Source organism: Qipengyuania sp. NPDC077563 (genome assembly GCF_044901345.1).
In the GTDB taxonomy this organism is placed as follows: domain Bacteria; phylum Pseudomonadota; class Alphaproteobacteria; order Sphingomonadales; family Sphingomonadaceae; genus Qipengyuania; species Qipengyuania aestuarii.
In genome coordinates this window covers 675,377-730,927 of sequence record NZ_JBJDPC010000001.1, presented here as the reverse complement: position 1 = coordinate 730,927, position 55,551 = coordinate 675,377, and the positions used below count along the sequence as shown (strand labels likewise).

Below are 55,551 nucleotides of genomic sequence, written 5' to 3'. Positions count from 1 at the left end.
TCGTTGATGATGTTGAGTGCGCCAATCAGCCCGTTGGCGGCACGCATCCCCCCGAATACTGCGAAACCCAAGGCAATGCCGAGTGCCAGCCCGGTCACTCCGGCATTCGCCGTGACGACGCTGAGCAACTGATTTTCGATGACCGCGGCCGCTTCGCGCGGGACCAGCTCGATGATGGACCGCATCTGTCTCTGGACGGTTTCGACGTCCCCAACCAATCCATAGACCATTACGGTCGCGGCGATGAGCGGCGTGAGCGCAAGGAAGGTGAAAAAAGCCACACCAGCGCCCAAAAGAGACAGATTGTGAAATCCCCACATAGTCCACACACGCCTAAGAATCTGTTTCCAAGCAGCTTTGGGCATCTGCCAAGGGCTTTTTGCAGTTGCGCCGGGAGCGCGTTTGGGTGATGAACTTGCATCATGGGTGGGATTATCGGCCTCATCTGAGGCTTGCCGACCGCTTGGCGATGATCCGGTTAGTCCTTCGTTATGCACCTTGGGTCGCTTTCTATGGTCGTCGATAATTTGCCTCTTGTTCAAACACCTCCGCGAAAAAATCGTGCCCCGGTTCGGCCTTATGCTGTCTCCATGCTTGCGTCCGCGCTCGCTATCGTTGCTAATCCGGCGCTGGCACAGGATGTCGAGCCGACGGGTGATGATCCTTCAGAGCTTCCTGTCCCAGTTCCTCCTGCCGACGCGGACCTGCCCGAACTTGACCCCGTTATCACCGATGAGGAATTCGAGGACACGATACCGGAACTGGACCCCTCTTCCGATCCTGAACTCGACGCACCGCTCGAATCGATCGAGGAATTCGAACGCCGGATCGCCGCAGAGCAGGCCGATGGCAATCCGGCTGCGGGCCAGGCGCCGCCACTCAACGACCCTGCGTTGGCCGACGGCGACATGGTGGAAGAAATCGGCGATGCGCCGGTCCGTGATGCCGAACTGGTGGCTCCGCTTCCGCCGCTTGAACAGTTCGAAGTGGAGCCTGTCGAGTTCGCTCAGGACGAGAGCGACGAGGAGGTCGTCGAGATCGCCTACTCGGTTCAGGTGAACGGACTCGATGCGGCCGATGAACAAACCGACACGAGCCTGCGCGGGCAGTTCGATGATTTGTCTGCGCTCGAGGACGGCGACGGCGAGGCAGCAAATGTCGCGCAGGTTTCGGCGAGGCTGACCGAGGACAGCGCCTTGATGCAACGCATCCTCGCTGCGGAGGGTTGGTACGAGGCACGCGCCACGACGCGTGTTGATCGATCGAATGAGCCGGGCGGACAGCCATTGACTGCAGTGATCGATGTCTTGCCGGGACCACGCTATGTTTTCTCCGACATTGTGATTGATGCGCCGCCTACCGAGCCAGCTAACCTGATCCGTGATAATCTGGCACTGCAAGTAGGCGAACCGATTATCGCCACGCGCGTGCAGGGGGCCGAAGCCCAGGTGGCGGTCACTCTCCCGCAAAACGGCTACCCCTTCGCAGAGATCGGCCAGCGCGACATTCTGCTCGATCAGGAAACCGGCGACGGGGTTTATACCTTGCCGGTCACCACCGGACCGCGCTCGCGGTTTGGCGAAATCCGCACGACCGGGAATCTGGCCTTCGACGCCGAGCATGTCGAGGTGCTGGCGCGCTTTGAGCGCGGCGAGCTCTACGACAGCCGAATGGTCGACGATCTGCGGCAGGCGCTGGTCGCAACGGGTCTGTTCAATACCGTCTCCGTCCTCCCCGAACAGAGCGGAGAAGCGGCGGGCGACGGCACCGAATACGCGTCCATCCTCGTCGAGCAGGATGCCGGGCCGCCGCGCACCCTGGCCGGAAGCGCTGGCTTTGGGACTGGGCAAGGCTTCAGGATCGAAGGCAGCTGGACTCACCGCAATCTTTTTCCGCCCGAAGGCGCCTTGATCGCCCGCGCGGTGGCGGGGACGCAGGAACAGGGGGCGGGCTTGACATTCCGCCGCTCCAATGCGGGCAGGCGTGATCGCACCTTTCAGGCGTCCGCTGAGGCGCTTCACAGCAACTACGATGCCTACGAGGCGTTTACCGGACGCCTATCCGCGCTGGTGAGCTACGATTCGACCAATATCTGGCAGAAGCCCTTCACCTATGCTTACGGCGCGCAGCTGATCGGCACCAACGAACAGGATTACGACCTAGCTCTCGGAGAACTTGATCGCCGCACCTTCTTCATCGGCGGGCTGATCGGCCAGGTTGGCATCGATCGTACAGACAGCCTGCTCAATGCGCGCGAGGGATTCCGCATTACCGCGCTGGTCGAACCGGAAGGCTCGCTGGAAGACGGCTTCACGCCCTATGTGCGCGCGCGGGTGGACGGATCGGCCTATTTCTCGCCGACCGACGCGATCACGCTGGCAGGCCGGGTGCGCGTCGGCACAATTCAGGGCATTGAACGGTTCGACCTGGCGCCATCGCGCCGCTTCTATTCAGGTGGTGGCGGATCGGTGCGCGGCTTCGGCTACCAGCAATTGGGTCCGCGCGTCGTTTATCCCGATCCGGATTTCGAGCCCGATCCGGACGAACCGGATGAGGAAGCGCCACTCATCTACCGGCCTCTCGGCGGGCGCAGCCTCAACGAAGCGGCTGCCGAAGTCCGTTACCGCTTCGGCAATTTCGGCGTCGTCGGGTTCGTCGATGTCGGGCAGGTCTACGAAAGCACGGTCCCCGATTTCAGCGATTTGCGTTTCGGTGCCGGCGTTGGCGGGCGCTACTATACCAATTTCGGTCCACTACGGCTCGATGTCGCGATGCCGCTCGACCGGCGCGAGGGCGAGAGCAAGTTCGCAGTCTACGTCTCGATCGGACAAGCATTCTGATGGCCGAAGACACGCTGATCGAACCACCCTGCCGCAACCGCGCGCCGACCGTAGCCAAATGGGGCGCGATCGTGATCGGCGGCTTGGTGCTCCTGGTGGCGGCGCTTCTGATCGGCCTCAACACGGGTCCGGGCAAACGGTTCGTCGCGGACCAGATCGGCGCGCTGGAGTTCGAGAACGGGATGGGAATCGATGTCGGGCGGATCGAGGGTTCGCTCTACGGCGAAATGATCCTGCACGACGTGTCGCTATCCGATCCCAAAGGCACCTTCCTGACCTCGCCCGAGATGCGGATGGACTGGCGCCCGTTCGCCTTCATCAATAGCCATATCGATATTCGTTCACTGACATCGCGGCTGGTAACGCTGCAACGCCTGCCCGAATTCAACGAGACGCCGCCATCCGAAGATCCGCTGCTGCCCGATTACGACATCGATATCGGCACGCTCCGGATCGACAGCTTCGTCGCCGAAGCGCCGGTCAGCGGCGAGCGCCGGGTGGCGTCGCTGGCGGGCGAGGCGCATATCGCCGATGGTCGCGCGCAGGCCAGATTCGATGCCGTGACCATAGCGGGCCAAGGCCGTGCGGGAGGCGACCGCATCGCGCTGCTGCTCGACGCCCTGCCCGAGGAAAACAAGCTCGATCTCGACCTCGACTTGAATGCACCCGGTGACGGCGTGCTCGCGGCAATGGCAGGCCTGACCGAGCCGGTCCGCATCCGCCTCAATGGCAATGGCAGCTGGGACGCGTGGAACGGGCGGCTCGACGCCAACCTCGCCGGTAGCGAGTTCGCCCGACTGAAGCTCTCCGCGCGCGAGGGAACTTTCGCCGTACGCGGTCCGACCCGCATTGCGCGGATGTTCGAAGGGCCTACCGCCGCCCTGCTCGGCCCGGTGATGAATATCGACATGACCGCCACGCTCGACGAGCGCCGCGCAACGCTCGCGGGCAATCTCGGCAGCGACGCCTTCCGCCTCAACACCAATGGGCTGGTCGATCTTTCGGACAACAGCTTCGAAGATCTCAAGCTCGCGTTCGTGCTGCTGAAGCCCTCGGCAATGGCGGAAAACCTGCGCGGCAGCGGACTGCGCGCCATGCTGACACTTAACGGCGAATTCGCCACTCCGCGAGTGCAGTATGCGATCAACGCAAATCGCCTCGTCATGAACGACATGGGGCTGGAAAACCTTCGCGCGAGCGGCGAAGCGACGGTCGACGCCGACCGGATCATGATACCGGTCGAAGCCAGCGTCTCCCGGATCGAGGGTCTCGACACCGTCGCGGGCGGAACATTGCGCGATGTCCGCCTCGCGGGCGACCTCGCAATCGACGGCTCGCGCATCCTGTCGGACAACATGCGGATCCGTTCGGACCGGATCGATGCCGGGCTGATCCTGCTCGCCGATACCTCCACCGGTCTCTACACCGGCGCGATCGATGGCAGGATCGACAATTACAGGGTGGAAAGCGTCGGCATCTTCAACATCGAGACCAACGTCGATCTCGAATCGCAGGACGGCGGTTTCGCGCTGGCGGGCCGGGTCCGCGCTCGCTCGACCAGCCTGTTCAATGAGGGCGTGCGCAATTTCCTCGGCGGCAATGCCGTTGCCGCAAGCGATGTGCGCTATGGACCGGAGGGAGTCATTCGCTTCTCGAACCTTTCGCTGCGTGCTCCCGCCATGCGCATAACCGGCGGCAATGGCTTTTACGCGCCCGACGGACGGCTCGCGCTCAATGCCGACGGCATCACAGATGCCTATGGCCGGGTCGGGGTGCGGGTGGCGGGGACGCTCACCGATCCCCAAGCCGTGGTCACCGCCGAGCGGCCAGATTTCGGCATCGGCCTCGCCAATTTGCGCGCGGAGATCACCGGTGCACGGAACGGCTACCGGCTCGATGCCACCGCCGATACCGATTATGGCCCGCTGACCGCAGATGTCGTGCTTGGGACGGGCAATCAGCTGACGCTCGATATCAATAGCGCGAACCTGGCCGGAATAGATTTCTCCGGCTCGCTGTCGCAGACTCCGGCGGGGCCATTCGCTGGCCGGCTCAATGCCAATGGGCGGGGCGTGGCGGGGATAGTGCGTCTCGACGCGGTCGGGCAGTATCAGCAAGCGCTGGTCAATCTGCGCGCACGCGACACGGTGCTGCCCGGCCCCGCCAACCTCGCGATTAGTTCGGCAATCGTGGATGCGAGGATAATACTCTACGACCGGCCTTACGTCGTGGCCGATGCGCAACTTGCACAGACGGTCTTCGGCAGTCTCAACCTCAACGCCGCGCGCGCCAAGATTGACTATCGCGACGGCAGCGGCACTGCGAAAGTGCTGGCGGAAGGTGTCAGCGGAGTGCCGTTCCGCGTCGCCGCGAATGCCGAACTCCGGCCCGACCTGTGGCGCGCCGCGCTCAAGGGGCGGGTGCGCGGGATCGACTTTGCGACCACCAGTCCGGCGCGTATCATCCCGCGCTCGGGCGAATACGAATTGCTGCCCACGCGGATCGATTTCGGCCGTGGCAATATACGGCTGGCGGGCACTTACGGCGCGGGGATCGAACTCCAGAGCCGCCTCGATTCGCTTGATCTGACGATGATCGACGCCTTCGTGCCTGGGCTCGGCGTCAACGGGCGCGCCACCGGCAATCTCGATTTCAGCCAAGCCAATTCTTCCGCTTTCCCGCGCGCGGACGCACGCTTGCGGATCGCGAATTTCAGTCGCACCACGGCAGTGTCGGTCAGCCAGCCGGTCGATATCAACTTCGTTGGCAAGCTGCTTCCCAACGGCGGCGAGGCACGCGCAGTTATGCGCCGGCGCGGCAGCGTGATCGGGCGAATGACTGCCTCTCTCACTCCGCTGCCGCCCGGCTCGGGCAGCTGGACCACGCGCCTGCTGGCGGCGCCGCTCGACGGCGGGATCCGCTACAACGGGCCGGCGGATACGCTGTTCTCCTTTGCCGGCCAGCCCGACCAACGGCTGTCGGGTCCGATCGGTGTGGCGGCGGATTTCTCGGGACGGGTGCAGAGTCCGCAACTGGCCGGCATCGTGCGTGCCAGCAATCTCACCTACGAAAATCAGACCTATGGCACGCGGCTGTCGAACATGGCCATTGCCGGGCGCTTCAGCGGCGATCGGTTCGAGATCGAACGGCTGACCGCGACCGCAGGCGACGGCACCGTCAGTGCGCAGGGCTATGTCAGCCTGGCGGAAGCGAGCGGCTATCCGATGAATGTCGAGGTCGCACTGGACGATGCGCGGCTAGCGCGGAGCGACGCGCTGTCCGCCACGGCGACCGGTAATCTGCGGCTGGCCAAGGCGGCCGGACAGACTGCGCTGCTGTCGGGCGAAATCACCTTGCCCGAAACGCGCTACGAAATCATCCGCCAGGGTTCGGCGCAGGTGCCCGAACTCACCGGCGTGCGCTTCAAGCCCCCGCGCGGACCGAAGCGGATAACGGGCGACGAGCCAGCCGAACCGCAACCCGGCCTGTTCGACCAGCTGCGGCTCGATATCGCGCTCAATGCTCCGGAAAGGCTCTATGTTTCGGGTATGGGGCTCGAATCCGAATGGCGGGCCGATATGCGCCTTGGCGGCACCAGTAACGCACCGCGCATCTCGGGCGACGTCGAACTGGTTCGCGGGACGCTTGGTTTCGCCGGTCGCTCGTTCGAACTGAGCGACGGGCGCGTGGACTTCACCGGCGGCACCTCGATCGATCCGGTCATCCGCCTGACGGCCACCGAGGATATCGAGGACGTCACGGTCAACGTGAACATCACCGGCCGGGCCTACGATCCGCAGATTGCGTTTTCGAGCGTACCCGGCATGCCGCAGGACGAAATCCTGTCGCGCATCCTGTTCGGCAGCTCGATCGGCAACCTCTCGACGATCCAGGCAGTGCAGCTCGCCGCGTCGCTCAACTCGCTGCGCGGCAGCGGCGGCGGTCTCAATCCGCTCGGCAAACTGCGTTCCGCAACCGGAGTTGACCGCCTGCGCATTCTCGGTCCCGACGATACAAGCGGCCGCGGAACCGCCCTCGCTGCGGGACAGTATTTGACCGATGACATCTATGTCGAATTCATCACCGATGCGCGCGGATTCACCGCCACGCAGCTCGAAGTGAGCCTGACGCCATTCCTTTCGATACTCAGCCAAGCCGGCGGCTCAGGAGCCACCAACGTGAATATCCGCTACCGGAAGAACTATTGATGCGTAATTTACTAGGCCTGCTCGGATTCTTCGCTCTCTGCGCGTGCGAAAGCGAGCCGACATTCGACGAGCGCTACGAAGCTGCGCAAGAGCAGATCACGGACAAAGCAGAAGAACTGGATCGCGATTTGGAACCCGCTTCGGCGGCTGACACTGAAGTAGAAAAGGACAGAAGTCCAAGAACTAATCTATAAGAAGCTAACGCGCGAAGTCCGATGGCCGGTTTACCGTTCTAAGCGCCAATAGCAGCCCGACCGCTTACGGCCCCAATACAGACACTGCTTCAAGGGTTGCGGATACTAAGTTCCTAACCGTTATGGAGGATAATTGCTGGGTTCAATATCGGGCCATTGGGAAGGGGGCGCGGATTTTTTGCAAATCAGAAAGAACGTCTTGGATTGAGGTATTTTCAGTGGGATCATCCTGAAAAAACCAAAAATGCCGCCACGTCGCGAGACCTGGCCATTCGTTGACAGACAGGAAAGCTCGGCAGGCGTCTTCTTCGAACAAATGAGAGTCTTTAAAACGCATACATGCCGGTGGAGGGTCTCCCTTAAAGACCCAATTCTCTATCTCAATTTCTAATTGATCTTGCTCGGTTTGATCAGCGGGGAGGCGACCATCTCTTTCGATCTTTCTCGCAAGCGAGCGAGCGGCTAGCATCCGCCTGTTGTTATTGTTTTCCTGTTTCATCAACGTCGGCATCATCGCTCTCAGCCGATTTCCATGGTGAGTAAAATAATCTTCCGCTGGAGCATGCGCCGCTTCATCCGCGAGATAAGAATAGCGTTGTTCGGGAGCACGCTTTGGTAGCGCACTGCGGATAATTGCTGCATCGGCCTCAGCGAGATGTAGCGACGTCTTTGGCGGGCTTACTTCAAGACCGAGTTCAGCAAATAGTTCCGATCGATATTTCCTGAGGCTTCCGTCGCCAAAAAATCCCATCACATCCACACCGATGGGGACCGTGCGTTTCCACAGAGCGGCTCGTGATAAGGTCACGGAAGAGTCTAACTCGTTCAGATTGATCCAACGGTCCGTCGCTTCGCACACAGCATCATACAATGCCCGGCGAAACTCGCGATTTGCGCCGTGCGCGTGGAGCTTGCGTTGTAATGTTTTGTCCTTGGTTTCACCAAGCGCGCACATTAAGGTCCAGCCGGGCCCGATCGCGGCAACCGGCCCGATGAGTTGCCTAAACTTCAGTAGAAGAGTGGCAGCCGTGAGCATGCGCAGACGAACTCGATCGCGATCCAACGAAGCCGAACTCTCGTTCGGTTTTAGCTGACGCTCCTTGGTGTGAATAGCGCGCAATTTGTTCACGATTGCGCGACTTGCACTCGGTATATCTTTCGCATGCCTCGACGCGCGCCTGAGCTCCATGGCGCCTTCGTCAGTGAGGGCCGAAATCCATGCGAGCGGGCAGGGGTAAGTCTCGATCAGTGCGTGCGCGAGCTTGATCAAGAATTGCGCGTTCTGATCACCGTTTGGGTCTGCCAAAATCGCCGCAATGTTTGCAGCCTCGGCTCTTGCGACCTGCGGGTCTTTTGGCCATGCATCTTCGAAGGCCTGTAGGGTCTCCTTGTTGAGTAGTTCTTCGAAGACAGCGGTCACAGCACCCGTCACATCATTTCCTTTCTATTCGTACAAAAGTTCAGGCGATCGGCCGTTTTCTCCGCCGCCTGCTGAAATGCAGGCGTCGCCTGATTACGTTATAGGAAAGTTCGCCAACAAAGCGGCGCGGTTCGCGGATTTTTTTGACGCGGCCGAATTTCGCGTGCCTTCATCCCTGAGCCCAGTCGATTTTCGCGTGCCACACGAGCACTCATCGCGTGCAACGTGAGCGGCATTCGCGTGCAAAGCTGAAGAGGATCGGCGTGCCGATAGTATTGGCGCAATACCGCAAAAGTGGGGAACCACTTTTGCTTTTGCGAACCCTTAGGGTTCGTGTCGGCAACGCCGCCAGGGCCACCGCACCGCTTCGACGGTTGCTCCGGCAGGCAAGGAAAGGACGCCCACTCACTCGAGCGTGTGGCTGCTATTTGTAGAAGTCTGGGGCAATCTCTGCGTGGCGCTGACGAACGATGTCAGCGATCGCCTCATAGTCTTCGCTTTCGAGACTGGAGAGTGTAGCTCCGTCAATCCGAAAGTTATGAAAGAGGGTATCGACAAAATCCAAAGTCGGCTTAGGGAGCTTGTGATCAGACCCTGTGCGGTCTCGCTCTCGCCGCACCGCCTCCTCAGATTCGGTGTATTCTCGCAGCTCGATGCGTGCCAGTTCCACAGTCGCGATCCGCTCCAGCAATTCGAGAACGAGGGGCCGGATCAGCGCCATCTCACGCAAAATTGTCGTCCTTCTCGAGTAAATCTGGGAGGAGTTCGGCGTGGTCACAAACTTGGCACTCAGGCTCCGTTTGCGAGCATCCTCATCTCGCCTTCTCCGGGCCTGCAGCACCTTCGCCTCCTGCAGCGTGCCTTCAGCCACGGCTGCATATCTGATCAGGATTTGCTCCAACAAGTCACCCATTTCGAGTTCAGGAGAAACAGGGGCGGCCTTTGCCCAGTGGTCATCTGATGCATTAAATTCTCTCATCGTTGAGCTCCGTTTATCATTCGACCGCGCCTCACGCGCGCGGATCCACTTGTTGTGCATAAGGGCAATGGTCATGAACCGCTGCGAACCATGGTAACCATGTAGGTCTATGTGCATTATAGGATGAAAAGCGGAGAAAGATGGAAAGCGTGGTCGAGGATGGCTGTCGAGCTGTCAGCCACGGCTTCCGGTAGCGGTCATTCGAAAAACTGTCGGGTCAAGAGAAGATTAGAATTCTCGCGCCATCAGCCATTGGTTTAAGTGGCGAAACCGGGACCGCATCGAACGTCCTTCGAACCGCAGCCGGAGCAGCGCAATCGGGCCTCGACAGAGGCCGCTTGTCTCGACCATCCTTTCTTGTCGCAGAGTACGACGAGGCTGCTGGGGTCGAGAATGGCCGCACGCTTGCAGGTGCGGCAATCGACGCGGAGGCTGTATCCGTGCCGGCGAAAATCACCGATGTCATCTAGCCGTTTGCTACTCACGGCTTTCGCCTCACTGCCCAGACTAGTGCGGAACAGGCGGTAAGCAGAGCAGCGAAGGCGGCTACCATAGGTGCATCAAGAACTATCATAGTTATCTCCGAATCGAGATCGCGCTTGTTCCATATTTGTTCCGAGTAGGAAAATTAGGAAAGTGCGGTTAAGCCAGTCACATGCTCTTGATTGCTGCCGCTCTCGCCGTGTGTTCTCCCGGTCCCCGCGACCACTGCGTCCTTGACGGCGACACAGTCTGGCTTGATGGCGAGAAAATCCGCATCGCCGACATCGATACGCCGGAATTGAATGGAAAGTGTGACACTGAGCGAAAGTTGGCGCTTCGTGCACGTAACCGGCTTGTCGAGCTTCTGAATGCTGGTCCGTTCGAAATAAGCCGCTCTGGCACCGATCGCTACGGTCGAACGCTGGCGGTGCTAAATCGCTCGGGCCACTCGATAGGCGGACAGCTTGTGGCTGAAGGATTGGCAAGCACTTGGTCCGGCCGCCGAGAGCCATGGTGCTAGGGAGAAGTGGTTATGCGGGAGTGGTGTGACAAAGAGGCAAAGCCAAGCCTCGCTATCTATCTCGAAGCCAGCCTGCTTGCCGCGTTGCAGCTTGCGGCATTTATCGCATTCGCTCTGACGATTTTGTCGCCTCAAGCTGTAGAGGCTCACCCTGGCGGGTTAGCTGCCGATGGTTGTCACAACGATCGCAAAAACGGCGGCAGGCATTGTCATCGCGGGCCAAAGGCTGGGATGTCATCGCAACCCGCCCGGTCCGGCGATACCTACTATCCGAACTGCGCAGCAGCACGAGCAGCTGGAGCAGCTCCGGTTCGTCGCGGTGAGCCAGGCTACAGTCGACATCTCGATCGGGACAACGACGGTATCGGGTGCGAGTAACACCATTTTTCTCGGCCTGCCTAAGCGGAAAGCCGTAACACAAGCCAACGATGACGGTGCGATAGTGAGCGTGACGCGAGAACAAGAGTTATGGGCTATGGCGCTCTGGGTAGACCGCGAACATGGCGAGGACGGTGAACACTTCATCACCGAGCGCGTACTGCATTTCGAAGAGATCGGAGACAAAGGCGGCAAGCAGCTATGGATGGACGTGGCGCGCAAGTTTGTGGAATTGCGAAGCAGTGTCGCCGCAGCTCCAAACTGACTTCTTTGGGGCCGATTCCAAACTGTCTGCTGATAGGGTCGAAATTCGGAAAAGCAGCCGCTCGGCTACCGTCCCCAGAGCGGACTGTCCGTTCTTATCGACTTTATTGACTATGTCGACATTCGGGGCGGGGGGGACCTAAGTCCTTGTGACGCGTTACCTTTGCATGAGCATACTTCACACGCGACTAGGCTGCAGAAAACCCATCTGCTCGTCCACGGCTTGGGGGGAGCCGTCGGTCTTGGGATACGATCTCGCCTGCCCTCGCCCAGGCGAGGGAGGTGATTATCCTGGAACTGCCTGGCCATGGGCAAGCCCCCGCACAGGCCGACAGCGGTAGGTTCGAAGGGCTGGCGCGGAGCCTGGACGATTGGCTCATCAAAGAGAACTTTACAGGGATCGACATGGTCGGCATCTCCTTGGGCGCCGGGCTTGTGCTCGAGATGGCGCGGCGCGGTCGCGCCGGCTCAGTCGTCGCCCTGGACCCGGGCGGCTTCTGGCAAGGGTGGGAGCGGACGTTCTTCCGGACCACCATAACGGCATCGATTGCACTGGTACGGGCTTTGCGACCGGCGCTTCCCGCCCTCACGCCAAATGTCACCGGCCGGACTGGATCTATGCCGCAGCTTTCCGCAAGACCTCGGGCGCTCGATCCCGGTTTAGTCTTGAATGAACTGCAGTCGTTTGCCGATACGCCTACGTTCGACTCGTTGGTGAAGGACCTTGCCCCTGGCCAGATGCAGGAAGGCCCTGCGACCCGGTCGACCCGGGTGGTCGTCGGCCAGGTCACAAGGATCGCCTGTGTCTGCCGCAGCAGGCCAGCCGCGCGAAAGCTGCCTACCCGGAAGCGACAATGCACTGGTTCGAGCGCAGCGGACACTTCCCTATGTGGGATCGACCAGATTAAGCGATCCGCGTCATTCTCGATGCCACGGATCGCTAGGACTCTGGATGATGCTCCGGTAAGCTGGTTAGTATTCGAAAAAGCGCACAGCAGAGCTCGCCTCCGCGCTCACGCCATCTTTTTTGGGTCGGAAGAGGATCTTCGGTCCTGGCAGCAGTATCGTAGAGCATAGACATTCGCCGGATAATCTAGATTTCCGCCCTTCAGTCATCGCTTCCGATGCCGCGAGGTGTGTCAAGCACGCTACCATTGAAGAAGCCTGGCACCGGCATAAGCACTTGCAAGCGATGACAAACTACTGGTGTCATTGCAGGTTGAGAGGACAGTCAATTGTGATGGTGCTGTCAGTCCCATTTCGGCAACTCGATCGATGGCATCAAGCAAAGCGTAAAAAACGCCTCGGTCGATCCCAACCCAATGGCCGTCTAACATCTGCCAGACTAGGAACTCCTGGGGTTTGAAAGGGTAGAAGGAATAACCGAATTCATCGAAAAGGGCCCAAATATGCGCGCATTAGTCTGGAACGGAACGAACGACATCCGCTGCGAAACGGTCGACGATCCTCGCATCGAGGATTCCCGGGACTGCATTCTCAAGGTCAGTTCGACCGCGATCTGCGGCTCCGACCTGCATCTGATGGATGGTGTCGTTCCCAAGATGAAACAGGGCGATATCTTGGGCCACGAATTCATGGGCGAAGTCGTCGAGGTCGGTGCGGATGTCAAAAGGTTGAAGGTCGGCGACCGGGTGGTGGTGCCCTTCACCATATCCTGCGGCGAATGCTGGTTCTGCCAGCGCGAAATGTATTCTCTGTGCGATACGACCAATCGCACCGCGGAAAACGCGCGCGCGGCCATGGGCCACGCTCCTGCCGGACTTTTCGGCTATTCCCATCTGACCGGTGGCTATTCCGGCGGTCAGGCAGAATATGTCAGGGTTCCCCACGCCGATGTCGGTCCGATCAAGTTGGAAAACGACCTGCCGGACGACAAGGTGCTGTTCCTGTCCGACATCTTTCCGACTGGCTGGATGGCGGCGGAAAACGCCATCGGCGATGAAAAGGGCAAAACCGTTGCGGTGTGGGGAGCAGGACCGGTCGGCCAGTTCGCAGTGCGCAGCGCGTGGATGATGGGAGCGGAACGTGTCATCGTGATCGACCGAGTGCCTGAAAGGCTGGCACTCGCCGCGAGCTACGGCAAAGCCGAAACCATCGATTACAGCCAGACCGACGTCAAGGAGGCGCTAGACGAGATGACGGGTGGCCGGGGACCGGATGCAGGCATCGACGCGGTCGGCGCTGAGGCCCACGGGCACGGCGTGCTGGGCGATATCAAGGACAAGGTCGAGCTGCACACCACCGGCATGTCCGACCAGCCGTTTGCGCTGCAGGAAATGGTCATGTCGGTGCGCAAGGGCGGGACGCTGTCCGTCCCCGGCGTCTATGCCGATAAGGTGACGTTCCCGATCGGGCCTTTCATGAACAAGGGGCTCACCATGAAATCGGGACAGACACACATGCAACGCTATCTCGCGCCGCTGCTTAAGCGGGTGGAAGCCGGTGAGATCGACCTGTCGGAAATCATCACCCATCGCGGCGACCTCAAGGACGGCCCGGATTTCTACAAGACCTTCCGCGACAAGCACGATGGCTGCATCAAATGCGTGATGAAACCGGAGGAGCTATGATTCAGGTACCGGTTATCTGAAACTGAATGAGCTAACCCTCGCGCCAAGGATCGGACGTCTGATCGATCGTGAGTTCGTCTCAATAAGGTCGGCGGGCCGCCGCGGCGTCGGTGCGGTTGTGATCGAGCCAGCGATCGGCGGGTATGAGGATGACCGGCTTCTGGTTGTAGAAGCGCAAGGCCTCTTTCGAAGCGTCGGTGATGGTCATCGAATAGCTACGCCCCATTCGTCGCTGTCGCGCTAGATACCGGTGCATAGGGGCTTGTCGCCATCGGGGTGGTCGAACCAGATACGGCCTTTAGCGTCCTTTGGTCCTTCGGCATCGTAAAAGGATGAAAAGGGTAACAGGCAGCGGCGGCGAATGGGCAGTACGTCACGGCAGAGGATGTCGGTACGACCCCCCAAGACATGGCGCTGGTGCGAACACATACGGCCCATGTCGCCGGGTTACCGCTGGAAGCTGATAGCGTCGGCGGCGATCCATCGCCATGGACCGCACGGGGGGTCTTTCCTTCGATGTAGCTTGCCGCCCACAGAAGGCTGCATCGGCCACTGTCCGACTGCCCGATCCCCATTCGAGGCGTCGGTCACCTTGGCGCCGCACTCGCGCAGATGCTGCATCAGGCAGTGGCGCAATTGCTGGTGTCCGATGTCAACGCCGCCGCGGCAGCGCGCTTTGCCATCGCAACCGGCGGCACCGTCGTTGGTGCCGCCGACATTCTCTCGGCCAAGGCGGACATATTCGCTCCCTGTGCGCTGGGCGGCGTGATCGACGAAGTGGCGGCGGGCAAATTGCGGGCGAAGGTGGTCCGCGGGGCTGCCAACAATCAGCTGGCCACTACGGAGGACGGCGACCGTCTTGCCGAGCGCGATATTCTTTACGCGCCTGACTACGTCGTGAACGCAGGAGGAATCATCAACGTCGCCGCGAAATATCTGGGCTGGCCCCAAGCAGATTCGAACGCACGGGTGGAAGCGACCGCAGATCGTCTGGCAGACGTGTTCACCCACGGAAAAACGCACGGAGTCGCGCCACAAACCGCTGTAGATCAATTGGCTCGGCAGCGGATCGCCAAAGCCTCGCTGGACGCGCCTGACGAACTCGCTGTCGCTGCGTGACCGTGGACCGATTTCTTATTCGCGGGGTCGGCTCGCTCGACATGCCTTTGCGTGTGCTCGACCTCATGTCGCTACAGGGTGTAACTGTCTATCGTACCGTCATCGACAAAGAGGGGGACGATTATTGCGTCTTGGTCGAGGCTTGTGCGCAGCGCCCACAGCTGATGATCGAGAAAACCCGCGGCATGATCCTCGTCAGTTCGGTTGAACACGCCCTTTAGGAAGGCAAAATCATTAGGCGCGACTTCGCGAGCCGAGAGGGCAGAGCCAGGATTCCGACATGTTCCCGTCTTCGAGGATCAAGACGAACTCCGACGTTTCGTATCTTCCGTCCTGACTTCATCATGCCTGTCCCCCGTGTGCCGAGGGATCATGTATTCGTCTGGTCGGCCGGCACATCACTCGGCAAGTTGGCCGCGCCCGTTTTTTCGGAGCATGCCAAACCTTCAGTGCCAAGACCGTAACAGGTCATGGACACTGAACCCATCGAATAGCCGCGCACCAGCGGATCAAGGGTTTCGTTGCGGGCAACCGCCATTCCGGCAAGATAAAGCAGCGGAACGAAATGGTCGGGAGTGGGAACCGCCGCGGCATAATCGGGATGCTCCACGAGGCGCAGCAGATCGCCCGGGTTTTTTGCCAGTTGGTTAACCGCTGCTTCGTCGAAACGCTCTGCCCAGTCGAACGCAAAATCGGGCTGGTTCCAGCGCACGGCTCGGAGGTTGTGAACGACATTTCCGCTAGCGACCACCAGGACGCCGCGGTCCTGCAAGGCTGCCAGTCTTGCGCCAAGGTCAAGATGATAGCTCAGCGGCTTGAGCGCGTTGATCGAGAGCTGCACCACCGGGATGTCGGCCTCAGGGTAGAGGTGGGCGAGCACCGACCACGTTCCGTGATCGAGACCCCACTGATCCTGGTCGAGACCCACCCACTCGGGCTTCACCAGCTCAACGATCTCTTTCGCGAGGTCCGGATCGCCCTTGGCCGGATATTCAAAGTCGAACAGCTCCTGTGGGAAACCGTAGAAATCGTGGATTGTGCGAGGGCGTGCCATGGCCGTCACCGCCGTGGCACCGAAATACCAATGTGCAGAAACCACGAGGATCGCCTTGGGGCGGGGCAACTCAGGCCCCAATGCCCGCCAGGCCGAGGTGTAGCCATTGCTCTCGAGCGTGTTCATCGGGCTTCCGTGGCCGATAAAGAGTGCGGGCATCCGATCCATAAAAAGACTCCTAGTGGTTCACCTTGCTGCGCGAAGGCTTGCGAAGGATACTTCACGCGCCAGTGGCAGGCTCAACGAGTTTAAATTCGGCTTCCACCGCCGATCCGGTTTGGGTTCTGTTCCTTCGAGCGATAATATCGTCATCTGATGCTAAAGCATCTCGAGTGGACGGCGGTCGCGTGGCCTGGGAAATGCCGCGTCGAGTGTCGCAAGCTGAGCGTCGGAAAGAACGATATCGGCGGCCGCGCGGTTCTCGCGCACATGGGCGACTGAACTCGCTTTCGGGATTGCGATGAGACCATCTTGCCGCAACGTCCACGAAAGTGCGACCTGCACGGGGGTTGCGCCAACCTCGGCTGCAATTTTGTCGAGAGCGGGGTGGGTAGAAAGTCGTCCCTGCTCGACTGGACTATACGCCATAACCGGTATGTTATGCTCGGCGAGCCACGGCAGCAGGTCCAATTCGGGGCCTCGCCGGACCAGATTGTAGAGGATCTGATCGGTCACGCAGCCATTCCCGCCCGCAGCGACAAGTTCTTCCATATCGTCGGTATCGAGATTGCTGACACCCCAGTGTCGGATCTTTCCTGCCGATTTGAGCGCCTCCAATGCCTCCACTGTCTCAGCGAGCGGCACCGATCCCCGCCAATGGAGAAGGTAGAGGTCCAGCCGGTCGGTGCCGAGCCGCTTCAGGCTCGCCTCGCACGCACCGGCAAGGCGGGAGCGCGATGCGTTCTGCGGATATGCCTTGCTGACGAGGAACAACTGGTCGCGAACGCTGCCCAGCGCCTCGGATATCAGCGTTTCCGCCGCACCATCGCCGTACATTTCGGCCGTATCGATGAGCGTCATTCCCAGTTCGACACCGGCGCGCAGCGCGGCGATCTCATCGGATCGGCGCTCGAGACGTTCGCCCATCTTCCAGGTGCCTTGACCCATTGAAGGAACCACTTCCCCGCCGGGCAATGTCACGTGTTTCATGTGCTTTCGTCCTATGAGATGAGTTCGATTGTTCAGTCGCGGAAGGCGGATTGGCAGATGACCACCATGTAACGATCATATCGCGGCCGGCCATCGATCGAGTGCCATTTTGGCAATGGAGAGCAGTTCGTCGATCGTAGCGCCGTCGCGCGCCTGAACGGACATGCCTTCCATGACCGTATTGATGAATTTGCCTAGCACGGCCGGATCGGTGTTGGCCGCAAGCTCGCCCTGTGCGGCGCCGCGTCGCAGACGCTCGATCAGGAGGGCCTCCGCCGCGATACGCTTGTCGCGCAGCAGGCATTCGATGGCGGCGGACGCCGGCGAAACGGCTGCCGCTGCCGAATACATGAAGCAGCCGGCCGGCGTTCCAGGTTCCGAGAATGATGACGCCGCTCGTTCCAGCAGGCCCTTGACGGCCTCGTAAGTGGACAACGCCGGATCGTTGATGGGTGCATAGAGGTGGACGCTGAACGTTGCGGCGTAGCGCTCGATCACCGCCGCAAACAGCCCCGCCTTGTTGTCAAACGCTGCATAGAGACTGGCAGCGGCGACGCCAGTCTCCGCCACCAGATCGGCCATCGATGTCGCCTCGTAGCCGCGCTGCCAGAACAGCCGCACCGCCTTGTCAAGCGCAGCGTCAGTGTCGAACACTCGAGGGCGACCTGCGCGGCGACGGGCTTTCGTCTCTGTCATCTCTGGTGCACGATATGGAACGATCGATAAATAATATCTTGAAACTGGTGGTCTACCCGCTTACAGAACGATCATTCAATAATCAAGGAGTCTCCAATGAGCCGTATCGTCCGTATCCACGAATATGGCGACGCCAACGTCCTCAAAATTGAAGATGTGGCAGTACCCGCGCCCGCGGCCGACGAGGTGCAGATCGCGGTGAAGGCGATTGGCATAAACCGCGCCGAGGTAATGTTCCGCAACCATGCCTACCTTCAGGAAGCCGAGTTCCCGAGCCGCCTTGGCTATGAGGCTGCCGGCACTGTCGCTGCGGTCGGCGCGGACGTGACCGGGTTTGCGGAAGGCGACGCCGTCAGCGTCATCCCCCCGCTCGATATCGCGCGCTGGGGCACTTATGGCGAGGTCGCCAACGTGCCCGCCCGCCTCGTCGTCAAGCATCCGGCGGCGCTGTCGTTCGAGGAAGCGGCGGCCGTGTGGATGCAATATGTCACCGCCTGGGGTGCACTGGTGGAGCAGGCGAAGCTCGGCGAGGGCGATTTCGTCATCGTCACAGCTGCTTCCAGCAGCGTCGGCCTTGCTGCCTTCCAGATTGCGCGGATGGTCGGCGCGACGGTAATCGCGACGACGCGTACCGGCGCCAAGCGCCAGGCCCTGATCGATGCCGGCGCACATCATGTCGTCGCGACCGAGGAAGAGGACCTGGTAGCGAGGGTGATGGAGATAACCGATGGTCAGGGTGCGCGCGTGGTGCTCGATCCGGTCGGAGGACCGTCGTTCGAGCCACTGACCGAGAGCATGGCACGCGGCGGCATCCTGCTCCAATATGGCGCGCTCAGCGACGAGCCGACGCCGTTCCCGTTGTTCTCCGTGCTGGGCAAGAGCCTCACGCTCAAGGGGTATCTCTACAGCGAGATCGTCTCGGACGATGCCGCCCTCGATCGCGCCAAGGCGTTCATCGTGGCGGGTCTGGAATCGGGCGCGCTCAAGCCGCGGATCGCGCGCACCTTCCCGCTCGACGCCATCCAGGACGCGCACCGCTTCCTTGAATCGAACGACCAGATCGGCAAGGTCGTCGTTACGGTCTGACCGGCATAGCGGCGCTGACGCAACGGACTCGCACCACCAATCAGTTTAACTCAACGAAGGTATCCCAACATGAAATCTCGCGCCGCTGTTGCCTTCGAGGCCGGCAAGCCCCTCGAAATCGTCGAAATCGATGTCGCCCCACCGCAAAAAGGCGAAGTCCTCATACGGGTGACGCACACCGGTGTGTGCCACACCGACGCGTACACGCTGGAGGGGAGTGATCCGGAGGGTGTTTTCCCGGTGGTTCTGGGCCATGAGGGCGCGGGCATCGTTGTCGAGGTCGGTGAAGGCGTCACCAGCGTCGTGCCGGGCGATCACGTGATTCCGCTCTACACCGCCGAATGCGGCAAGTGCGACTTCTGCCTGTCGGGCAAGACCAACCTGTGCGTCGCTGTCCGCGAAACGCAGGGCAAGGGCTTGATGCCCGATGGGACCACCCGCTTCTCGTACAATGGTCAGCCCCTCTATCATTACATGGGCTGTTCAACCTTCAGTGAATATACTGTCGTCGCCGAAGTCTCGCTCGCCAAGATCAATCCCGAGGCAAACCACGAACACGTCTGCCTGCTCGGCTGCGGCGTCACGACCGGCATCGGCGCAGTCCACAATACCGCCAAGGTCCAGCCCGGAGACTCGGTCGCCGTGTTCGGCCTCGGCGGCATCGGCCTCGCGGCGATTCAGGGTGCGCGCCAGGCGAAGGCGGGTCGCATCATCGCCATCGACACCAATCCGTCCAAGTTCGAGCTGGCACGCCAGTTCGGTGCGACCGAGTGCATCAACCCCAAGGATCATGACAAGCCCATCCAGCAAGTGCTGATCGAGATGACGGGCTGGGGTATCGATCACACCTTCGAGTGCATCGGCAACGTCCACGTCATGCGCGCCGCGCTTGAATCAGCGCACCGTGGCTGGGGTCAGTCGATCGTGATCGGCGTTGCCGGCGCGGGCGAGGAAATCTCCACCCGCCCATTCCAGCTCGTCACGGGCCGCGTATGGAAGGGGTCCGCTTTCGGCGGTGTCAAGGGACGGACAGAGCTCCCCGGCATGGTCGAGGACGCGATGAAAGGCGATATCGATCTGGCCCCGTTCGTAACCCACACGATGGGTTTGGAGGAGATCAACGAGGCCTTCGAACTGATGCACGAAGGCAAGTCGATCCGCTCAGTCATTCACTACTGACCCACCGATCCGAAGCGGCGCGAAGCGCTCGGATCGACAACTCAGCCGTCATCATGGCCCGACCCCGGCCATGATGACGCGCCCTCTGGCAAATGGGCAACGCGTCGCGATGCATTCATCTTTTGCCCGACCGTGATGAACCACGGGCCCACGGGCGAATAAGGCAGGAAGACTGAAGTGAAGAGCAAGGATATTCACGCGACGACGCCGGCCACCGATCATAGGCATGCAGGGCCGCCCGATTGCGTGCAGGTTCGCGGCGCGCGCCAGAATAATCTCAAAAATATTGACGTCGATGTACCGCGCGACGCCTTCGTGGTGTTCACCGGCATATCGGGCTCGGGCAAGTCATCGCTCGCATTCGGCACCCTTTATGCCGAAGCCCAGCGACGTTATCTGGAATCGGTTGCGCCCTATGCCCGTCGCCTGATCGACCAGGCCGGCGTGCCGGAGGTCGACGCGATCGACGGTTTGCCGCCTGCGGTCGCGTTGCAGCAGCAGCGCGGCTCGGCCAACGCGCGATCCTCGGTCGGCAGCGTGACGACGATCTCAAGCCTGGTGCGGATGCTTTATTCCCGCGTCGGCGAATATCCGCGCCATCAACCCATGCTCTATGCGGAGGATTTCTCCCCCAACACGGTCGCCGGCGCCTGCCCGACCTGTCACGGCATCGGGCGCGTCTATGACGCGACCGAAGAGACCATGGTTCCTGACGACAGCCTCACCATTCGCGACCGGGCGATCGCCGCCTGGCCGACCGCCTGGCATGGCCAGAACCTGCGCGATATCCTCGTTTCGCTCGGCTATGACGTCGATACGCCGTGGCGCGACCTGCCGAAAAAGGATCGCGACTGGATCCTCTTCACTGAAGAGGCACCGACGGTGCCGGTCTATGCGGGCCTGACGCCCGCACAGACCCGGACGGCGCTCAAGCGCGGCATGGAGCCGAGCTACCAGGGCACCTTCACCGGCGCGCGCCGTTATGTGCTGGAAACCTTCGCCAACACTAAAAGCGCGCTGATGAAGAAGCGCGTCTCGCAATATATCATCGGCCGCGATTGCCCGACCTGCGACGGCAAGCGCCTGAAGCGCGAAGCCCTGTCCGTGAAGTTCGCGGGCCTTGACATTGCCGAGTTCGGCGACCTGACGGTGTTGAAACTCCGGGATTTGCTCACGCCCGTCGCGCATGGCGAATACGGGGGCGCCGCGGCGGTCCCGAAGGGCCATGTCCTCGGCAAGGCGGCCCGCGATGCGGCGGTCGAACGGCGAGTCGCGGCAGGAGGTTCGGCGCACAAGGCTGCGCCCGACGTACGCCGCACGCCCAATCTCTCCGACGAGAAGCGGGTCGCCGCCCAACGCCTTGCCTGCGAATTGATCGAGCGGCTGGATCCGCTGATCGATCTTGGCCTTGGCTACATTTCGCTCGACCGCAGCACGCCGACGCTCTCCTCCGGAGAGCTGCAGCGCTTGCGGCTTGCCACGCAATTGTCGTCACAGCTTTTCGGCGTGGTCTATGTGCTTGACGAGCCTTCGGCAGGGTTGCACCCGGCAGATGGCGAAGCCTTGCTCACCATCCTCGAGCGTCTCAAGGCGGCGGGTAACTCCCTGTTCGTCGTCGAACATGATCTCGACGTGATCCGCCGCGCGGAATGGCTTGTCGATGTCGGGCCAGGAGCCGGGGAAAAGGGCGGTGAAGTCCTCTACAGCGGGCCGATAGAGGGGCTTGCCGACGTCGAGACTTCGATCACCCGCCGCTACCTGTTCGCAGAGCCGCTCCGCAGTGAGCGCACACCGCGCGATCCCAAGGCATGGCTACGCTTGGAAGGGATCAGGCGGAACAATCTCCATGGTCTCGACGTAAAGTTTCCCATCGGCTGCTTCACCGCTGTCACCGGCGTCTCGGGATCGGGCAAATCCAGTCTTGTCAGTCAGGCGCTGCCCGAGCTCGTCACGGAACACCTCGGCGGCTCCCCCGTGGCCGAGGAGGAGGATATCGATCCGCTGCTCGATGTTGCGCAGAACGACACTGAAGGACGCATTGTCGCAGGCATGGAGCATGTTCGCAGGCTGGTGCGGGTCGATCAGAAACCGATCGGTCGCACGCCGCGCTCGAACCTGGCCACCTACAGCGGCATGTTCGACCATGTGCGACGGATCTTCGCTGATACGCCGCTCGCCCGCCGGCGGCACTACAGCCCGGGAAGGTTCTCGTTCAACGTTGCGCAAGGCCGCTGCCCTGTGTGCGAGGGCGAGGGATACGTCATGGTGGAGCTGCTGTTCCTGCCGAGCGTTTTTGCCCCGTGCTCGACCTGTCATGGCTCTCGCTACAACCCGCAAACGCTCGAAGTCGAATGGAACGGGCGCAATATCGCCCAGGTGCTCGAACTGACGGTCGACGATGCGTGCGATTTCTTCGCTGGCGAGGCATCTGTGATGCGCTCCCTCGATGTGTTGCGAGAGATCGGTCTTGGCTATCTGAGGCTCGGTCAGCCGGCGACCGAGCTGTCTGGGGGGGAGGCGCAGCGCATCAAGCTGGCGACTGAACTGCAACGCGCTCAACGCGGCAACACCATCTACATCCTCGACGAGCCAACTTCGGGGCTTCATCCCTCCGACAGCGACCGGCTGATGCAACACCTGCAGGGCCTCGTAGACGCCGGCAATACCGTCGTGGTCGTCGAACATGACATGCGCGCCATCACACAGGTGGACTGGATCATCGACCTTGGACCGGGGGCCGGGGAAGATGGGGGCCGTATCGTTGCCAGCGGCGTCCCTGACGTCGTTGCGGAAGCGGAAGGCAGCCTCACCGCCCGCTATCTCAAGGCGGCGCTGTAGGTCGTAAATCTGGTCGAAGGCACGTCGATCAGGTGCACCTCAAACCCACGCTGGAATGGGTCGATTCTGGATGCGAGAGCCGGCGAGGTGTCACCGCGGATTGACGCGGCTCAGGGTTCGATTGCCCGTGAGGTGGGCCATGTTCGTGTGATACGCGGCGTGGCGGACGGCCAATCGCTGGCCATCCGCCACGCTTGCTTTGTGCAGACCTTATCCATGGAGATGGCCCTCACGTGGTTCGTCGAAACGCCCCGTCTTAATTCCCTGCTGCGATTTCCTCGACGAGTTTGGCACAGAAGGCGGGCAAATCATCGGGATCGCGGCTGGTAACAAGCCCGTTGTCGACCACGACTTTCTCATCGGTCCATGTACCGCCGGCGTTCTCGATATCGACCTTCAGCGTCGGGTAGGACGTCAAGGTGCGACCCTTGAGCACGTCCGCCTCGATCAATGTCCAGGGTGCATGGCATATAGCCGCGACAGGTTTTTTCTGATCGAAGAAAGCCCGGATGAAACCGATTGCCTCGTCGCTGCCGCGCAGCTTGTCGGCACCGACGGTCCCTCCGGGCACGACAAGTCCGTCGAAATCGTCGGCTTTGACATCGGAAAACGTCTTGTCGATAGTATAGCTGCCGCCCTCGTCGAGATCGCCATTGACTGTGCGAGCCTTGCCCGATTCAAAACTGACCACGGTCACTTTGCCACCAGCGTCCTCGACAGCTTGCTTGGGCTTCGAGAATTCTGGTTCTTCCGTCCCGCGGGGTGCGATCAGAATGGCGACCGATTTGCCTTCTAAAGTCATAATTTATCTCCTATTCTGTCCAAGATTAAGGTCAGGTGCCCGGCTTGAGCACGACCTTCGTCCAACCAGCATCGTGCTCGTCGAAATGCTTGAAGGCGCCCGAGCCCGCCGCCGTCGACTGAGCCGGTGCCGCCGCGCTCCAAGGCTCAGCTGCGCGCGAACGCCTGCGCCGCTGCCTCGGCCACGCCCTGATCCTGCTTGCCGTTGCCGCCCGACACGCCCACGGCGCCGATCACCGTCTCGCCGTCCTTGATCGGCACGCCCCCGGCGAAGATCATCACCTTGCCGTCGTTGGAGGCATGGATGCCGTAGAAGTCGGCGCCCGGCTGGGCGAGCTTCGCCAGCGCCTTGGTCTCGACGTCGAACGCGCGCGCCGTCCACGCCTTGCTTATCGCGATGTCGACGCTGCCGCGCCACGCATCATCCATCCGCGCGAACGCCAGGAGGCAGCCGCCCGCGTCCACCACCGCGATGTTCGACGGGCTGCCGATCCGCTCGGCCTCCGCGATCCCCGCATCGATGATCGTCCGCGTGTCGTTCAGGTCGAGTGACTGGATGGTGCGCATGGCGTCCTCTTTGGACAGTTCGGGGAAAGCTGTTCAGTGCACGCCGCCGCGCGCGGGTCCCCCCCGCGGGCGAGAGCGACGTGCTAGGGTGCCGACCGCTCCGCTATTTCGCGGCCAGCAGGGTGAACTTGTGAATCTGCGGCGGTTCGGAAAACAGTTCGTCTGCCTTTTCCATCAGTGCGGCGGCAACCTTGCCGTCGAGATGGGCCTGGCGATCCTCCTCTGTCTCGAACGTGTCGAAGATCGCGTACGCACCGGGACCTTCCTCGATCGCGTACCAGGTCTGAGTGCCCGGCTCAGCTTGAACGAGCGGCAATGCCGAGGTCAGGAAATCGGCGACATCGCGCTCTTTTCCGGGCTTGGCCTTCAGCGGTACATACAGGGCAAGTTTGGGCATAAGTGACTCCTCAAGTGAAACGGACAGATATTGTTCGGCAAACTAACGGACGAGCGGGCCGGCACGTTCCCTAAGAGGCGGAGCACACCCGGCGCCGCCTCCTCGTCGAAATCAGAACTCCTGTGCGGTCGGCCGGATGACGATCGCGTTGATGTCGACGTCATCAGGTTGTTCGACAGCGAACGCGATAGCACGCGCCACCGATGCCGTCGGGATGGCCTGCTTGTAGAAGTCCAGCACCGTTTCGGCAGCCGTGCCTGATGTCGTGAACTTCAAATCGCTTTCGACAGCTCCAGGCTCGATTGACGTGACCCGGACTTTTTCCCCCACCTCGTGGCGCAAGCCTTCGCTGATCGCGCTGACGGCAAACTTGGTGCCGGAGTAGACCGTGCCGCCCGGTGCGAAGACCTTGATGCCCGCAACCGAGCTCAGGTTGATGATGTGACCGCTGCCCTGCTCGAGAAAACCGGGAAGGGCCGCCGCGATGCCGTAGAGCGTACCCTTCAGATTGACGTCGATCATCTGGTCCCACTCGTCGGTGTTGACCTCGGCCATCGGACGGATCGGCATAAGCCCGGCATTGTTGATCAGCACGTCGAGGCGGCCGAAGTCGGCAATGATTGCGGCGACGACGGACTGGACCGCCGATTTGTCGGTCACGTCCAGCGCGTAGCTACGTGCCGTGCCACCGTTTGCGGCGATGTCAGCGACGACCTCGTCGAGCCTGTCCTTGCGACGCGCGGCGATCGCCACCTTCGCGCCGCGTTCCGCGAGAAGACGCGCAGTTTCCGCGCCGATGCCGCTGCTGCCGCCGGTAATGAGAACGACCTTGCCTTCGATACCCTTTGTCATGATTGCATTCCTTCAAGTCAGTTGTTGATTTTTTGCCGGATCGCGGCCCCGCGCGAGCCTGCCCGGCCTGATGGGATCACTGTGAGCGCAAGAGGACGGGCCCGGCGCCCACCCGGATGCGGAGCAGCTCGTAAGGCTTGCTGCGTAAATCCCGTCCGCCGTGAAAGCCGGGCTGGCGGTGGAGCTGGTTGGCAGTGAAGTAGAGATAGCCGTCGGTGCCGATCGACAGTGTGTCGGGCCAGCTGATGCGGGGGTCGCTGACTACCGTCGTCCAGCGGCCCTGGTCGAGCACGCGGATCGCGTTGTTCTCGTAATCGCCGGCGAACACGCGGCCCCGGTCGTCTTCGGCAATCCCGTCCGAGGCGCCTTTGCGCCCCAGGCTGCGTACCGCGCGGGCCAGTTCCTCCTCGGACACCGCGGGGTCACGCAGCATGGCCGTGGGGACCGCGTGCAGCGTGCGGCCGGACAGTGGACCGTAATACAGCAGGCTGCCGTCGGCGCTAAGCCCGATTGCGTCGCTCGCGATTGTTACCGGCGTCGCGGGTCCATCGGCGGGACGGTTCATGAGCACCGCGCCGTCGACAACCGGGGTGAAGCCGGGCTCGGGGTTGGTCGTCGCATGGTTCGACAGGCGCCGGATCGCACGTCCGCTGGCGATATCGACGACGATGATGCCGCCGACACCGGCGTTGCTGCTGTCGGTGATGTAGGCGACGCCCTCGGCGCCCTGACGCAGATCGAAGCGCACGTCGTTGAGGTAGGTCGTGGGCAGCACCACGCTGGGCGGCAGGACGATCGTCTTCACCACCCGGTCGGTCGCGAGGTCGATTGCCACCAGCTTTGCACCGCCGGCCTGTGGTTGAGAGAATTTGGGCGCCGCCGTGTCGAGCACCCACAGGCGATTGGCGCCATCTGCCACTACGCTCTGCACCGAGATGAAATGCCCAGCCGGGTCGGCCGGATCGGGCTGGTTGATCGCGGCGTCGGGATAAGGCACCGCCTTGCCGTCGACCAGCTCGGCAACCGTGAACGGCGCGTTATCGCCCCATTGCGGGAAGTTGACGAAAATGCGCCCGTTAGGGGCGACGGTCACGCCAGTCGGCATCGCGCCATCGAAGGTCGCGACCTGTTCGATTTGAGGCGCGGATGCACCCTCGCGGGTTGTCGCACAGGCGGCGAGTGTGAGAGCGGCGCCAGCGGCAAGAAGCAGTTTGACGGAGATTTTCATGCGATCATTTCCTTGAGACTACGGCCCGCTTCGTGGGGCTCGGACCGGAGGTATTGCGGCGGTGCCTTGACCGATGCACCGAGCGCAGCGGCAGCGTGCCAGGGCCAGCGCGGATCCCATAGCGCAGCGCGGGCAATCGCTATGGCGTCGGCATGCCCGTCTTCGAGAATGCGCTCCGCCTGCTGCGGATCGGTGATCAAGCCGACAGCGATTACAGGCATAGCGACCGCGTCCTTGACCGTCCGGGCCAGCGGCACCTGATAGCCGGGGCCGACCGGGATCTGCTGGCGCGGGTCGAGCCCGCCGCTGGAAACGTGGATTGCCGAACAACCGCGCCGCTCCAGCTCCTGTGCAAGCAATGCGCTTTCCTCCGCTGTCCAGCCGCCTTCAACCCAGTCGGTCCCGGAAACGCGGACGGTCACTGGGCGGTCGGCCGGAAACGCTTCGCGCACGGCATCGAACACTTCGAGCGGGAACCGCATCCGGTTGTCGAGGCTGCCGCCGTAGTCGTCGCCGCGCCGGTTGGAGATCGGCGAAAGAAACTCGTGGAGCAGATAGCCATGCGCGGCGTGGATCTGGATGGCTTCGATGCCCAACCTGCCGGCGCGCCGGGCGGCATCCGCGAACGCCTCCCGGATGCGGGCAAGCCCTGACTCGTCCAGTTCGACAGGGGGATTGTCGTCCGGAGCGAAGGCAATGGCGCTGGGTGCCACGGTCTGCCAGCCATTCTCCGCATCGGGGGCGATCTGCGTTCCGCCGTGCCACGGCTTGGCGCAGCTCGCCTTGCGGCCGGCATGGGCCAGCTGGATGATCAGCGGCATGTCCGACCAACGGCGCACACTTTCGAGCACGCTTCGCATCGCCGCTTCGGTACGATCATCGTACAGGCCGACGTCACCGTAGGTGATGCGCCCTTCCGGGCTGACCGCGGTCGCCTCTATCGTCAGCGCGCCCGCGCCCGAGAGCGCCAACTGGCCGAGATGCATCTGGTGCCAGTCGGTCATCGCGCCGTCGACTGCCGAATACTGGCACATCGGCGCGATGACGATGCGGTTGGCGAGCCGCAGCCCGCCAACCTCGATCGGTTCGAACAATTTCGCCATCACCATTCGCCCGTGTTGGGCATGGAGGCCCAGGGTTCGGCCGGGCCCTTGTGTTCGCCCTTCTGCAGCAGTTCGATCGAGATCCCGTCCGGCGAGCGGACGAACGCCATGTATCCGTCACGCGGGGGGCGATTGATCGTCACACCGCCCGCTTGCAGCCGCGCGCAGGTTTCGTAGATGTCATCGACACTGTAGGCGAGATGGCCGAAGTTGCGGCCCCCGGTGTAGGTCTCGGCAGGAGTGCCGTCCTCGGGCGGCCAGTTGTAGGTCAGCTCGACCTCGGCATCGCCCTGCTCGCCGTCGCCGCGGAAATCCTCGTCGGCGGCAAGGTAGATCAGCGTGTAACGCCCGGCCTGGTTCTCTATGCGCCGGGTCTCCTTGAGACCCAGCAGCGTGAAGAAACGGATCGCCGCCTCGGGATCGGCGACGCGCAGCATGGTGTGGAGATAACGCATGATCAGGCGACCTTGTCCTTGAGGGCTTCCATTACGAGTTCCGCGGTGCGGGTAGCGCTGGCGGGGTTCTGGCCCGTCACCAGATTGCCGTCGCGCAGGGCGAACGGGGCAAAATCGGGGCCGCCCTCGTGCTTGCCCCCAAGTTCCTTGAGGCGCGTTTCGAGCAGGAACGGCACCGCCTTGTCGAGGCCGACCGCGCGCTCCTCGCTGTCGGTGAAGCCGGCGACACGGCGATCGGCGACGAAGGGCGAGCCATCGGCCTTCTTCGCCGAGACCAGTCCAGCCGGTCCATGGCAGACGGCGGCGACGATCTTGCCTTCGCGGTCGAAGTGCTCGACCAGGCGGGCCAGTTCGTCGCTGCCGGGGTAATCGAACATGGTGCCGTGGCCGCCGGGCAGGAACAGCGCGTCGTAGCCGGCGGGATCGATGCTTGTGAATACAGGGGTGCTGGCAACCTCGGCCTTCAGGGCGTCGTCCTTCAGATAGCGTTCGACCGAAGCGTCGTTCTCGCCGTCGGCGTTGACGCTGCGCTGGTCGACGGGGATGGCGCCGCCCTTGATCGAGGCCAGCGTCACCTCGGCGCCCGCATCGCGGAAGGCATAATACGGGGTGGTAAGTTCCTCGAGCCAGACACCCGTCGGTTCGGTGCCGGGAGTCATGCGGTCGGCGGAGGTGGCTACCATGAGAATGCGGGTCATCGTCAATTGTCCTTTTCCATTGATGTCGGGGACACGAGCAAACGCACCCGGCGCAGCCGCACCCGCCACAAAGACAGCGGTGAGAGCTTTCAGCAGTTGGCGGCGATTGTGCATTCGATCGTTCCTTTCGGCGGCTTAGATACGCAGGGAACGTCATCATGAAATCCAGCGGGAATGGCGGACGGCCATAAATCAGGTTATGGAACCGGAATGTCCCTCCTGCAGTTGCGCACCTTCGTCGAAGTCTACCGCCGTCGTTCACTGAGCGAGGCGGCCCGGGCAATCGGCATCACCCAACCGGCGGTGTCGCAGCACATCGCTTCACTCGAAGCGCAATTGGGCCGTCCCTTATTTGATCGCCATTCGCGGGGTGTTCGACCAACAACGATTGCTGACGATCTGGCGGCTTCTATCGGAAGCAGCCTCGACACGGCGGAATCGGCACTGGCCAGCGCGCGGGCCCGATCGTCGCGCATCTCGGGCACGGTCCACATCGCCGCGCCGTCGGACCTGCTGGGAGAGATGATCACGCCCCGACTGGCTCCGCTGCTGGAAGCAGGGCTGGACCTGCGCCTGCATATCGGCGGGCGCGAGGCGCTTTATACCATGCTCCTCGAAGACAAGGTGCACCTGGCCTTCACCGCCTCGCAACCCGAAGATCCGCGGTTGGCCTTTCATGCGCTGAGCGAGGAACACCTGCGCGCCGTAGCTTCTCCCGCTGTGGCGAGCCGTATTGCCGAATTGCCGCTGGCCAACGGGCTCGACCGGACGGCTCACCTCGCCTACGATCTCGACCGGCCGCTGCTGCGGACCTGGCTCGAGGCAAACCAGATCGAACTGACCAGCCAGCCCGCTTTGACCGCGCCCGATTTGAGGGTGCTACGGTCGGGATTGTGCGCGGGCATCGGCTGGACGGTGCTGCCCGGCTATCTCACCCGCAGCGAACGCGCTGCCTGCACGCTGGTCGAGATACCCGCCCCGGTCACGGTGCCGCGCAACGCTTACTACCTCGTCTGGGCACGCTCATCGCTGCGACACCCGCGCGTGGCCATGGCTCGGGACGCCCTGATTGCTGCACTCCGAATATAATTGTGGCCACGCCTGCTGGGCCGTCAGCGCAATTTCGGGTCTGAACCAGTTGAGCGCTGGCGGAACGAATGGCGGCTTTAGGGATCGTCGGCGACAAGGCCGAACGGCCGGATGTGGGGCGCAATGCCGCTATCAATGACTGGTAATGCCTCCGCGCCAACTCGGTCGCAAAAAAGGGGAAGGATTATCATTTGAGAAGTTTGGTGGCTGACGCCGAAAGGTGAAAATTCCATCAGAGGCGCGCAGGCTTGCAGCCAGCTGCGCGCCGCCTTGAGACTCCCATGACAAAGAAAAATGTGAACGGCACAGCGCCTTACGCAGTCGCGCTGCTCATCTGTCAAAACCTTGGCGAGCTCATCGCCTACGAAATCGCTGGTGACCAGATCCTGATACCAGATGATGACGAAAGTTCCTCCAGCGTCGCCCGGTCGCTCGTCCTCATGCCAGGCGTCAGCCTGGCTTCTGACAAAATGGCGAGGGGCATCGCGATGCTTGGCACATCCGCCCTTGGCGTCCGATGTCTGATCGAGCCTGCCGGTGGACAAATTCCTGACTTCACGGTGCTGTTCGCAGAGAACGGCAAAGCGGAACGCTTCGCGTCCATGCGGCCATGGTTTGAAAGGGAAAGCGGCTTTTATCTCATCCGGGATGAAGACACGGTCGCCGACAATTCCACGTGCTTCAAGTTCGACCGCGATTTGCGCAAAGCTGCTCGACCTTGGGCCGATGAAGCCGACCGGCATCGTGGTATCGCCGAAGCGACGGCGCTGCTTCTGGAGGAAGGGGCCGATAACCGGCCCGGCTGATCCCAAGAATGAAGTGAAGGTTCGGCGGTAAGGCCGAGTAGATTATGAAATAAAGTGGGGAGGGCGAGCTCGGCCAGAGCGGCCTCCCCCGAAGGATTATCCAACGTGAATATGATTACCCTGCAACGCCCTCTCGAGGGCGAACCCTTGCTGCCGCCCACTACCTACAGGACCTACAGAACGCTTAGCCGAATGGCCGCCTTCCTGAGCGCAACCGGACTTTCGTGCGAGGGCGAAGATATGAGCGCTCACACTGCGGACGGGTTCTATGCCGATCGGAGCGCGAGCGTGGTGGTCACCGCCACATCTTGTGACCGACCGCTGTTCTTCCCCGAATGCGAAGCTCTCGCCAAGTTCCTGCAGATGGACCTTGTGCTGCTGCGGTTCGATCCGCTCCTGGGTGCCTCGTTCGACGTACTGATGGCAGGGAGCCAGAGCTGGCTGTGCGATTTCCTCGCCTGGCGCCGCGATGGCGGAGACATGTGGCTGGTGCCCGCGCGGGCCTCGGGCCCGTACTTCTGCCTGAATGAGGACGGGCTCGAAGCGTGCGAAGGCGCTCCTTACGCCAATGGCTCGGAGCGCTACTCCGGCATCCTTCGCGCCATCGAAGCTCCTTCCTTCGAAGGGAGGTTCTAATCATGGCCAAGATCACTTCCAACGATATCGACACCGGCGAGGACGCGGCTCAACCGCCGCAGACCAAACTGAACATGTTCGTCCACCATCGGTGCGACGAGCATCCCGATTTCGAGTTTTCGCGCTTTTGGTACAAGGGACGGGAGAATAGGGTTGGGGTGGAACCCTGGCTTAACAAGAAGATTTTTCCCGGTGAGGACAGCCGGTTCGGGTGCGCGGCCAGGTGCGATCTGCTTGTCCCCCCGACGGCTCCGGGAGATCTCGGCAGGTACGGAACCCTGGTGGACCGGTTCGACGATACTCTCCCGCCTTATGAACAGCACGCGATGATCCACGTGAAGATCATGCTCGATCCGGCCGAAGCATGGCATGTCGGGTTCGAACGCGTGCGCAGCTACGCGCGTCATCACTTCGCGCATCGCTTCGCGACGGTCCTGATCGCCCATATCCCGGGCCTCGCCGGCCTCAAGGGGCAGGGCAATCACATCCATTGCGCGGTTCTCTCCCGGGAAATCACCATCAACGGCTTCGGCGGTGCCTGCACCGACCTGTGCAGCGATCGCGGTTACGAAGCTGCGCTCGCTGCCTGGCGCGAACACAAGAAAAGCTGGGTGGATGAGGCAGCATGAGCGAAAAAAAAGAAGCTGCTCCCTCAGCCTTCCTTGCGGAGCACCTGGCGCGCAAGGGACCGGATGAACTCGACAAGTTGCAGGCCACCGTCGACCTCGCTCGCCAGCTACTGGCGAGCGGGGAGGTCCAGCCATACGCGGACGGGGAGAACCCGTTTAAACTCATTCCGTATCCTTGGGAGATCACCGAGGTCCAAAGGAATGCTCCGAGGCGTATCTACCTTGGAACGGTGAGTGACTTAGCAACGGGCTCGGGTCACACGGTCTATTTCGCGGCCGGCCTCGCTCGGGATGAGGATGAGTTCCGCCGGCAGCTGGCAGCTCTCATCGGGCACACGCTTGCCAACGGGGCAACGGTGAAGGCGGGACTTGGAGACTTTCCGCTCTCCAAGACCTTCATCTCGCCGCAGCTCCGCCAGACTCTCCAGAAGTTCGATCAAGGCCAGAATGCCCCAGCGAGCTTCTTCTATCTCGGTCAGTGGCATGAAAATCGATCGTGACGGCTTGCTGCCCGCAGGCTCTCTGCCTGATCCAGCAGGACCGGGCGAGGGCAACCACGCATTTCCGTGAGATAAGAAAGAGAACAATAGAAATGAAGAACATCCTCAACCGAACCGACCGGCGTATTGCGATCCTCGACGTCGAAGCATCGGCGCTGGAGGCGGGAAGCTATCCGATCGAAGTGGGTGTGGCGCTCGTTCGCGGACCTTCCGAGCCGATTGGTATCGGTGCCAAGCTCATCCGACCGACCAAGGAGTGGCTCGATACCGGCGTGTGGTCGAAGTCGTCTGAAGCGGTGCACGGCATTTCTCTCGAGAGCGTGCAGCGTGAGGGTGAACCTGTGGAAGAGGTTTGTGACTGGCTCAACGGTTTGCTCGGCACCGACACGATCGTTGCCACCGATGCTCCCCGCTACGATCAGGATTGGCTCGACACGCTGTTTGAAGCTTCTGGCCGAGAGCAGCGTTTCAGAGTTTTCGACTTCCAAACCCTCACGCACGACTTCACTGCGGATCAGTATTGCCATTTCGCTTATCGGCTTCGGCACGACCGCGTACCTCATCGTGCAGCGGCAGATGCTCTGCGCTTAGCTTCCGTGCTTATGGAAACCTATTGGGGGCATCCGTCACGATCTGAGCCCCTATCTTCATAGAGCCGACTCCGGACCCGACGGGAATCAGGCCGTTGGCGTCCTCCCCCGTTCGTTCTCTTGAACATCAACAGGAGCCATTGAGGTTTCGCTTGAAAGCTAGGTGATGCTCACCAAAGTACTTTCATGGATTTTTCATGGAAGCGCAGAGCATCGCTTCCAAGTATCTGAAAAGATGGTGGGCGCGGCAAGGATTGAACTTGCGACCCCACCCGTGTGAAGGGTGACTTCACAAGCAACGGACGCGAACGATAACGGCGGAAAGCAACCGCTAACCCACGAAATAGCTTTGCTTTTTGACAGTTCCGAGAGAGATGGTCGGCAGAAGGCAACCTTTCGAGAACTTTGAAAAACTCTCCAAAAGGTCGCCAAAAGGTTCCTTTTGGAGATTTACCATGGCCGCGCCGAAGAAGAAAACCTACGCCAAAACCTACCTGACCGACAAAGCGGTGGAGCAAGTTTCGCGCCCCGCCAAAGGCCGAAAGTCCATCAGCGATGTTGAGACAGGGCTGTTCCTCTGGGTGACAGCGACGGGCAAGAAGTCATGGGCAGTCGTCACCAATCAAAAAGGCTCTGACCGCAAGCAGCGCAAGGTGATCGGACATTGGCCGACAATGGGCGTTGCCGAGGCGCGCACAATGGCCAGGGACTTTCTCGCTGCTACGCGCGAAGGGGTGGCCCTCAAAGACAAGGTGGCGGAGGAACAGGCCGCTGCCGAACAAGCGGAAGCGGAACAGCAAGCGGGCACGTTTAAGGCAGTAGCGGAAGCCTATGTGCAGGCGATGAAGGCGGGCCAGCTAGTCGGCGGGCGCAAGCGTCCGGTCACGCAGACCACGGCGATTGCCCGCGAGCGATTGCTAGCGCAGCGCGTATTGCCGGACCTTGGCCAGCACCCTTTGTCCGAGATCACTACGCCCATGGTTGCGCGACTGCTGACGCGCCTAGAGAAAGAGGGCGGGCCAGTAGACGAAACGCTCAAGGTAATTCGCGGCACATTCAACTTTGCGAAGGCGCGCGGCCTGTTCCATGGTGCTGTGCCGACTGTGGGCATGACCAATCGCCAGCCGCCTAAGAAGCTGACACGCTCGCTGACGGACGACGAACTGCGCGACATTTGGAGTGCCTGCGGTCAACAGGGCTGGCCATTCGGCTCCATCATCCGCCTGCTCATGCTGACCGGACAGCGCAAAACGGAGATCGCGGCCATGCGCTGGCAGGAAGTCGATTGGGACCGGAAACTGCTTATCCTGCCCGCCGAGCGCGTGAAAAACAGGGCAGGGGCGCACGAAGTCCCGCTCTCGGAGCCTGCCCTAGCTATCCTCAAGCAAGCCCTCTCTGCCTGTGAGGCGCTGGCGCGGCCCGATGAGGCAGGGGCAGGGGTCAAGCCGACCGACCTCGTTTTCCCCTCGGACACTGGCACAACACCTATCAGCGGCTGGAACAAGCTGAAGGCCAAGCTGGACCGGCTGGTGAAGGGGAACCGGGCAGGGGTGACGGATGAGGAATGGGATTTGGTTCTCGGACGCGGATTTGCCCGGAAAGATTTGCAGTCGGTGAAAGAAGGCGCGCTGGCCAAGATTGAAAGCGCGGACCTTGAACCTTGGCGCATTCATGACTTGCGGCACACCTTCATCACTCGCACCCGCGACGGCGAAGAAAATGCAGACGGCGAAGTGGTCTGGTCCGCGCCCATCGACGTTTTGCAGGCGACCGTGAACCACGAAATCACCGTGGGCGTGACCAAGGCTTACGATCACGGCGATCTGCAGCGGCGCTACCGGCTCCGCAAGCGTGAACTGCTGGATTGGTGGGCGCGCAAGCTCATGGTGATCGTGGGCGAGGCCGAGGCAGCCGACAATGTTGTGGCGATGCCCGCTAGATCGGGTTAGCTGCCGAGCCGCTCGCCACCCATTTTTATTCGCTTGTGAATCAGTCGCTTCCGCTCTTGCGTGCGGTATTGCGTGGTATACGATTGAGTTTAAACACTTTTCAAATTTGGAAAGTTGGCGCATAGTTCTGTTCCGGCGGTTCGACCGCTGAAAGCAAACCGATGCTACCGCGCAGCAGCGCAGGGTGCCGACCCATCAAACCGGGCATCATCAAACCCACTGAGGCCCAAGCCTCTTTGAAGGATGATGACTCATGCCTGCACGCAAGCACCGAGAAGGTGCCGATCACGACGAATGGTTGGCCAAGAAAGAACGCTTCCAGTTTCAAGCAATGGTCGCCCGCGAGGCGGTCAAGCAAATCTCTGGCCACACGCTAATGCGGCTGGACGAGGCCGCTGCCTTCCTCAGCGTGACCAAAAAGACCCTACGGGAAATGGAAAAGCAAGGCCTGCCTAATTGGCCCCAGCGCGTCACGCTCACTCCCAAAGTCACTGGCTACCGGCTGAAAGATCTTGAAGCCTTAGTCGATGGCGGACTGGCCCCTGTTGAAAGGGAGGCCGCCGAATGAGCCGGGGCGACGAAGGCACCGGCCCTCCGGAAGATGAAACCCCCACCCCGGTGGTCGCCGGGGCAGGGGCAAAAGCTTCCGTGGAGACGGGTCGCGAGGAAGGTTATCGCTCGAATTGGAACGAAAGAAAAGGGGGCAGTGGCTCCTTCGAGTTCGACGATCCCGACCGGCCCCGATGGGACTGGCAGACCGAACTTGAGCGCGAATATCATTATCACCATGCTGATGGCCGGGAGGCTTACACCGTCCTGAAAGGGCGGCGCGCAGATGGCCGCAAGGTCTTCTGGCAAGGTCGACGCGTGGACGGCATGAGTGACTTGGCCGATGCGCAGAACGCTGGCGAGACTTATCGCTATCCGGCCATTGACCACTATCGCAAAGGGACCGGCGACGAGCCGGAATTGCTCTATCGCCTGCCGGAATTGCTCAAGGCGATGGCCGAGCAACCCGATGAGCCTATTTTCATCTGCGAGGGCGAGAAGGACGTTGATCGCCTGTGGGATGCGGGATTGCTCGCTACCACGAATCCCAAGGGCGCGATGAGTTGGCGAAGTGAATTCAATGCGACCCTAGCGGGGCGCGACATCGTGATCCTGACCGACAATGACGACAAGGGGCGCAAACGCACTGCGAGGTTGCTGCCCATGCTCGATCCGGTGGCTGCGAGTGTGAAGGCGCTAGACCTGCCCGGCCTGTCCGAATGCGGAGACGTATCGGATTGGTTGGATGCTGGGGGCAGTGTGGAAGATTTGCTGGCGCTGGTCGCTGAACAGGCTGTCACTGACCCGGCTCAATGGGCTGCTGAACACGGCGAATTTTCGACTGACGAAAATGGCAAGCCTCATCGCAGCCAGAAGAATGCCCGCGTCGCACTCCGCAAGATGGGCGTGACTGTTACCTACGACGCCTTTGCCCGGCGACACCTGGTATCTGGTTTGGCAGACTTTGGACCGCTGCTGGACGATGCTGCGCTCACCCGTATGCGGCTGCGCGTGGAGGAAGAGTTCAACCTGCCTTTCGGCAAGGAACGCTGGTACGAGATAGTCACCAACGAAGCGCTGAAAGCCAGCTTCCATCCGGTGCGGGATTATCTTGACACTCTGACTTGGGACAAGGTGCCACGCGTCCAAGATTGGCTAGTGGCTTATGCCGGTGCCGAGGACAGCGAATATGTGCGGGCCGTCGGGCAGCTAGTGCTGGTGGCAGCGGTGCGCCGCGTGCGGCAGCCGGGATGCAAATTCGACGAAATGGTCGTGCTGGAAAGCAAGCAAGGCACGAATAAATCCTCGGCCTTGGCCATCATGGCAGTGCGCGAAGAATGGTTCGCGGACGATCTACCGCTGAATGCAGATTCAAAGGTGGTGATCGAACAGGTGAGCGGGCGGTGGCTCGTGGAACTTGCCGAGATGAAGGGGATGCGCCGGGGCGAAATTGAAAGTGTTAAGTCGATGCTTTCACGCCGGGTGGACAAGGCGCGGCTGGCGTATGGGCGAATGCCAACGGAGCAGCCGAGGGAGTGCATATTCTTCGGGACCACGAACGATCAGCAATATCTCCGCGACATGACGGGCAACCGGCGCTTCTGGCCGGTGGCGATTGAAAAGTTCGACCTGAAGGCACTGCGCAAGGACCGGGAGCAACTCTGGGCCGAGGCTGCACATTTGGAAGCGCAAGGTGCGGCTATTCGCCTGCCCGAACGACTTTGGGCGATGGCCGGTGAGCAGCAGAGCGCGCGCGAGATTGCGGACCCTTGGTTCGAGATACTTGCCCCGCGCCTTGAAGGTGTGACTGGCAAGCTGGCGGCGCGGCAGGTCTGGGAGATGGTCGGAATGTCTGATCCTTCCCGCCGGGGGCAGGACCACAACCTTCGGCTCTCGGCAGTTATGCAGGCTCTTGGGTGGGAGCGCCCGAAAGGAAAGCTACGCATCCATGGGCAACCGCAACTGGCTTGGGTGAAGGGGGAGCCGCAACTCGGCGGGATTTACCCAGATGCCGAGCCGAACGCGGAGGAAATGTGATGGCGAACCTCCTCCGAACCCTCTGCGAACCTACCCTGAGGGGGTTCGTTTTTCCTCAGCTTTCCCGCGCCTTTGAATGGGGCGAACCCCTCCGAACCCCCTCTTTCCCTAAAAGAAGAAATATAGGGGATAGGGGGCGGGGAGGCCGAGGGAAGGCCGCGACTACTCTAGGAGAATGCCGCGCTCGCCACCGTTCGAGGGGGTTCGCCCCCCGAATTTCTCAGCGAAATCATCGACTTTACCCGAACCCCCACTCCCCATTTCGGGGGGTTCGCTCTGCGCGAAAGGGGGTTCGCTGGATTTACACCATCAACACGGAGAACAAATCATGAATATCAACGGCAACATTTATGAGAACATCGGCATCATTCGGGCGAAGCCCATGGGCGAACTGCGCTGGCAGTTGAGCCTTTATCCACCCGGCGGCTTCGGAGTGCTGCAACCCGGCGGCGACTCACTTTACTGCATAGAGGTGGAGGTATCCCACGAGGAAGTCCAGCGTATCGCGCGTGTGGCCCCGCACCTGTTGGGCGTCTCTCTGGAAACAATCGAGGCAGTGCGTCGCGCGCAGGAACTGTTGCCCCAGAAGCAGGCCGCAGGGCAGCGTTCTGGCCAGAAGCGGTCAGCCGGGCAGCGGTCTGCCCAGAAGCAGGCTTAGTCATGGCTTGGTCCAACAAAAGCCGACAGGCTCGCGGTTACGGTGCCAAGTGGGGAAGGGCGCGCAAGGCCGCGCTAGCCCGCGATCAGTACCTGTGCCAGCCTTGCCGCGCATCGGGACGCATAACCCCGGCAACAGAAGTGGACCACATCTTGCCCAAGGCGAAGGGCGGGACAGACCACCTCGACAATCTTCAATCCATTTGTACCCCCTGCCACATCAACAAAACAACGCGCGACAACGGCGGCAGACCGCGCCCGACAATCGGGCTGGATGGATGGCCGATAGGAGGGGCGGGAAGTGAAAGTTGAGAGCCTGTGTCGCAGCGAACCGCCGCCCTTCATTGAAATAAATACAAACCGCCAAATCGCTAAATAAGGAGACTGAGAGTGCCTAAACCCCGCAAAACTCGAAACGACAGTACCGACAACTTGCACCGCATATTCGCCGCTGCCGACACCGAACTGGCCCCGCCGGATCACGTGCCTTTGTCGGACGCTGCATGGCCGTTCTTTCACAACATCGTGGATGAGTATGCCAAGGCCGATTGGACCCCACATCAGTTGGAACTGGCAGCGATGTTGGCGCGCACCATGGCGCAGTATGAGTTCGAGCAGCGGTTACAGCGCGCCGAGGGCCACGTAATCGAGCGCGACAACGGCACCTCCGTTCAGAACCCCCGCAATCGCGTCGTCACCTCTCTCTTGGGCCAGGTGTTGGCCATGCGCCGCTCGCTCGCCCTGACCGGACGCGCAAAGGCCGGTGGTCGCACTGAGGAAGCCGCGCGCAAGCGCGATGCCAACCGCCGCGCCGAACAAGGCCTGCGCAGCTCTGGCTCTGGCCGCGACGATCTACTCGCTTAAGGAAGATATCATGACCTATGCCCAAATACCGGTGCTCAAAGCATACGCGCTGCTCGACACCATGACCGCCGAACAGCGCGACGGGGCATTGCAAATGCTCGACCTAGTTTCCCGTCCGATGACCACGCGAGACTTGGAAGACGCGATGCGCGCAAGAGGCGTCGCGCGTGCCCGCGCCCATCAATTGGCGAACACGATCAAGCACCTTCACGTGATCGCGATTGCCCCAGTCGCAGCAGGAGAATGAAAGTGGTCCCGAACCAAGAAGAAATCGAAATGCTTCAGCTGTGCCAGCAAATGCAGGCCTGGCTGGACTCGCTCGAAGTTGCCGGGGTTTCCACCAATGCTGCTCTTTCAGCACTGCTACTCGCTCTCTCGGAGCAAGCCTTGGGTCACTATGGACCGCAGCGCACTTCTATCTGGCTCGCCAATATGGCTGACCAGATTGATAAGCACGGCGCGGATTTGCTCGAACAGAAACAAAATTAAGGGTGAGAACAAAATGGCAACATATTCCTTTTCTTTCAGTGCTGGATGGCGCATAATACTCTAGTTCTCCTGTGGCGCTAGCAGGATTGGTCATGCTCCGCGCTGGCCCTCTCCCGGCTCCTGCACTTGAGAAAACGGGTCATGCCCCGCGCTGGCCGTCAACTGCCGATCTTCATGCTGAGCGCTGTCGGTCACGCGGTTTCCACCTCACTTTTCAAATTGATGGCGCGCGTTCGCGATTAGCTGCGCGTGCGACGGAGACCTAAAATGACAATTGATGAAGTAAACAACACGATCGAACGCATCGGCACCGAGAATAGCAAGATGCTCAACGGACTGGTCGCACGGCTGGAAGACATCGAGAAAAAGGTGGTTCGCGGTGGAGGCGATGGCGGCAGCGACCTCGGCAATAGCTGGGGGCGGCAGTTCACCAACACCCGCGCTGGCGAATTGGCCGACTTGGAGAGCAGCCGTGGACGGACCTCTTTGGAAGTCCGAGCGGCTCTCACGACGTCCACTGCTGATGCAGATGGATCTGCAGGCGGAATGTCCGTGCCGAAGCGCGATCAGGTTTTGGGCATGCCCAAGCAGCGCCTCTTGGTGCGGAGTCTTTTGAACGTAGTCCAAGTAGAAACCGGCGGTTCAGTGGAATACGCTGAACAGGTCGGTCGAACCAACAATGCTGCTGTAACCGAAGAGGCGCAGCCGAAGCCGGAAAGTTCCCTTCAATACGAATTGAAGCAAGTGCCGCTGCGCGTCATCGCGCACTACATCAAGGCGAGCCGCCAAGCCTTGTCAGATGTTCCGCAACTGGAGGGGATAATTGATAGCGAGCTGCGATACGGCCTCGCGCTGGTTGAGGAGCAGGAACTGTTATTCGGTGCTGGCGGGCAGAACCTCGAGGGCATGGTGCCGCAGGCAACCGCATATGCGGACAGCCTAGGGTTGGTCGATCCAACCGAGATTGACACAATCGGCTCGGCCATTCTTCAAGCAACTCTGACGGACATTCCGCCTGATGGGATCATTATGCACCCGTCCGATTGGTGGCGGATGCGTATGGCGAAGAATGCGGACGGCGAATATATCCTCGGCAGCCCCATGACCACGGTTCAGCCGAGCCTGTTCGGCCTGCCGGTGGCTGTCACCCCGGCCATGCCGGTCGATAAGTTCCTGCTCGGCGCTTTCGCTGAGCAGACGCTTTACGACCGTTGGACGGCGAGGGTCGAAGTCGGTTTCTCCGGCACTGACTTCACCGACAACCTTGTGACGGTGTTGGGCGAAGAACGCGTCGGATTGGCCACCAAGCGACCCGATGCGCTGATCTACGGTGACTTTGGCAACGTCACCTAATTAGCCTGCCAGCCACAATCCTCGCTAGTGGCCGGCGGATGAAAGCGGGTGGTTTATTTCCTTGGCCACCCGCGTTTCCTCGGGGAGGCGGGAGCGGTTCAGTCGTCATGGCCGCTCTCGTCTTTTCGTTCGCTGATAGAGGGCGTTACGAGAGTGCGAGCTTGTTTACGTCTCCACTAATCCGCAAACGGCTCGAAGACATTCAAAAGCAGGATCTCAATATGGTTGGCAACCGCGTTTTGGCCCACCCTGAGGCTGTTCGGATGGCTGCACCCATTCCTGAGCTTCAGTTGTTTTAGCAATTCTTCCTTCTGGTTCTTCCCGATCAAACCGATGCTGGCACAGCGATTCAGGAACTCATGTTCACCCATGCGGCCCAAGCCATCCGCGTTGGTTGCATCTTTCCAGCGCGAGTCCACTGCTTTCGCCGCGGCGTTAAAAGCTGCCAGCTTCTTAGCCACGACCGTCCTATGAAGAACGTCGACCGCAGCTATCCATGACATAACTATTGCCGAGCGGTACAATTCGCTTTCGTGGCACTTAATCGCCTCTTCGACGAAGCTGCGTGTCGTAGGATTAGCGATCTTGTCCAAATGTGCGCGTAAACCATCAGCGACGATCACCGCAGCCGGGCTGAGTGTCGTCACCCCTACGTTGCGCAAATGGCTCTTGCCAGAATCAGTGATTTCCCATCCTTCGGGAACTTTGATCGCCAGACCTTTGCTGCGTGTTAGGGTTGCAGAAGGATTCCAGCTTTTGCCTATCTTCAGACCTGCCTCTGCGGCTCGCTCCCGAATACCTGCTACACTAACCGGCACGTCGAAAGTAGCCAGTATTAGCAAGAGTTTGTCGAGTTGTCGCAGATCGCGGTGCAGCCACTGCTTAAGATCAGTTTCACTCAGCAAGTCGCGACCTCAAATTTGAAAGCTCTACTGCTTTTATAGCGTACCGATCACTCTTCAACTGGGTAAGCTTTGATCCAATCAGATTTTTCAATGTTGCGGATAGGTTTTTGCTCATAGTCTGCGAATAGTAGTTTGTCGCTTCCTTCATCGTCTCAAGCAGCTCTTTCCGTGAGAAGCTTTCTTTTCCTTCTACCAGCTGAAGGAAGGCTGCCGCTGCCATCGCAACTTCTGGACCGCTCTTCGCCCCCAACTGCTCGGCTACTGAGTTGACGTGGAGGTCAAGCGGTGCACCGCTTTGTTTGTGTGCTTCTTGGGTGCTTGAATTTTCTTCAACGCTGTCGGTCACGGCGCTCGTCGCTGACTTCGGCTGCCCCACAGACTTCGCAATATCGTGTATCTTCTCGAGAAATTGCTGTGCTTCTGTCACAGAGATGGAGTTGTCGCTTTCGAAGGTAAACTCGACCTCTCCAGCTCGCATCTGTATCTTAGTGCTCATCTACCCGGCCCCGCCTAAATTTGATTGGGCAGACGGTATGAGCGAATAATTGCTTGTCAATTTCTTAGCTCGTTTATTCCACATTATCAGAAGCGGTCTAGCTGAGTGCGTCTGGCTGCCTTCTTCAATCGCCTTGCCAAGCGTTCCCTAAATGTTCCACAATGGTGGCATGATGATTCGCCCCGACAATGATGAGCTAGACACGATCATTTCAATCGCGCTGAAGACAGCTCCTGCCTACGCGCTGCGCAGCATTGTTTCCCCGCGCGGCAAACTGGACCGGGAGGTGGCGGTTCAAACTCTCACGGCGCGCGTAGTAGCAGCCCTGCGCCCATACGAATTGACGCGGGAGCCGGGGCCATCGGAAATCGGGCAGGGGACTTTGCCGTTGTTTCCGGAGGGGTCCGAAGAGAAAGGTCGCTCAAAAGGTTGCTAGGCGCGAGAGACCTTAGGCTCTTGGCCATCAAATCAAGCATAAGTCCTTGAAAAGATGGTGGGCGCGGCAAGGATTGAACTTGCGACCCCACCCGTGTGAAGGGTGTGCTCTACCACTGAGCTACGCGCCCGCCCTTGACGGCACCGAATGCCGGGCAGGGGCGGGCCTTTACGTTGCAGCGCGCGCTTTTGCAAGCCGCTCAATCGGCGAGAAACATCACCAACTTCGCCCATATGCCGTCCGGCTCAATCTGGTCGCTGGCCTTGGTGGTGGGAGAGGCGGGGCATGCGAGGCAGTAGGCTTGTGCACCTTGGGTGCCGAGCAGGCGCTCGGTATCGGCCAGGAGCATGCCTGCCAAGGCCCGCTGGTTGCCGGCGAGGAGGGCGAACACGTCCCGGCCCTTCGCATCCTGTTCCCCGATCAGCAGTTGGCGGAGGATCGTGTCGGTCGTGCTCAGCTCGTCGCCGAGATAGACAGGCGACCAGGCGCCATCCGCAAGATCGGCCTGAGCGGCCACCCAGGCAAGGGCTTCGGGCATGCCGCCATATTCGTCGACCAATCGTAGCTGCCGCGCAGTGCCGCCGTCCCAGACGCGGCCCTGACCGACCCGGTCGACTTGCTGGAGGTCCATCTTGCGCGAGGAGGCCACGCGGCTCAGGAAGTCGCGATAGCCATCCTCGATCGTCGCCTGGAGGATCCGGTCCACTTCAGGCGTGAAGCCGCCGATGGGATCGGGTTGCCCCGAAAGCGGGCCGGTCGTCACGCCGTCGCTGGTCACGCCCAGGCTTTCCGCCGCCCCTTCGAAGGTCGGGATGATGGCGAAGATGCCGATTGAGCCGGTGATGCTTTCGGGCTGGGCGAAGATGCGGTCTGCCGGGGTGGAGACCCAATAGCCGCCGCTTGCCGCCACATTGCCCATGGACACTGCGATGGGGATGTCGCGCGCCTTGTGACGCAGGATGGCGTTGCGGATCTGCTCGCTGGCGGTGACGGATCCGCCCGGCGAATCCACCCGCACGACGAGCCCGGCAAAATCCTTGTCGAGCGCCTCATCGAGCAGTTCTGCAATCCGTTCCCCCCCGGCGGTACCCGGACCGGCGCTGCCGTCGACGATATTGCCCGCGATGGTCACCACGCCGATTTCCTTGCCTTCACCCGACCAGGGGTTGGCTTCCAGCCATGCGGCCAGATTTGTCGACGGATAGGCGCCGGGAAGTTCGCTCCACTCATCCTCGCCGACAAGTTCGGCGACGCGTTCGCCAAACTGTGTCCGCGTACCGATGCGGTCGACCAGCCCGGCGGTCTTGGCAGCGCTGGCCAGATCGCCATTGGCCGCTTCGATCCAGGCGGCAGGGTCGCTGACCACCATTTGCAGATCGGCTGCAGGACGCGCCTTTTTGACATTGGCCTGCCACTCTTCCCACAGGGCGCCGTAAAGCGCCTGCGCATTCTCGCGCGCCGGATCGGACATGCCGGTTTCGATATAGGGCTCCACCGCACTCTTGTATGTGCCGACCTTGTAGACGCGGGCGTTGACCTTCAGCTTGTCGAGCAGTCCCTTGTAGTAGAGGCGGTTTCCACCAGGGCCCGCAACGACTGCGCCGCCAAGCGGATCGACCCACACCTCGCTGGCATGCGCTGCCAGGAAGACACCGTCATCGGCATAGGCGGTGGCATAGGTGAGCACCGGCTTGTCTGCGGAGCGCACGCGGTCCATCGCTTCGCCCACTTCGGCGAGATGGACCTGACCTGCGCCAAGGAAGCTGTCCAGGTCGAGCACCACGGCAGTGATCCGTTCATCCGCAGCGGCGGCATCAAGCGCGCGGACCAGATCGCGGGCCTGATATTCGCTGGTCGGGACGGTGCCGGAGACAAGCGCGGCGAAGGGATCGATGGGGGCCGCTTCTTCGACGATCACGCCATCGAGATTCAGCAGCAGCGCGCCGTCGCGGACCTGGGCGGGGCTGGGCCGCGCGGTCAGGATTGCGAACAGCAGTCCGAAAAACAGCAGCATGAAAAGCAGTACCAGGCCGTCCTTGATACCCACCAGCAAACGCCAGACCTTGCCTGCGAAATGCATGAAAATTCTTCCCCTGAAAGTGTCCGCCGCAAAGACTAGGGCAGGGTGGGGCGTTGCGCTACCGGAATATGCTTGAGGGTGCGATAGCCCTCGATTAAGGGCATGGCTTTAATGACACCGTCCGACACCACGCCTCACGCGGCCCGCTATCCGGTGGGTTCGCTTGCATTCCCGCACCGTGACCTGCTGGGCATCGGCCATCTGGAACGGCACGAAATCCTTTTCCTGCTCGACGAGGCGGAACAGTGGGTCGATCTCAACCGGCAGAGCGCCAAGCATTCCGATGCGCTGGCCGGCCTGACGATCATCAACGCGTTCTTCGAAAATTCGACGCGCACGCTGCTCAGCTTCGAGATCGCCGGCAAGCGGCTGGGTGCCGATGTGGTGAACATGCACGCCGCCACCTCGAGCGTGAAGAAGGGTGAGACGCTGATCGACACGGCGATCACGCTCAACGCCATGCGCGCGGATGCCATCGTGATCCGCCACGGATCGAGCGGCGCGACCGGCCTGATTGCAGACAAGGTGGATTGCCCCGTTCTCAATGCCGGTGACGGGCAGCATGAACATCCCACCCAGGCGCTGCTCGATGCGCTGGCGCTGCGACATGCCCTGCGCGAACGCGGGCAGCAGGCCGACGATTTCACGGGCCAGATCATCGTGATCTGCGGCGATATTCTGCACAGCCGCGTCGCGCGGTCCAATCTGCTGTGTCTGCAGGCACTGGGCGCAACGGTTCGCCTGTGCGCGCCGCCGGCGCTGATGCCAGCGGGCATAGAAGCGATGGGCGCGGAAGTTTTCCATGATTTCGATGCCGCGCTTCAGGGAGCGGATGTGATCATGATGCTGCGCCTGCAGACGGAGCGCATGAGCGGACAGTTCATCCCCTCGGCACGCGAATACCACCACCTGTACGGGCTGACGAAAACACGGCTGGCGCAGGCGAGCGACCAGACGCTGGTGATGCATCCCGGCCCGATGAACCGGGGCGTGGAGATCGACAGCGAAGTTGCGGACATGATCGATCGATCGATCATCACGCAGCAGGTGGAAATGGGCGTTGCCATCCGCATGGCCTGCCTCGATGTGCTGACCCGCCGCGCCAGGCAGGTAGAGGGCTGGGGAGACGCAGCATGAAACAGGCAGCCTCCATCACCATTGCCAACGGGCGGATCGTTACCACGGAAGGCGTGCGCGAAGGCCCGCTCCGGATGGATGAGGGAATCATCACCGATGCCGAAGGCGATTCCGGCGAAACGATCGACGCGCGCGGCAAGCTGGTTGTGCCCGGAATCGTCGACCTGGGCGTTTTCGCCATCGACAAGCCGGCGTTCCATTTCGGCGGGATCACGCGGGCCGCGCTGATGCCGGACCAGTCACCCGCGCTCGATCTGCCGAGCCGAGTGTCCTACATATCGAAGAGCGGAAAGCCGGACTTCTGGGTCCATCCGCTTGCCGCTGCGACGCGCGGGCTCGAAGGGCGGGAGATCGCCGAATTCGCCCTGATGCGCGAAGCCGGGGCGAAGGGGATCGCGACCGGCCGGAAGTGGATTTCCGACAGCGGGACCATGCTGCGCCTGCTGCAATATGCCGCCATGCTGGAAATGCCGGTCATCGCCCATGCTGAAGATGCCGCGCTCGTCGGCGAAGCCGTGGCGACGGCAGGTGAATATGCCACTCGCCGGGGGCTGCCGAGCGCACCTGCGCAGGCCGAAGCCATCGCCATTGCGCGCGATCTGGCGCTGGCGGACATGGCCGGGGCGCATGTACATTTCCGGCAGGTGACGACCCGCGCGGGTCTGGCCATGATCCGCACGGCGAAAGCTGCCGGACAGCGCGTGACTGCTGGTGTAACGCCGGCGCATTTCATGCTGTCCGATCTGGCGACGGCCGAATTTCGGACTTTCGCCCGCCTGTCACCGCCGCTGCGGAGCGAGGACGACAGGCAGGCGGTGCGCGAGGCAATCGCCGACGGCACGATCGATGTCATCGCCAGCGGCCACGATCCGCGCGGCCCGGAAGACAAAAGATTGCCTTTCTCCGACGCGGAACCCGGCATGGCGGGGGCGGAAACGCTGCTCGCCATGGTGCTGTCCCTCGTGCGCGACGGCCTGATCGATCTGCCGCGAGCTTTCGACCTGCTCGCGCTCAATCCTGCCCGAGTGCTCGGTGTCAATGCAGGCGCGCTCAAGGCCGGGTTCGAGGCGGATGTCGCGCTGGTCGATCCGGAAAAGCCGTGGATCATCCAGAGCGCGAAGATGGCTGCCACGGCGGGGAACACGCCGTTCGACGGACAGCCCACGCAGGGCCGCGTCCTGGCCCTGTGGAAGGGCGGCGTTGCGATAGAATTGTAGGCGGCAAAGAAATGCCCCCGTCCGGCAAGCCGGAAGGGGGCAGTCTTCGGTGGTTCTTATACGCTGCGAAAGCGGATCAGCGTGCGGCGACCCTGATCTTGCCGTTCGCGATTGCGCCGGGAAGCGGGTTGCTCTGCGAATAGGCGATACAGCTGCCGCCTTTGCCTTTCACGTTTGAACACAGGGCCCTTGCGCTGTCCTTCGCATAGCCGACTGCGGCGACGCGGAAATACAGCTTCCCGTTCACCCGTGCCTTGCTGATGACGCGTTCGGCATCGGCCAGTTCGGGGTACATTTTCTGAAACTTGTTCCAGCCTTCTTCGGCATCCGCCATCGAGAAGTAGGAACCCAGCTGGATGTTGTAATCGCCGCTGGCAAGCGTGAGGCGCGGCGAAGAGGCCATCGCCTTGCTCGGCGCTGGTGCCGCAGCAACTTCGCGCACGGGCTCGGCCGGCTTGGGCTTGGCTGCCGCGATGCGGGTCGGCGCAGGCTTGCGTTCTGCCGTAACCGGGCTGCTTGCGGCAATGCCGTTGTCGAGGAAATTATCGTCCAGCGCCACGCGCTCGATCGGTGCGGTCGGCGCGATCGCAGGCAGTTCCTCGCCTGCGGCGAGTGCGACCTGCGGTTCTTCGTCGGCAATTGTTTCGGCCGCGAGCATGTCGACACTGGGACTGTTTGCCAGCGCCAGCATCTGGGGCTGGCCCGAATCGGCGACGATTTCGACGCCCAGAAGGTTGGCGATGCGGGTGCGGTAATGCTCGGGATGAGCGATTGCGCCCCATTCGGCCATGCGGTCACCGACCATGTCGGCAGGAACGTCTTCGGCAACCATCAGGCGTGCTTCGCGCCACTGGCCGCTCATCGCATAAGCATAGGCGAGGTTCTGGCGAACCTTGGCGGTGTTGTTGCCCGCACGCAGCGTATTCGACAGAACGTCGACACCGCGCTGCGGCTGGCCTGCCAGGGCGATTGCCAAACCGAAGTCGGCCGGATCGATCGCAGCTTCGTGCTTTTCCAGTGCGTAAATGGCAGCGGCCCGATCGCCCATGCCGGTCAGCGCCAGCGACAGGCTGATGGCGGTGCGCGGAGACGTATCGCCAAGATCGATCGCGTCCTGGAAGCTCTGCGCGGCAGAGGCCAGACGTCCGTTTTCGAGATAGGCATTGCCGAGCAAGGTGCGGACATAAGGGTCGCGCGGGGAAGCAAGCACGGCAGCTTCGGCGTGGGTAATAGCCTTGTCGGTCTTTCCCTTCGCCAGAGCGACTTCGGCCTTGCCCGCAGAATGGGCGGCGGTCGGCGCGACCTTGCCGCCGCAGCCGGCGAGCGCGGTGCTGACGAGGGCCGTACTGACGGCGAGCCTGATGAAAGTTGCGTTTCTTGTTGTCATCTTACTTTCCCTGAAAAGGCGATCCCACGTCTTTCAAGTCTCAATTCGGGCGCCGCTGGACCTGAGCGGCCAGCATGGCGATTTCCGGCATTTCGGCCAAAAGGCCATCAAGAGCGTCAGTGACGAGTTGCTGCGCGCTGCTGCCCCGGACGGTGCAGGCAAGACGCAGCATGAGGTGGCGTTCCGGATCGAGACGCAGCGTGAAGGCCGCTCTCTTTCCAGAAGCCGCTGATTTCGAACGGGCAGGCGACGGCTTGAGCGCGCGAGGAAGGATTACCTCCGGAGCCTCGTCGGCATAGGCGTCGTCTTCGTCGGCTTCTTCCACCGCGGAGGGCTTGCTGCCTTCCATGCGATTCGCGATGCGTTCCAGCGATTCGCGGACTTCGTTCTGCGAGTTCTGCTGATCCTTGCCCTGCAACGAATTGATCGGGACGACACGATCCGACGAGGCGTGCCCGTCGCCGTCTTCGTCATCAAGCGCGTCGCGCTCCTCGATGGGAGGAAGTGCGGGCTTCTTGATCAGACCCGATTCGGCCAAAGATGCCGAGGCGGGGCTGCGCGGAACGGCGTTCAGCGCCTTGGGTTCCGACTGGCCCGCAGGGGCGTCCTCGCCCATGTCGTTCCAGCCGAGATCTTCCAGATTCGCGGCGGCGGCAACCCCGTCCACGGGACCCAGCACCGCCGATTGCGGACGCATGGCGGGTTTTGCACCGCCCTTGCGCGCAAGCAGAGTCGAAGAAAGCGAAGCGAAATTGGCGTCTGACATCCGGCTGGCCTCCGCCTTTCCTAAAGTTGCTCTTACTGGGCGACCCGACGGCCGAAGCCACCGGCGGGACGATAGGCACCGGGCTGCTGCGCGGCCTGCTGGCCAGGCGCGGCGAAGACGGTGCGGCGAAACTGCTTTTCGAGCCGATCGGAAATATACTTCCACAGCGCGGTGACCTCGGCGGCCGAACGGCTTTCCGGATCGACTTCCATGACCGTGCGGCCATCGATCATCGAGGCGGCGAAATCGGTGCGGTGGTGCAGCGTGATCGGGGCAACGGTGCCGTGCTGCGACAGCGCAACGGCGGCTTCCGAGGTGATCTTCGCCTTCGGCGTCGCCGCATTGACCACGAAGATCAAGGACTTGCCGGCGCGCTCACACAGGTCGACCGTGGCCCCGACGGCACGAAGATCGTGCGGGCTGGGGCGGGTCGGGACGACGATAAGCTCGGCGACGGAGATGACCGACTGAATAGCCATGGTGATCGCCGGCGGCGTATCGATGACTGCCAGCTTGAAGCCCTGCTGACGCAAGATCGCAAGGTCGGCAGCCAGACGGGCTACGGTTGTCTGCGCGAAGGCGGGAAGTTCCGCTTCACGCTCGTTCCACCAATCGGCCAGCGATCCCTGCGGGTCGATGTCGATCAGGACGACCGGGCCGGCGCCCGCTCGCTGGGCCTGAACGGCCAGATGTCCGGAGAGCGTGGTTTTACCCGATCCGCCCTTCTGCGATGCCAATGCCAGTACACGCAAGGCTAGGTCCCCCTATAGCGCCTGTATCAATCCTTATGCCGCTGGTGGGCGGCGGTCTCGATTTAGGGAGATCGCAGACTACCCCTAATTTAGGGTTAATGCTGTTTGAGTTTCGGCTGGGCGCCTTCGCCGGCCCCTAGCTTCTTCGCCTTGAAACTGTGAATTCAGGCCGGGCAGGGGTGGGAGATTCGGCATTGTCGACTACCACCAGCTGAGAAACGGCAGGGGCTCTTGAATGAACGATGGAAGCGAATCGAAGCTGGCGACGCCGGACAATGCCCGGCCGGTCGCCCTTGCCGGCGGACGTATCGCCAGCCTGGACTTCATTCGCGGCATTGCGGTTCTCGGCATTCTCGCGGCCAATATCTTTGCGATGGGGCAGCCTTTTACCGCATATATGTACCCGGGCGCCTTCACGACCGGCCACTCACAGTCGGAAGACTGGATGTGGGCGGCCCAGCTCGTGCTGATCGATGGCAAGATGCGGGGCCTCTTCACCCTTCTGTTCGGTGCCGGCGTCTACCTCTTCATGGAAAAGGCGTGGGCCAAGGGGGAGACGCGCTGGCTTCAGGTCAAACGGCTACTCTGGCTGGGCCTTTTCGGTCTGGTGCACTTCTTCCTGATCTGGCGCGGGGATATTCTGTTCTCCTATGCCGCGGCTGGGCTGTTGGCCTTGCTCTTCCTCCGGCTCAGCGCTCGCAAACAGATGGTGATCGGCGTTCTGGCATATATTGCGGGCGGACTCTTCTACGTCATCAGCATGGTTTTCATGCAAATCACGGCGGATGGGCCCGTACCCGACAGCCCCGAATTGGCTCAGGTGCAGAAGGATTTTCAATCCGGAGCCGAAACGGATTTGGAAGACGGACGGCTCGAGACCACGATTCGGCAGGACGGTTCCTATCCGGAATTCGTAAGCCACACGGTAAAGGAGCATGGTACGGATCCCGTCGCGTCCAGCTGGCTGATCGTTTTCGAGACCCTCCCGCTCATGCTCATCGGCATGGCGCTCTATCGATACGGCCTTTTCGAGGGCCGTCTGGATCACAGGAAGCAGCGCCTTTGGGGCTGGGCGGGGCTGTTGTCCGGCGGCGTGCTCACGGGGTGGATCGCCCTTGCCACTCTGGATGGAGGCTTCACCTATTATTCGACCCTGTCCGCATTCCTGGGCACCTCGCACTTTCCCCGATTGTTTATGACGCTCGGATACGTCGCTCTGCTTGCGCTACACGCCCCTCGCGCAGGGAGCTGGCTTGGGGATCGTCTATCGGCGGCGGGAAGGGTGGCCTTCACCAACTATCTCGGCACATCCATCGTCATGCTGGTGGTTTTCGGAAACTGGGGCCTCGATCTGTTCGGCGTTTTTGGCCGTAGCGAGCTTTACCTTGTCGTCCTGGCGAGCTGGATCATCATGTTGGCGTGGTCCAAGCCATGGCTCGATCGCTTTCGGTACGGCCCTCTCGAATGGGTCTGGCGGTGCCTCACTTACGGCCGCAGATTTACCCTCAGACGATAGCCTTGCTATTGAGAATTGATCGCATTATATCTGCGTTTGCGAATCAATCGCAAGGGAGTCGCAAGCCATGTATGTGTGCATCTGCAATGCCATCAGGGAAAGCGAGTTGCGCCAGGCGGCGCGGCGGTGTCCTGGCGATGCAGAAGCCTGTTACGCATCCCTGGGTAAGCGGCCGGCCTGCGGGTCCTGCCTCGACGAAGCCGATGCAATCCTCTTCGAGGAGCGCGAATTGGTGTTCGAGCCGGACACAGTCGCCGCCTGAGCTGTTCTCGAATAAACAGCCGCGAATTCCGTTCTTTGCCCATTTGTTGAATGGTCGTGCCCTTGCCGCATAGTACGGTCGCGGACATAAGGTCGCGAATCGAAACATTGTGGAGGGCTACGCCATGAAGGGCGATCCGAAGGTCATCGAGTTCCTGAACAAGGCGCTCACCAACGAACTGACCGCGATCAATCAATACTGGCTCCACTACCGCGTCCTCGAAGATTGGGGCGTAAGCCGGCTGGCCGATTACGAACGGCACGAATCGATCGACGAGATGAAACACGCCGATGTCCTGGCCGAACGCATCCTCTTTCTCGGCGGACTTCCGAATTTCCAGGCGATCCACAAACTCAAGGTGGGTGAAACGGTCGAGGAAATCCTGCGCGCCGATCTCGCGATGGAAATGGAAGCGATCCCGCTGCTCAAGGAAGCTGCGGAGCATTGCCAGTCGGTTCGCGATTTCGCCTCCGGCCAGATATTCGAGGATATTCTCGCCAGCGAGGAAGAGCACGTCGACTTCCTCGAAACCCAGTTCGACATGATCGAGCGCATGGGACTGCAGAATTACGTCCAGCTGAATTCCAAGCCCGCCGGCGAGGGTGAGCAAGGCTAGGGCTTGCTCACTTCCCAGAAGGTCGCGTGATGGCCGCCATGCTTGGTGAGCGTGCCCAGGCACCTTCCGTCACACCACAGTTCGGCACCGCCCGCTTCGATGTTGATGTCCGTGATCGTCAACGCGGTTTGTACATCCAGCGCCTCCATCACCACCGGCCCCGTCAGGATGCCGGTGGCCGGGAGGAGGGCAATCTCGATACGCTGCATGGCAGGTCTCCTTTCGCGTGGGGAAAGGAAATGCGCGGGCACCGATTAACGCGCGACAACCATTTTGCGGTCGCCTCTGAAATGGGGCTACCGGGCGCGAAGCGGCCTTAAATCTGCGACGAATCGTCGTCTGCCAGATCTTCGGGCCCGAACTGGCGTTCCTTCATTCTTTCGAGGTTGCGCCGCGCCGCAGTCCGCGTTTCGAGCAGGAAATACGCCAGACCCGCCATGAGCAGCCCCATGGTGATGACCCAGGTCAATGCCACCAGAGTGCCGAGCGGCGTGTAAACGAAGGCACTGATGAAAAGCAGAAGGATCACGATGCTGATCGTGAAAGCGGCGGCGGTGCTGAGCATCACGGCGCGCTGGGCGAGGATTCTGCGTGCCTCCAGCGCCGGAATTTCCTTCAGCTGATCGCCTGCCTCGTCGCGTTCGTCGGCCGCCAGAATCCGCTCGATCTTGTTGGCGACCCACAACAGGCGATTGGTCATGACATTCATGACCGCGCCGATCCCGGCGAGGAGGAAGGCGGGAGCAAGGCTGAGCTGGACGACATGCTGCACGCGAACGGTAGAGCTGGTCCGCTCGATCAGTTCCAAACCGGGCAGCACCGCCAGCAGTTCAATCACGCCCGCTGCCCCCGCTGAACTTGCCGCCGCCGCCGCGATTGGCATCATAGGGGTTCTTGGGGCTTTTCAGCACGACCCGGACGGGAACGGCATCGAAGCCCAGCTTGGCGCGGATGCCGTTGACCAGATAGCGCTCGTAGCTCTTGGGCAGATCGTCGAGCCGGGTCCCGAAGACCACGAAGCGCGGCGGCCGGACGCTCGCCTGCGTGATATAGCGCAGCTTGATCCGGCGGCCGCCCGGAGCCGGGGGCGGATTGGCGGCTAGCGCATCGTCGAACCAGCGGTTGAGCGCGGCCGTCGGCACGCGGCGGCTCCATGCCTCGCGCAATTCGAACGCTGCCGACAGCATGGTGTCGAGGCCCTTGCCGGTTTTGGCCGACACGGCGAACAGCGGGACGCCGCGCACCTGGCTGAGGCCTTCGTTCAGCGCCTCGCGGATGCCGTTGAAGAGGTAGGAGGCGTTTTCCGCAATGTCCCACTTGTTGATGGCCACCATCAGGGCGCGGCCTTCTTCCAGCACGTGGCTGGCGATCTTGAGATCCTGATGTTCGAGGCCCTTGGTCGCATCGAGCAGCAGGACGACTACTTCGGCAAAGTCGACTGCGCGCTTGGCATCGGCGACCGAGAGCTTCTCCAGCTTCTCCGTCACCTTGGCGCGTTTGCGCATCCCCGCCGTGTCGATGAGGCGGATTTCGCGCTGTTCGTTGGCCTTGGGGTCGAACCATTCCCAGTCGACGGCAATCGAATCGCGCGTGATCCCCGCTTCGGGACCGGTCAGCAGGCGATCTTCGCCCAGCAGGCGGTTGATCAGCGTGGACTTGCCCGCATTGGGGCGCCCGACGATGGCCAGCTTGAGCGGACCCGACAGGTCTTCTTCATCGAGTTCGGCTTCGAGTTCGGCAGCAGTCTCTGCGGCTTCTGCCTTGGCGCCGATGATGGGCCAGAGGCCGGCGAACAGGTCGGCAATGCCTTCGCCATGTTCGGCGGAGATGCCCATCGGTTCGCCGAGGCCAAGGCTGTAGCTTTCGAGTATGCCCGGTTCGGCGGCCTTGCCTTCCGCCTTGTTGCACACCAGCACGACCGGCACATCCTGTCCGCGCAGCCAGCGGCCGATTTCCTCGTCGAGCGGGGTCATACCGGCCCGTGCATCGACGACGAACAGCGCCGCATCGGCCCCTTCGAGGCTGACTTCGGTCTGCTGGCGCATCCGGCCTGGCAGGCTTTCAGGATCGTCGTCTTCCCAGCCCGCGGTATCGACGATGGTGAATTCCAGCCCGGCAATTTCGGCATCGCCCATGCGGCGGTCGCGCGTGACGCCTGGCTGGTCGTCCACCAGCGCGAGCTTCTTGCCCACGAGCCGGTTGAACAGCGTCGATTTGCCGACATTGGGTCGGCCGATGATGATTACGGTGGGTTTTGCTGTCTGTGTCATGATCGTGCCTTGCGGGGAGGTGGTCGATAGCCACGGCTTTGGCAAGGCCGCAGGGCGTTTCCTACAGGATGGAGCACATGGAGCACGGTCCTGAAAGGAAAAATGCCGCCGGGCCAAATGCAGGCCCAGGCGGCGGAATTGTGCGATTTCAGAGCTGGCGAACCGTCCATGCAAGCGGCTCTGCCATCAATGCCCCAATGTAGGAAAGGCCTTTCAGTCGGCCTTCGCCACGGGCGGGTTTTCGCCCAGATCTTCATACCAAGCTTCGACCGGGCCATTGAGCTTGAGCGTCAGCGGCTTGCCATTGCGATCGACCGTCTTGCCAGCCTGCACGCGCACCCAACCTTCGGAAATATCGTATTCCTCGATATCGGTGCGGGTCCGGCCCTTGAAACGGATGCCCACGCCGCGCTGCAGCACATTGACGTCGAAATGCTCGCTATCGGGGTGAACCGACAGTTTCA

59 protein-coding genes and 1 tRNA gene (2 of these 60 only partly in view) are annotated in these 55,551 nt (G+C 61.4%); 34 read left to right on the top strand and 26 right to left on the bottom strand.

Features of this window, described 5'->3' with window-relative positions; all coding sequences use genetic code 11:
- On the bottom strand, positions 1-497 hold the beginning of the coding sequence (locus ACI2I1_RS03605) for a YihY/virulence factor BrkB family protein (protein WP_404678332.1). Its footprint begins 634 nt before the window's first position; the window shows 497 of its 1,131 coding nt (coding positions 1-497); its start codon is at positions 495-497; its stop codon lies off the left edge, out of view.
- Between the two features lie 93 nt (positions 498-590).
- On the opposite strand from ACI2I1_RS03605, the gene ACI2I1_RS03600 reads away from it, so the two are divergent.
- Together ACI2I1_RS03600 and ACI2I1_RS03595 are read left to right on the top strand one after the other, a co-directional pair.
- On the top strand, positions 591-2,840 hold the full coding sequence (locus ACI2I1_RS03600) for an autotransporter assembly complex family protein (protein ID WP_404677936.1): 2,250 nt from the start codon (positions 591-593) through the stop codon (positions 2,838-2,840).
- Positions 2,840-7,048 carry a translocation/assembly module TamB domain-containing protein gene (locus ACI2I1_RS03595; protein WP_404677935.1) on the top strand — a complete coding sequence of 1,403 codons (4,209 nt, stop codon included), beginning with the start codon at positions 2,840-2,842 and terminating at the stop codon, positions 7,046-7,048. Before ACI2I1_RS03600 ends, ACI2I1_RS03595 begins: the two co-directional genes overlap by 1 nt.
- Before the next feature lie 336 nt (positions 7,049-7,384).
- Here the strand turns inward: ACI2I1_RS03595 and ACI2I1_RS03590 are convergent, their stop codons facing one another.
- Positions 7,385-8,662: a hypothetical protein gene (locus tag ACI2I1_RS03590; protein WP_404677934.1), complete on the bottom strand. Its 1,278-nt coding sequence runs from the start codon at positions 8,660-8,662 to the stop codon at positions 7,385-7,387.
- Positions 8,663-9,086: 424 nt separating this feature from the next.
- Positions 9,087-9,716 carry a hypothetical protein gene (locus ACI2I1_RS03585; RefSeq protein WP_404677933.1) on the bottom strand — a complete coding sequence of 210 codons (630 nt, stop codon included), beginning with the start codon at positions 9,714-9,716 and terminating at the stop codon, positions 9,087-9,089.
- A gap of 263 nt (positions 9,717-9,979) precedes the next feature.
- Here ACI2I1_RS03585 and ACI2I1_RS03580 point away from each other — a divergent pair, with 263 nt between their 5' ends.
- The 6 genes from ACI2I1_RS03580 (at position 9,980) to ACI2I1_RS03555 (ending at position 13,877) form a co-directional block, all read left to right on the top strand.
- Complete coding sequence (locus ACI2I1_RS03580; protein WP_404677932.1) at positions 9,980-10,111, top strand: hypothetical protein; 132 nt, start codon at positions 9,980-9,982, stop codon at positions 10,109-10,111.
- Positions 10,112-10,296: 185 nt separating this feature from the next.
- Positions 10,297-10,644: a thermonuclease family protein gene (locus tag ACI2I1_RS03575; protein WP_404677931.1), complete on the top strand. Its 348-nt coding sequence runs from the start codon at positions 10,297-10,299 to the stop codon at positions 10,642-10,644.
- Positions 10,645-10,656: 12 nt separating this feature from the next.
- Positions 10,657-11,022, top strand: a complete 366-nt coding sequence (locus ACI2I1_RS03570; RefSeq protein WP_404678331.1) for an excalibur calcium-binding domain-containing protein — start codon at positions 10,657-10,659, stop codon at positions 11,020-11,022.
- Positions 10,964-11,287 carry a DUF6961 family protein gene (locus tag ACI2I1_RS03565; RefSeq protein ID WP_404677930.1) on the top strand — a complete coding sequence of 108 codons (324 nt, stop codon included), beginning with the start codon at positions 10,964-10,966 and terminating at the stop codon, positions 11,285-11,287. The genes ACI2I1_RS03570 and ACI2I1_RS03565 overlap by 59 nt, the downstream gene beginning before the upstream one ends.
- 281 nt (positions 11,288-11,568) lie before the next feature.
- Positions 11,569-12,363, top strand: coding sequence for an alpha/beta fold hydrolase (locus tag ACI2I1_RS03560; protein WP_404677929.1), 795 nt, complete (start codon positions 11,569-11,571; stop codon positions 12,361-12,363).
- 332 nt (positions 12,364-12,695) lie between these two features.
- Complete coding sequence (locus ACI2I1_RS03555; protein ID WP_404677928.1) at positions 12,696-13,877, top strand: zinc-dependent alcohol dehydrogenase; 1,182 nt, start codon at positions 12,696-12,698, stop codon at positions 13,875-13,877.
- A 79-nt stretch (positions 13,878-13,956) separates the two neighbouring features.
- On the opposite strand, the gene ACI2I1_RS03550 is transcribed toward ACI2I1_RS03555, so the two are convergent.
- A complete protein-coding gene (locus tag ACI2I1_RS03550; protein ID WP_255362954.1) occupies positions 13,957-14,085 on the bottom strand; it encodes a hypothetical protein in 129 nt (42 codons plus the stop codon).
- 404 nt (positions 14,086-14,489) lie between these two features.
- Between ACI2I1_RS03550 and ACI2I1_RS03545 the strand changes: the two genes are divergently transcribed.
- On the top strand, positions 14,490-14,996 hold the full coding sequence (locus ACI2I1_RS03545; RefSeq protein ID WP_404677927.1) for a hypothetical protein: 507 nt from the start codon (positions 14,490-14,492) through the stop codon (positions 14,994-14,996).
- Between the two features lie 2 nt (positions 14,997-14,998).
- Positions 14,999-15,217, top strand: coding sequence for a hypothetical protein (locus ACI2I1_RS03540; RefSeq protein WP_156501971.1), 219 nt, complete (start codon positions 14,999-15,001; stop codon positions 15,215-15,217).
- A gap of 149 nt (positions 15,218-15,366) precedes the next feature.
- On the opposite strand, the gene ygiD is transcribed toward ACI2I1_RS03540, so the two are convergent.
- From ygiD to ACI2I1_RS03525, 3 genes are all read right to left on the bottom strand, one after another.
- Complete coding sequence (gene ygiD, locus ACI2I1_RS03535) at positions 15,367-16,218, bottom strand: 4,5-DOPA dioxygenase extradiol (RefSeq protein ID WP_404677926.1); 852 nt, start codon at positions 16,216-16,218, stop codon at positions 15,367-15,369.
- 150 nt (positions 16,219-16,368) lie between these two features.
- Positions 16,369-17,199 (bottom strand): aldo/keto reductase, encoded by an 831-nt coding sequence (locus ACI2I1_RS03530; RefSeq protein WP_179407692.1) that lies wholly within the window; start codon positions 17,197-17,199, stop codon positions 16,369-16,371.
- Positions 17,200-17,274: 75 nt separating this feature from the next.
- Positions 17,275-17,853, bottom strand: a complete 579-nt coding sequence (locus ACI2I1_RS03525; RefSeq protein ID WP_229735549.1) for a TetR/AcrR family transcriptional regulator — start codon at positions 17,851-17,853, stop codon at positions 17,275-17,277.
- Positions 17,854-17,991: 138 nt separating this feature from the next.
- Between ACI2I1_RS03525 and ACI2I1_RS03520 the strand changes: the two genes are divergently transcribed.
- The 3 genes from ACI2I1_RS03520 to ACI2I1_RS03510 all read left to right on the top strand — a co-directional run bounded on the left by ACI2I1_RS03520 (position 17,992) and on the right by ACI2I1_RS03510 (position 22,998).
- Entirely contained in the window at positions 17,992-18,981 is a 990-nt protein-coding gene (locus ACI2I1_RS03520; RefSeq protein ID WP_404677925.1) for a zinc-dependent alcohol dehydrogenase family protein, read from the top strand.
- Between the two features lie 69 nt (positions 18,982-19,050).
- Positions 19,051-20,160, top strand: coding sequence for an S-(hydroxymethyl)glutathione dehydrogenase/class III alcohol dehydrogenase (locus tag ACI2I1_RS03515; protein ID WP_404677924.1), 1,110 nt, complete (start codon positions 19,051-19,053; stop codon positions 20,158-20,160).
- Positions 20,161-20,352: 192 nt separating this feature from the next.
- Positions 20,353-22,998 (top strand): excinuclease ABC subunit A, encoded by a 2,646-nt coding sequence (locus tag ACI2I1_RS03510; RefSeq protein WP_404678330.1) that lies wholly within the window; start codon positions 20,353-20,355, stop codon positions 22,996-22,998.
- Positions 22,999-23,254: 256 nt separating this feature from the next.
- Here ACI2I1_RS03510 and ACI2I1_RS03505 read toward each other — a convergent pair whose 3' ends face one another.
- The 8 genes from ACI2I1_RS03505 to ACI2I1_RS03470 form a co-directional block, all read right to left on the bottom strand.
- Positions 23,255-23,800 (bottom strand): type 1 glutamine amidotransferase domain-containing protein, encoded by a 546-nt coding sequence (locus ACI2I1_RS03505; RefSeq protein ID WP_404677923.1) that lies wholly within the window; start codon positions 23,798-23,800, stop codon positions 23,255-23,257.
- A gap of 146 nt (positions 23,801-23,946) precedes the next feature.
- A complete protein-coding gene (locus tag ACI2I1_RS03500) occupies positions 23,947-24,366 on the bottom strand; it encodes a heme-binding protein (protein ID WP_404677922.1) in 420 nt (139 codons plus the stop codon).
- A 103-nt stretch (positions 24,367-24,469) separates the two neighbouring features.
- Positions 24,470-24,763, bottom strand: a complete 294-nt coding sequence (locus ACI2I1_RS03495) for a putative quinol monooxygenase (RefSeq protein WP_265559212.1) — start codon at positions 24,761-24,763, stop codon at positions 24,470-24,472.
- A 111-nt stretch (positions 24,764-24,874) separates the two neighbouring features.
- Positions 24,875-25,615, bottom strand: a complete 741-nt coding sequence (locus tag ACI2I1_RS03490; protein ID WP_067684716.1) for an SDR family oxidoreductase — start codon at positions 25,613-25,615, stop codon at positions 24,875-24,877.
- 76 nt (positions 25,616-25,691) lie between these two features.
- Complete coding sequence (locus ACI2I1_RS03485) at positions 25,692-26,843, bottom strand: L-dopachrome tautomerase-related protein (RefSeq protein ID WP_404677921.1); 1,152 nt, start codon at positions 26,841-26,843, stop codon at positions 25,692-25,694.
- Positions 26,840-27,946, bottom strand: a complete 1,107-nt coding sequence (locus tag ACI2I1_RS03480) for an NADH:flavin oxidoreductase/NADH oxidase (protein WP_404677920.1) — start codon at positions 27,944-27,946, stop codon at positions 26,840-26,842. Before ACI2I1_RS03480 ends, ACI2I1_RS03485 begins: the two co-directional genes overlap by 4 nt.
- Positions 27,946-28,401 carry a VOC family protein gene (locus tag ACI2I1_RS03475; protein ID WP_404677919.1) on the bottom strand — a complete coding sequence of 152 codons (456 nt, stop codon included), beginning with the start codon at positions 28,399-28,401 and terminating at the stop codon, positions 27,946-27,948. The genes ACI2I1_RS03480 and ACI2I1_RS03475 overlap by 1 nt, the downstream gene beginning before the upstream one ends.
- 2 nt (positions 28,402-28,403) lie before the next feature.
- On the bottom strand, positions 28,404-29,213 hold the full coding sequence (locus tag ACI2I1_RS03470; protein WP_404677918.1) for a type 1 glutamine amidotransferase domain-containing protein: 810 nt from the start codon (positions 29,211-29,213) through the stop codon (positions 28,404-28,406).
- A 96-nt stretch (positions 29,214-29,309) separates the two neighbouring features.
- On the opposite strand from ACI2I1_RS03470, the gene ACI2I1_RS03465 reads away from it, so the two are divergent.
- From ACI2I1_RS03465 to ACI2I1_RS03395, 15 genes are all read left to right on the top strand, one after another.
- Positions 29,310-30,188, top strand: a complete 879-nt coding sequence (locus tag ACI2I1_RS03465) for a LysR family transcriptional regulator (protein WP_404677917.1) — start codon at positions 29,310-29,312, stop codon at positions 30,186-30,188.
- Positions 30,189-30,469: 281 nt separating this feature from the next.
- Entirely contained in the window at positions 30,470-30,994 is a 525-nt protein-coding gene (locus tag ACI2I1_RS03460) for a hypothetical protein (RefSeq protein ID WP_404677916.1), read from the top strand.
- Between the two features lie 105 nt (positions 30,995-31,099).
- A complete protein-coding gene (locus ACI2I1_RS03455) occupies positions 31,100-31,630 on the top strand; it encodes a hypothetical protein (RefSeq protein ID WP_404677915.1) in 531 nt (176 codons plus the stop codon).
- 2 nt (positions 31,631-31,632) lie between these two features.
- A complete protein-coding gene (locus ACI2I1_RS03450; protein WP_404677914.1) occupies positions 31,633-32,259 on the top strand; it encodes a hypothetical protein in 627 nt (208 codons plus the stop codon).
- Entirely contained in the window at positions 32,256-32,759 is a 504-nt protein-coding gene (locus ACI2I1_RS03445) for a hypothetical protein (protein ID WP_404677913.1), read from the top strand. Before ACI2I1_RS03450 ends, ACI2I1_RS03445 begins: the two co-directional genes overlap by 4 nt.
- Positions 32,760-32,851: 92 nt before the next feature.
- Positions 32,852-33,412 carry a hypothetical protein gene (locus ACI2I1_RS03440; protein ID WP_404677912.1) on the top strand — a complete coding sequence of 187 codons (561 nt, stop codon included), beginning with the start codon at positions 32,852-32,854 and terminating at the stop codon, positions 33,410-33,412.
- Positions 33,413-33,804: 392 nt separating this feature from the next.
- Complete coding sequence (locus ACI2I1_RS03435) at positions 33,805-35,298, top strand: tyrosine-type recombinase/integrase (RefSeq protein ID WP_404677911.1); 1,494 nt, start codon at positions 33,805-33,807, stop codon at positions 35,296-35,298.
- A gap of 253 nt (positions 35,299-35,551) precedes the next feature.
- Positions 35,552-35,866: a hypothetical protein gene (locus ACI2I1_RS03430; protein ID WP_404677910.1), complete on the top strand. Its 315-nt coding sequence runs from the start codon at positions 35,552-35,554 to the stop codon at positions 35,864-35,866.
- Positions 35,863-37,884: a VapE domain-containing protein gene (locus tag ACI2I1_RS03425; RefSeq protein WP_404677909.1), complete on the top strand. Its 2,022-nt coding sequence runs from the start codon at positions 35,863-35,865 to the stop codon at positions 37,882-37,884. Before ACI2I1_RS03430 ends, ACI2I1_RS03425 begins: the two co-directional genes overlap by 4 nt.
- Before the next feature lie 328 nt (positions 37,885-38,212).
- Positions 38,213-38,542: a hypothetical protein gene (locus ACI2I1_RS03420; protein WP_404677908.1), complete on the top strand. Its 330-nt coding sequence runs from the start codon at positions 38,213-38,215 to the stop codon at positions 38,540-38,542.
- Positions 38,543-38,544: 2 nt separating this feature from the next.
- Positions 38,545-38,853 (top strand): HNH endonuclease, encoded by a 309-nt coding sequence (locus ACI2I1_RS03415; RefSeq protein WP_404677907.1) that lies wholly within the window; start codon positions 38,545-38,547, stop codon positions 38,851-38,853.
- A 78-nt stretch (positions 38,854-38,931) separates the two neighbouring features.
- Entirely contained in the window at positions 38,932-39,405 is a 474-nt protein-coding gene (locus tag ACI2I1_RS03410) for a hypothetical protein (RefSeq protein ID WP_404677906.1), read from the top strand.
- Positions 39,406-39,415: 10 nt separating this feature from the next.
- The gene (locus ACI2I1_RS03405; protein ID WP_404677905.1) at positions 39,416-39,652 is read left to right on the top strand and encodes a hypothetical protein; all 237 of its coding nucleotides are present in this window, start codon (positions 39,416-39,418) and stop codon (positions 39,650-39,652) included.
- The gene (locus ACI2I1_RS03400) at positions 39,649-39,894 is read left to right on the top strand and encodes a hypothetical protein (RefSeq protein ID WP_404677904.1); all 246 of its coding nucleotides are present in this window, start codon (positions 39,649-39,651) and stop codon (positions 39,892-39,894) included. Before ACI2I1_RS03405 ends, ACI2I1_RS03400 begins: the two co-directional genes overlap by 4 nt.
- 267 nt (positions 39,895-40,161) lie before the next feature.
- A complete protein-coding gene (locus ACI2I1_RS03395; RefSeq protein WP_404677903.1) occupies positions 40,162-41,247 on the top strand; it encodes a phage major capsid protein in 1,086 nt (361 codons plus the stop codon).
- A gap of 176 nt (positions 41,248-41,423) precedes the next feature.
- Here the strand turns inward: ACI2I1_RS03395 and ACI2I1_RS03390 are convergent, their stop codons facing one another.
- Positions 41,424-42,152 carry a hypothetical protein gene (locus tag ACI2I1_RS03390; protein WP_404677902.1) on the bottom strand — a complete coding sequence of 243 codons (729 nt, stop codon included), beginning with the start codon at positions 42,150-42,152 and terminating at the stop codon, positions 41,424-41,426.
- Positions 42,142-42,648, bottom strand: a complete 507-nt coding sequence (locus ACI2I1_RS03385) for a hypothetical protein (protein ID WP_404677901.1) — start codon at positions 42,646-42,648, stop codon at positions 42,142-42,144. Before ACI2I1_RS03385 ends, ACI2I1_RS03390 begins: the two co-directional genes overlap by 11 nt.
- Before the next feature lie 169 nt (positions 42,649-42,817).
- On the opposite strand from ACI2I1_RS03385, the gene ACI2I1_RS03380 reads away from it, so the two are divergent.
- Complete coding sequence (locus tag ACI2I1_RS03380; RefSeq protein ID WP_404677900.1) at positions 42,818-43,084, top strand: hypothetical protein; 267 nt, start codon at positions 42,818-42,820, stop codon at positions 43,082-43,084.
- Between the two features lie 55 nt (positions 43,085-43,139).
- Here the strand turns inward: ACI2I1_RS03380 and ACI2I1_RS03375 are convergent.
- A tRNA-Val gene (locus ACI2I1_RS03375) sits at positions 43,140-43,214 on the bottom strand.
- A gap of 69 nt (positions 43,215-43,283) precedes the next feature.
- Positions 43,284-45,164, bottom strand: coding sequence for a signal peptide peptidase SppA (sppA, locus tag ACI2I1_RS03370; protein WP_404677899.1), 1,881 nt, complete (start codon positions 45,162-45,164; stop codon positions 43,284-43,286).
- A gap of 111 nt (positions 45,165-45,275) precedes the next feature.
- Here sppA and ACI2I1_RS03365 point away from each other — a divergent pair, with 111 nt between their 5' ends.
- Together ACI2I1_RS03365 and ACI2I1_RS03360 are read left to right on the top strand one after the other, a co-directional pair.
- On the top strand, positions 45,276-46,301 hold the full coding sequence (locus ACI2I1_RS03365; RefSeq protein WP_404677898.1) for an aspartate carbamoyltransferase catalytic subunit: 1,026 nt from the start codon (positions 45,276-45,278) through the stop codon (positions 46,299-46,301).
- On the top strand, positions 46,298-47,518 hold the full coding sequence (locus ACI2I1_RS03360; protein ID WP_404677897.1) for a dihydroorotase family protein: 1,221 nt from the start codon (positions 46,298-46,300) through the stop codon (positions 47,516-47,518). Before ACI2I1_RS03365 ends, ACI2I1_RS03360 begins: the two co-directional genes overlap by 4 nt.
- A 76-nt stretch (positions 47,519-47,594) precedes the next feature.
- Here ACI2I1_RS03360 and ACI2I1_RS03355 read toward each other — a convergent pair whose 3' ends face one another.
- The 3 genes from ACI2I1_RS03355 to ACI2I1_RS03345 are packed head-to-tail and all read right to left on the bottom strand — an operon-like array spanning position 47,595 to position 50,423.
- On the bottom strand, positions 47,595-48,905 hold the full coding sequence (locus ACI2I1_RS03355) for a tetratricopeptide repeat protein (protein WP_404677896.1): 1,311 nt from the start codon (positions 48,903-48,905) through the stop codon (positions 47,595-47,597).
- Between the two features lie 40 nt (positions 48,906-48,945).
- Positions 48,946-49,671 carry a hypothetical protein gene (locus ACI2I1_RS03350; RefSeq protein ID WP_404677895.1) on the bottom strand — a complete coding sequence of 242 codons (726 nt, stop codon included), beginning with the start codon at positions 49,669-49,671 and terminating at the stop codon, positions 48,946-48,948.
- Between the two features lie 32 nt (positions 49,672-49,703).
- On the bottom strand, positions 49,704-50,423 hold the full coding sequence (locus ACI2I1_RS03345) for a ParA family protein (RefSeq protein WP_160726808.1): 720 nt from the start codon (positions 50,421-50,423) through the stop codon (positions 49,704-49,706).
- 235 nt (positions 50,424-50,658) lie between these two features.
- On the opposite strand from ACI2I1_RS03345, the gene ACI2I1_RS03340 reads away from it, so the two are divergent.
- From ACI2I1_RS03340 to bfr, 3 genes are all read left to right on the top strand, one after another.
- Positions 50,659-51,939, top strand: a complete 1,281-nt coding sequence (locus ACI2I1_RS03340) for a DUF418 domain-containing protein (protein ID WP_404677894.1) — start codon at positions 50,659-50,661, stop codon at positions 51,937-51,939.
- A gap of 67 nt (positions 51,940-52,006) precedes the next feature.
- Positions 52,007-52,201, top strand: a complete 195-nt coding sequence (locus ACI2I1_RS03335; RefSeq protein WP_221542736.1) for a bacterioferritin-associated ferredoxin — start codon at positions 52,007-52,009, stop codon at positions 52,199-52,201.
- Positions 52,202-52,325: 124 nt separating this feature from the next.
- Positions 52,326-52,817, top strand: coding sequence for a bacterioferritin (gene bfr, locus ACI2I1_RS03330; protein WP_404677893.1), 492 nt, complete (start codon positions 52,326-52,328; stop codon positions 52,815-52,817).
- Here bfr and ACI2I1_RS03325 read toward each other — a convergent pair.
- From ACI2I1_RS03325 to ACI2I1_RS03310, 4 genes are all read right to left on the bottom strand, one after another.
- Positions 52,814-53,026, bottom strand: a complete 213-nt coding sequence (locus tag ACI2I1_RS03325) for a hypothetical protein (RefSeq protein WP_221542738.1) — start codon at positions 53,024-53,026, stop codon at positions 52,814-52,816. The genes bfr and ACI2I1_RS03325 overlap by 4 nt on opposite strands.
- 107 nt (positions 53,027-53,133) lie before the next feature.
- Complete coding sequence (locus ACI2I1_RS03320; RefSeq protein ID WP_221542739.1) at positions 53,134-53,655, bottom strand: DUF2721 domain-containing protein; 522 nt, start codon at positions 53,653-53,655, stop codon at positions 53,134-53,136.
- The gene (gene der, locus ACI2I1_RS03315; protein ID WP_404677892.1) at positions 53,648-55,087 is read right to left on the bottom strand and encodes a ribosome biogenesis GTPase Der; all 1,440 of its coding nucleotides are present in this window, start codon (positions 55,085-55,087) and stop codon (positions 53,648-53,650) included. Before der ends, ACI2I1_RS03320 begins: the two co-directional genes overlap by 8 nt.
- Before the next feature lie 213 nt (positions 55,088-55,300).
- Positions 55,301-55,551, bottom strand: partial view of a DUF3297 family protein gene (locus tag ACI2I1_RS03310; protein ID WP_404677891.1) — the 3' portion only. It continues 46 nt past the right edge of the window; the window shows 251 of its 297 coding nt (coding positions 47-297); the start codon falls outside the window, past its right edge — the gene reads right to left on this strand; the stop codon is at positions 55,301-55,303.

Bases quoted from the DNA above. Each gene is read 5' to 3' on its own strand.
- ACI2I1_RS03600 (WP_404677936.1), top strand. From the start codon at position 591: ATGCTTGCGTCCGCGCTCGCTATCGTTGCTAATCCGGCGCTGGCACAG.
- ACI2I1_RS03595 (WP_404677935.1), top strand. From the start codon at position 2,840: ATGGCCGAAGACACGCTGATCGAACCACCCTGCCGCAACCGCGCGCCG.
- ACI2I1_RS03585 (WP_404677933.1), bottom strand. From the start codon at position 9,716: ATGACCATTGCCCTTATGCACAACAAGTGGATCCGCGCGCGTGAGGCG.
- ACI2I1_RS03575 (WP_404677931.1), top strand. From the start codon at position 10,297: ATGCTCTTGATTGCTGCCGCTCTCGCCGTGTGTTCTCCCGGTCCCCGC.
- ACI2I1_RS03570 (WP_404678331.1), top strand. From the start codon at position 10,657: ATGCGGGAGTGGTGTGACAAAGAGGCAAAGCCAAGCCTCGCTATCTAT.
- ACI2I1_RS03555 (WP_404677928.1), top strand. From the start codon at position 12,696: ATGCGCGCATTAGTCTGGAACGGAACGAACGACATCCGCTGCGAAACG.
- ACI2I1_RS03550 (WP_255362954.1), bottom strand. From the start codon at position 14,085: ATGACCATCACCGACGCTTCGAAAGAGGCCTTGCGCTTCTACAACCAG.
- ACI2I1_RS03545 (WP_404677927.1), top strand. From the start codon at position 14,490: ATGCTGCATCAGGCAGTGGCGCAATTGCTGGTGTCCGATGTCAACGCC.
- ygiD (WP_404677926.1), bottom strand. From the start codon at position 16,218: ATGGATCGGATGCCCGCACTCTTTATCGGCCACGGAAGCCCGATGAAC.
- ACI2I1_RS03530 (WP_179407692.1), bottom strand. From the start codon at position 17,199: ATGAAACACGTGACATTGCCCGGCGGGGAAGTGGTTCCTTCAATGGGT.
- ACI2I1_RS03520 (WP_404677925.1), top strand. From the start codon at position 17,992: ATGAGCCGTATCGTCCGTATCCACGAATATGGCGACGCCAACGTCCTC.
- ACI2I1_RS03515 (WP_404677924.1), top strand. From the start codon at position 19,051: ATGAAATCTCGCGCCGCTGTTGCCTTCGAGGCCGGCAAGCCCCTCGAA.
- ACI2I1_RS03505 (WP_404677923.1), bottom strand. From the start codon at position 23,800: ATGACTTTAGAAGGCAAATCGGTCGCCATTCTGATCGCACCCCGCGGG.
- ACI2I1_RS03500 (WP_404677922.1), bottom strand. From the start codon at position 24,366: ATGCGCACCATCCAGTCACTCGACCTGAACGACACGCGGACGATCATC.
- ACI2I1_RS03495 (WP_265559212.1), bottom strand. From the start codon at position 24,763: ATGCCCAAACTTGCCCTGTATGTACCGCTGAAGGCCAAGCCCGGAAAA.
- ACI2I1_RS03490 (WP_067684716.1), bottom strand. From the start codon at position 25,615: ATGACAAAGGGTATCGAAGGCAAGGTCGTTCTCATTACCGGCGGCAGC.
- ACI2I1_RS03485 (WP_404677921.1), bottom strand. From the start codon at position 26,843: ATGAAAATCTCCGTCAAACTGCTTCTTGCCGCTGGCGCCGCTCTCACA.
- ACI2I1_RS03480 (WP_404677920.1), bottom strand. From the start codon at position 27,946: ATGGCGAAATTGTTCGAACCGATCGAGGTTGGCGGGCTGCGGCTCGCC.
- ACI2I1_RS03475 (WP_404677919.1), bottom strand. From the start codon at position 28,401: ATGCGTTATCTCCACACCATGCTGCGCGTCGCCGATCCCGAGGCGGCG.
- ACI2I1_RS03470 (WP_404677918.1), bottom strand. From the start codon at position 29,213: ATGCACAATCGCCGCCAACTGCTGAAAGCTCTCACCGCTGTCTTTGTG.
- ACI2I1_RS03465 (WP_404677917.1), top strand. From the start codon at position 29,310: ATGTCCCTCCTGCAGTTGCGCACCTTCGTCGAAGTCTACCGCCGTCGT.
- ACI2I1_RS03460 (WP_404677916.1), top strand. From the start codon at position 30,470: ATGACAAAGAAAAATGTGAACGGCACAGCGCCTTACGCAGTCGCGCTG.
- ACI2I1_RS03450 (WP_404677914.1), top strand. From the start codon at position 31,633: ATGGCCAAGATCACTTCCAACGATATCGACACCGGCGAGGACGCGGCT.
- ACI2I1_RS03445 (WP_404677913.1), top strand. From the start codon at position 32,256: ATGAGCGAAAAAAAAGAAGCTGCTCCCTCAGCCTTCCTTGCGGAGCAC.
- ACI2I1_RS03440 (WP_404677912.1), top strand. From the start codon at position 32,852: ATGAAGAACATCCTCAACCGAACCGACCGGCGTATTGCGATCCTCGAC.
- ACI2I1_RS03435 (WP_404677911.1), top strand. From the start codon at position 33,805: ATGGCCGCGCCGAAGAAGAAAACCTACGCCAAAACCTACCTGACCGAC.
- ACI2I1_RS03430 (WP_404677910.1), top strand. From the start codon at position 35,552: ATGCCTGCACGCAAGCACCGAGAAGGTGCCGATCACGACGAATGGTTG.
- ACI2I1_RS03425 (WP_404677909.1), top strand. From the start codon at position 35,863: ATGAGCCGGGGCGACGAAGGCACCGGCCCTCCGGAAGATGAAACCCCC.
- ACI2I1_RS03420 (WP_404677908.1), top strand. From the start codon at position 38,213: ATGAATATCAACGGCAACATTTATGAGAACATCGGCATCATTCGGGCG.
- ACI2I1_RS03415 (WP_404677907.1), top strand. From the start codon at position 38,545: ATGGCTTGGTCCAACAAAAGCCGACAGGCTCGCGGTTACGGTGCCAAG.
- ACI2I1_RS03405 (WP_404677905.1), top strand. From the start codon at position 39,416: ATGACCTATGCCCAAATACCGGTGCTCAAAGCATACGCGCTGCTCGAC.
- ACI2I1_RS03400 (WP_404677904.1), top strand. From the start codon at position 39,649: ATGAAAGTGGTCCCGAACCAAGAAGAAATCGAAATGCTTCAGCTGTGC.
- ACI2I1_RS03395 (WP_404677903.1), top strand. From the start codon at position 40,162: ATGACAATTGATGAAGTAAACAACACGATCGAACGCATCGGCACCGAG.
- ACI2I1_RS03385 (WP_404677901.1), bottom strand. From the start codon at position 42,648: ATGAGCACTAAGATACAGATGCGAGCTGGAGAGGTCGAGTTTACCTTC.
- ACI2I1_RS03380 (WP_404677900.1), top strand. From the start codon at position 42,818: ATGATGATTCGCCCCGACAATGATGAGCTAGACACGATCATTTCAATC.
- sppA (WP_404677899.1), bottom strand. From the start codon at position 45,164: ATGCATTTCGCAGGCAAGGTCTGGCGTTTGCTGGTGGGTATCAAGGAC.
- ACI2I1_RS03365 (WP_404677898.1), top strand. From the start codon at position 45,276: ATGACACCGTCCGACACCACGCCTCACGCGGCCCGCTATCCGGTGGGT.
- ACI2I1_RS03360 (WP_404677897.1), top strand. From the start codon at position 46,298: ATGAAACAGGCAGCCTCCATCACCATTGCCAACGGGCGGATCGTTACC.
- ACI2I1_RS03355 (WP_404677896.1), bottom strand. From the start codon at position 48,905: ATGACAACAAGAAACGCAACTTTCATCAGGCTCGCCGTCAGTACGGCC.
- ACI2I1_RS03350 (WP_404677895.1), bottom strand. From the start codon at position 49,671: ATGTCAGACGCCAATTTCGCTTCGCTTTCTTCGACTCTGCTTGCGCGC.
- ACI2I1_RS03340 (WP_404677894.1), top strand. From the start codon at position 50,659: ATGAACGATGGAAGCGAATCGAAGCTGGCGACGCCGGACAATGCCCGG.
- ACI2I1_RS03335 (WP_221542736.1), top strand. From the start codon at position 52,007: ATGTATGTGTGCATCTGCAATGCCATCAGGGAAAGCGAGTTGCGCCAG.
- bfr (WP_404677893.1), top strand. From the start codon at position 52,326: ATGAAGGGCGATCCGAAGGTCATCGAGTTCCTGAACAAGGCGCTCACC.
- ACI2I1_RS03325 (WP_221542738.1), bottom strand. From the start codon at position 53,026: ATGCAGCGTATCGAGATTGCCCTCCTCCCGGCCACCGGCATCCTGACG.
- der (WP_404677892.1), bottom strand. From the start codon at position 55,087: ATGACACAGACAGCAAAACCCACCGTAATCATCATCGGCCGACCCAAT.